The organism is Microcella sp., from assembly GCF_051860105.1.
Taxonomy (GTDB): domain Bacteria; phylum Actinomycetota; class Actinomycetes; order Actinomycetales; family Microbacteriaceae; genus Microcella.
In genome coordinates, this window is record NZ_JBHYEO010000013.1 from 1 (window position 1) to 57,671 (window position 57,671).

Genomic DNA, 57,671 nt, shown 5'->3' on the forward strand with positions numbered 1-57,671 from the left:
ATCACGGGGAGGGCGGGGATCACGTGGCGCAGAGCGGGCTCGGCGAGCGGCGTCACCATGCTCACGCCGCTCGGGGTGAGACCGCGCACGATCGACGTCTGCAGCGTCGCCGCCACCGACCCGCCGGTGCTCGTGACCCGCACGACGGGCGCGGGTTCGTCGACGGCGAGACCGGCGAGCGGCACGACCCGCTGCGTGCCGGCGGCCACGATGAGGCCGGACGTGCCGGGGGCCTCGATCGGGCCCGCGTCGCCCCAGAGCCGCAGGTCGACGGCGGCGTCGACCGCGTCGGCGTTGCTGAGCACGATCCAGGTGGTGCGGCCGACCGTCGTCGCCCCGCCGACGAGCCAGGCCGTGCGGGCCGGGGTGAGGCACTCGGCCGCGGCGAGCCCGCTGACATCGGCGGTGCCGGCCTGCACGCTCTCGCTCGCCGCGAGCGCCTCGCCGGGCGCGTCGCGCGGCAGCGTCACGACCTCGGCCCCGCCGTCGAGCACATCGTTCGCCGTGAGGCCGCGCTCGACGAGTCCGGCCCCGGTGCTGAGGCGGCGCGGAGAGGCGACGACAGCGACCTGCGGCTCGTCTCCGCGGGTGAGGCCGAGAGCCCCGCCGGCGCACACGAGCGTCTGGTCGGAGCGGTCGGGCGTGACGGCGAGCGCCGGAACGGTCGGCACGATGCTCGGCCCGGGCACGAGCAGCACTCCCGCGGCGAGCGCCGCGGCGGACGCGGCCGCGACGAGGGCGAGGGATGCGCGGCCGCCCGCGACGAGCATCGCGCGCCCGCGGCCGACGCGCGCAGGCGACGGCTCCGGGGAATCGGCCGGGGCGGAGGGTGCGGCCGTCGGCCCGGGAGCCACGGGCCCCGGACGGGTCGGCTCAGGAACGGTCGGATCAGTCATCGTCGTCCCCCGCCTCGAAGGTGGTCGCGGGCCCCTCGTCGGGCCGCGCCGCGGTGCGGGTGCGTCGCGGCCGCAGGGTGGTCGGCAGGGCCAGCAGCAGCGTCAGCGCCAGCACGGTCAGCTGCACCCCGAGCACGACGGCGCTGCTGGCCGGGCGCTCGGGGGTGCCGGCGCTCGCGGTGTCCGGCGGAACGACCCGCCACAGTTGACCGGCGTCCGCCGCACCGATGGGGGCCAGCACGGGGTTGCCGTCGAGCGCGGCGATGATCTCCTGCGATGGCGCCCCGGGGTCGCCGCTGACAGGATCCTGCAGCAGCACGAAGCGCACGTCGAGCGCGTCGAGCGCCTCAGTCAGGTCGCGACCGCTCGAGACGGCGAGGTTGCCGACGAGCTCGGCGAGCTCGCGCTGCTGCGGGTTCGGGGCGCCGGATTCGGCCGCGCTCACGAGGGCCGCCGTCGACTGCAGGGTGCGCTGCTCGACGAGCGTGGCTCCCGCGCCGCGCTCGATGCGCGCCGCCACCCCGTCTCCGACGGGGGTGAGCACGATCGTGCCGATCGCGGGGTCGCGCTGGGCCTCGGCGGCGACGATCGCGGGCAGCGTGCGCGGCTCGCCGCCGCTCACCGCGGCGGTGCCGGCGAGCAGCGAGGCGAGGGCAGGAACCGCCACGGCCGCGGCGGCGAGCACCGTCACGAGCCCGAGAGCGCCGGCGAGCACGCCCGCACCCCGGCGCTCCGGGCCGAAGGTCGCCGTGCGGCGCTGCATCGGGGTGGAGCCGCGGATGGCGTCGAGCCCGACACCCGCCGCGAGCACGAGCCCGAGCAGGTACAGGCTCAGCCCCGGTCCCGCGTCGAGCAGCACCGGTTGCCCGCCCGCGACGACCACCCCGACCCCGGCCACGGCCCAGGCCGTGACGAGCCCGAGCACCCCGAGCACGAGGGGCACGATGCCGCGCCGCCCGTCGGGCAGGGCGAGGCCGACGATCGCGAGAACGAGAACGGGTGCCGCCAGGGCGGCGAGCACGACGGCGAGCACCGCCGCGGGAGTGCCGGGCAGCAGCTCGACGAGCGGCTCGAGCACGAGCGAGAGGTCGGGCCAGCCGAGCAGCAGCCCCGTCGGCGAGCTGGCCGCGGGTGCGGCGGCCAGGCCGGGGTCGGCGAGCAGCCCGAGCGGCGTGCCCCGCCGCAGCTGGTCGTAGACGAGCGGGGCGAGCAGGGCCGCGGTCGGCACCGGGAGCGTCAGGAGGCGGCCGAGACGGCGGGGGTTGGCGAGCATCCACACCAGCCAGGCGACCAGCAGCGCGGGCAGGAGGGTCGGCGAGCTCGCGACGACGACCGCCGCGACGAGGCCGGCGACCGCGGTGGCGCTCCACGAGCGCGGGGCGCGAGCGGCGCTCATCACGAGCACGGGCAGCGCGAGATGGGTGATGACGCCCGCAGGGCGACCCTCGACGAGGGCCGTGATGAGTGGGGGCGAGAACGCCCACAGCAGCGCGACCGCAGCGGCCGGGCCGGCGCGGCGCACGAGCGCGACAGACGCCCACCAGGCCCCCAGCGCGGCGAGCGGCAGGGCGGCCACCCAGAGCACGACGAGCGCGAGCGACGGCTGCCACGGCGTGAGCAGGCCCAGCAGGGCCAGCACGAAGGCGAACGGGTCAGCCGCCCCGACCGCGGTGCGCTCAAGGCCTGCCAGCAGCGCGGGCACATCGGGCGCGAGCGGGGCGAGAGCGCCGCCAAGCAGCGCAGGTGCCCCGAACAGCGGTGCCGAGGCGATCGCGCCCACGACACCGGCGAGCACGACGACCGAGGCCCCGCCGGGCAGGAAGTCGGGGCGCGGCGCACGGTCGTCCTCCTGCGCGCTCAGCACCGCATCTCGCGCGATCGCGCGACGACGGCGCACCTCATCGGGCGGCATGCGCAGCGGAGCGATCGTCGCCCAGCCGAGAGTGCGACCGCGGGCGAGGCGGCGGCGCGCGTTCGGCACGGCCGATCCTGAGAACGCGACCGCGAGAGCGGCCGTGAACTCGCCGCCCGCGAACGTGGGGCGCTTGCGCAGCAGCTGCCCGAGCGCACGCGCGACCGCGATCGGCAACAGGCTCAGCCAGTGCAGCGGCACGGCGAAGGCGGGCGCATAGACGAGCCGTCGATGCAGCTGGGCGGTGCGGCGCAAGCGGGCGAGGGCGCGGGCCGAGACGGCGCGACCGCCTCCCGGGCGCGCCGCGGTCGCCGTGCCCTCGTGCACGAACACCCGCGCCTGCGGCACACCGATCACCCGGTGGCCGGCGAGACGGATGCGCACGCACAGGTCGAGCGCGGCATCGACCCCGGGCAGCGCCGGGTCGAAGCCCTCGACCGCGTTGTAGACGCTGCGGCGCACGAGAAGGCCCGCCTCGCCCACCGCGAGCACATCGCTCAGGCGGTCGTGCTGCGCCTGATCGAGCTCGCGCTCGGCGATCGCCATCGTCGCGCCCCAGCGGGTGAGCGTCTCGCCGTAGCCGGCGATGACCGTCGGATGCTCGGCCTCGAGCTGCTTGGGTCCGGCGACGGCGACCGAGGGCGCGATCTCGACGGCGGCGAGCAGGCGTTCGAGCGCGCGCGGATCGGGCACGGTGTCGTGCCGCAGCAGCCAGAGCCACTCGTCGATGCCGCCGTACGGGGAACTCGTCGGCTCGGCGACCGGCAGGGCGCCGAGGCCGCGGTGCACGAGCTCACCGAATCCGAGCCCCGACGAGGCGGTGACGAACTGGGTCGGGTTCGCGGCCGCGAGCTGGGCCGTCACCGCGTCGGCGCCGGCGGCGTCGACGGCCACGAGCAGGTCGGGGCGGCGGCTCTGCTGGGCGAGAGCATCCAGCGTCTGCTGCAGCGCCGCGCCCCCGCGGCGGGCGACGACGATCGCGATGACTCGGGGCTGCACCCTGTCGACCCTAGGCGGCGCGGCGCGCGACCCCGACGAGGCGCGGCGGGGCGACGCGGAACACGGGATCGATCGTGACGGCGGGGCCGGTCACGTCAGGCGCGACGACGCAGCTTGCGGCGCTCGCGCTCGCTCAGGCCGCCCCTCGTCGTTCTGCAGCGCGTATTCGAGGCACTCGGCCTTGACCTCGCACGTCGTGCAGATCTTCTTGGCGTCGCGCGTCGAGCCGCCCTTCTCCGGAAAGAAGGCCTCCGGGTCGGTCTGCGCGCACAGCGCGTCGGCCTGCCAGGCGAGCGCAGAATCGTCATCATCGACCGACCGGGAACGGCGCACTCCGGGAACGCCGAGGCGGACCGGGTCGACGAACCAATCTCCGGGAACTGTGTTCCGGTACTCGCTCATCAGCCTGACTCCTTCCCCCGCACGACCCCCGTTGCGCGGGATGCCCTAATTACACTCGTGTCATTCGCTCGCGTCAAGTCGCGGATAGTAAAAGGTTCGACCGGGTATTCAGAGTTGCGACGCGCCGCAGAACCCGCTATGAGCGCGAGGGATGCTCAGCGCCCGTGGCCCGCACGGTCGAGCCGCGACTCAGCAGGTCGTGCCGGAGAGCACGCGATCGCTCAGCACCCCAGTGCCGCCGAGGGCGTAGACCTCCTTGACGAGCAGCAGGATCATGTCGATGTACTCGTCGTCGCGCAGGCACACCTGGGTCGAGAGGTAGAGGGGCGCGTCGGAGGCGGCCGCGAGCGGGCCGCCGGCGAGGGCGTCGGCGAAGCCCGCGCCGGTGGCGAGGAAGGCGAAGTCGGCACCGCCGGGCCCGAACACGGCGGCGTTGAGGTCGAGCGCGGTGTCGTAGCGCGAGTCGCCCGCGTAGCGCGTGATCGTGGCCGCACCACCGACGTGCGCGGCGAGCGAGGCCTGGACCCCGGCCGAGACGGCTCCGAGGCCGCCGGCGATGTGCAGGTCGGGAGTGCCGAGCGCGGTGATGAGCGTGCGGGTCGCGACGTCGGTCGCGGCGGCCGCGCCGTCGACGAGCAGCACGGCACCGCCGAGTCGCGAGGCCGCGGGGCCCGCGGCGAGGGCGTCGGGGAAGTCGCGGCCGGTCGCGATGAAGAGATCGGGCACGCCCGCACCGAAGGCATCGGCGACGATCGCGCGTGAGGTCGCGTAGCGGTCGGCACCCGCGATGCGCCGCACATCGGTGGGCGACGCCACGTAGGCGCTCAGGGCCGCCTGCACCCCGTCAGACACGACGCTCGCGCCACCCACGACGATGATCTCGGCAGGGTCGAGGCGGGCGAGCTCGGTCTGCACGACGGGCGGAAGCGCCGTCGGTGCGGTCAGGAGCAGCACCCCGTTGCGTTCGGCCGCCGCCGGGCCGGCCGAGAGGGCGTCGGCGAACGATGCTCCCGTCGCGATGTAGACGACCGGGGCCGACTCGCCGGGGCCGATGACGCTCTGCGAGATCGCGACCGCCGTCGCATAGCGGTCATCGCCGGCGATGCGGAAGAAGTCGATCGGGGCGGGTTCGAGGGTGACCGTGCCGAGGCCGACAGATGTGAAGGCCGACAAGATCAGGATGTCCGAAGCGAACCACAGCGGCTCGTTATCCCAGTACTCCCGCACCGGCGCTCCGTCGTACGACACGAACTCGACTCGGTACTGGCCCTGCACGAACCCGCTCGCCGTGAACTCGCCGTTCGCGCCGAACTGATCGACATCGCGCACCCAGTTCCAGGTGTCGGTCGCCGTGTCGAGCAGCCAGAAGCGGATCCAGCTCGACCCGCTCTGAGCCGGGAACGGTCCATCGCCGTTGACGTCGCGCACGACGAGCGTGCCCGTGACCGAGGCGGTCGTCGCGGGGGTGAGCTCCGGGGTGTCGGTCAGCACGACGCGCGCCGTCTCGGCCTGCTCCGCCTGCGCGGCGTCGGCGGCGGAGAGCGGCGCGGTGCTGCCGGGCGCGGTCGGGGCCGCGGGTGACCGGGGCGGAGCATCCGTGGCGGCAGCCGGTGAGGCGACGAGCGCACCGAGTGCCACCGCGATGGCGAGCGCGAGGGTGCCGAATCGGATTCGGGCGGTCGGGCGGGCAGGAGCGATCGAAGCCACAGTGTCCTCCTTGGTGTCGAGCGGACCGCGCTCGAGAAGAACGCGACGATTGCTCGACGCTAGCGGGGTGGGCTCATGATCGAGCATCCCTCATTCGGGGGGTGTCAAGCGGATGCCCGCCGCGCCTCCCACGCCGACGCGACCATCTCGGCGAGCGTGTGCCGCATCGCCCAGCCGAGGTCGCGCGCCGCGAGCCCGCCGCTCGCCACGATGCGCGGGGGGTCGCCAGCGCGACGCGGCCCGATCTCGGGCTCGAAGGCGATGCCGGTGACCGCCGCCACGGCATCCATGATCTGACGCACCGAGACCCCGTCGCCCGAACCGAGGTTGTAGGCGGGCTCGATCGGTGAGCCGGCCTCGAGCCGACGCGCCGCCTCGACGTGCGCGAGGGCGAGGTCGGCGACGTGGATGTAGTCGCGCACGCACGTGCCGTCAGGGGTCGCGTAGTCGGTGCCGTTGATGCGCGGCGCACGCCCCTCGACGAGAGCGTCGAAGACGAGCGGGAAGAGGTTGTGCGGGCTCGTGTCGCGCACGGTCGGGTCGCCCGAGCCCACGACGTTGAAGTAGCGCAGGCTCGTGTGGCGCAGCCCCGCGGCGACCTCTTGATCGCGCAGCAGCCACTCGCCGATGAGCTTCGATTCGCCGTAGGGCGACGCGGGGTTCTTGGGGGTGCCCTCGGTGACGAGGTCGACGTCGACGGCGCCGTACACCGCCGCCGACGATGAGAACACGCACTGCTGCACGCCGTGCTGCTGCATCGACTCGAGCAGGGTGATCATGGCCGTGACGTTCTGCTCGTAGGTGTGCAGCGGCCGCTGCACGCTCACGCCCGCGTACTTGAACCCGGCCACGTGGATGACGCCCGTGACGCCGTTGTCGGCGATCACCGCATCCACCGCCCCGCGATCGAGAAGGGATGCGCGCACGAAGGGCACGCCCTCGGGCACGAAGGCGGCATGCCCGCTCGAGAGGTCATCGATCACGACGGGGCTCAGCCCCGCGGCGGTGAGAGCGCGCACGACGTGCGCTCCGATGTAGCCGGCGCCGCCGGTGACAAGCCAGGTCATGCCTCTCAGCGTATGGCCACTACTCCGTCGCGGCGCTCAGCACGGGTTGCCCGTGAAGAGCGCCTCGTTGCTCAAGACTCCTGTACCGCCGACGCCGACGATCAGATTGGCGAGAACGTCACGCACGTCATCGACCACGATGCTCGGCACACAGTTCTGCCGCGCCAGGTAGATCGGCGAGTCGTACTGGGCCGCAAGAGGCCCTGCGGTGAGGGCGTCGGCGAAGCCCAGACCGTTCGCGAGGAAGGCGTAGTCGGCCGCGGGGAAGAACTCGACCGCGACATTTACCGCGGTCTCGAACCGATCGGTACCGAAGAAGCGCTCGACATCGCCTGCGAGGGCTGTGAGATCGTCGAAGATGCCGGGCGAGACGACTCCCGTGCCGCCGATCACGTGGATGCTGTCGGGGCCCAGCCCCGCGATGAGGCTCTCCGTCGCCGAATCGAGCGATGCCGCCGAACCATTGACCAGCAGCACGACGCCGCCCGTGACCCCCGCCGCCGGCACGGCGCTCAGGGCGTCGGGAAAAGTAGCGCCGGTCGCGATGAAGATCTCGGGGTTGGCCGGGTCGAACGCCCCGGCAGCGATCTGGCGCGACGTGTCGTAGCGGTCAGCGCCTCCCACCCGGTCGACGAGCGAGGCGTTATCGACGTAGCTCTCCAATTGCGTCCGCACCGCGTTCGACACCACGCCGGTGCCGCCGACGATCAGGATGCTCGAGGGATCGAGTCGGGTGAGCTCGGCCTGGACCACGGTAGGAATGCTGGTGGGCGTCACCGGCAGGAGCACGCCTTCGCGGGCCGCGAGGGCACCGGCAGACAGCGCGTCGGGAAAGTCCAGCCCATTGACGATGTACACGGGCGGAGCGGAGCCGTCGGCCCAGCGCTCTTGCGACAGCGCCACGGCCGTGGCGAAACGGTCAGCCCCGGCGATGCGCGTCACGTCGGTCGAACGCTCGCCGAGCACGATGGTGCCGAAGTCGAAGGGGGTGTCGTTCGTGAGTGTGACGACGTCGGCCTCTTGCTGGAACTGGTCCTGGTTGTACCACTCCCGCACGGGCTGTGCAGGCTCTTGACGAGAGAAGAAGGCGACGGTGTAGGTGCCCGCGCCCAGTACCGACGCAGTGAAGTTGCCGTTGATGTCGGTGTCGAAGGTGCGGATGAACTCGAATGGGAAGTTGGAGCTATAGAACGAGACACCGCCATCGTCGACCGAGTACTGAGAACTGCCGGCCAGGGTGGTGACGATCAACCTGCCCGTGACCACGCCCGCAGCGGCCGGCGCCAGATTCGAGGGAGAGTCCTGACCAGAAGACCGCGCGGAGTCACCGTCCGTCTGGGTCCATGCGGGCGGCCCGTCAAGCGACGAGGCCATTGCAGGAGACACCGCGACGCTACTGGATATCGCCAGCGCGGCGATGAGCGCCAGGGCCCGGACTGGGATCGTGAACCGCGGCATGAGAACTCTCTTTCGCGCAAGCGAGGGGCCGACGGCGAGTGATGCCGACGGGCGTTACGGGCGACGGTGGCCAGCAACCTGCACCGCCCGACGAGTCTCCTGATCGCGAGCCTAGGTCAGCAGAGCGATGCTCACAATGAGAGATTCTTCGGCGCAATCACTCAGCGCACTGCGCGGGTAGGTGATCACGGAGCGCCGGCTCGCGAGCGACGGCATCCCGACACGAGAGAACGCCACTCGACGGTGACGCGAGTGGCGTGCGCTCCCGCCCGTCAGCGCGAGCTGCGCGGGTAGTCGATCGCGTTGCGCAGACCCGAGGACTGCACGTAGACGGCGGCGCCGTCGTAGATGACGAGGTACCAGGTGCGGGCGCTCGAGTCGACGGCGACGAGGGTTCCGGCCGGGATGACCCCCAGCGGCGTGCTCGTGCTGCCGTAGCGGTAGTACGTGAGGGCGCCCGTGGTGACGGCGTTCAGGTCGCTGTAGCTCGCCGCCGTGCCCACCGCGCCGTTGAAGTGCTCGTAGACGATGCGCCCGAGATCGCGCACGCCGTTCGCGGTCGCGCCATCGCTGCCGAGCACGGCGATCGTGTACGTGCCTCCGGGGGCCGACACGATTCCGGCGTCGGACTGGTAGCCGCCCGACGCCGACCACGCTGAACCGGTCTTGTTGCCGACCGGAACCCCGACCGGCACGCCGGCCGGGAGCTTCGACCGCCACAGCTGGGTTTCGAGCAGGGTGATCAGATGATCGGTCAGCGCCGGGCTCAGCAGCTCTCCGCGGTGCAGGCGGCCCAGCAGCAGAGCGAGATCATCGGTGGTCGCGAGCTTCGCCGCGAAGGAAGTGCCGTCGCCGCGGTAGCCCGCGTAGACGGTGCCGCGATAGCCCTCGGCCCAGAACTGGTTGTTGAGGTTCTGCTCGCCGACGAGGGCCACGAGATCCCAATGGCAGTAGTTGTCGGAGACGTGGATCATGACGCGCAGGCAGTCGCCGACGCTCACGCCCGAGCGCGTGGGCGTCGAGAAGCCGAGCAGCCCGCGGTCGATGCGATCGAGGATGGCGTAGGCCGCGAACACCTTGATGACGCTCACGGGCTCCTGCATCACCGAGCCCCGAACGCTCACCGTCACCTCCAGCCCGTCGAGCTCGCGCACGCTCACGGAGTACGTGCCCGGCAGGGTGGCGATGCGCTGCTGCAGGGCCCCGGCGAGCTCGGCCGCGCTGGCGGCGCGATCATCGTCGATCGACCCGCAGCTGCCGAGCGCCTGCACGCGGGCGTCGAGCACTCCGGTGCCGCCGAGCAGCGTGACCCGTTCGACGCGCAGGCGTTCGAGCATGTCGAAGCGGGTCGCGGGCGGCAGGCACACGGGCGGTGACGAATACAGCGGAGCGTTCTCGATCGCCGCGTGCACGGCGCCCGCGAGGGCGTCGGCAAAGCCCGCACCGGTCGCCACGAAGGCCCTCTGCGCGGAGGGGAAGGCGTACTGGTTGATGGCGACGGCCGTGCTGTACCGATCAGAGCCGGCGAGCCGTCGAACGGTGTAGCCGAGATCGACCAGCTGCCGCTCGATACCCGACGAGACGACAGCCTCGCCGCCGGCGATGAGCACCGACTCCACGTCGCGTGCGGCGAGCAGGGCGAGGCTCGGCGCATCGATGCTCGCGCGGTTGCCGTCGACGAGCAGCACGGGGGCGTCGATCGAGCCCGCTGCTGCGGCGGCGGCGAGCGCGTCGGGGTAGTTGCGGCCAGTGGCGAGGTAGAGCGTCGGGCTGGGTGCCGCGTAGGTCGCGACGAGCGCTCGGGAGGTGGCGTAGCGGTCGAGCCCCTGCACGCGCGCGACGACATGGCCCAGCTGCCGCAGCCGCGACTCCACGGTGGTCGACACGACGCCGGTGCCGCCGACGAGCACGACCTCGACGGTCGGGGCGAGGCGGGCGAGTTCGGCCACGACCGACGCGGGCAGGGCATCCCGCGCCGTCAGCAACAGCGGTGCCCCGAGCGCGGCGGCGATCGGGGCGGCGGAGAGCGCGTCGGGGTAGTCGATGCCGCTCGCGATGAAGACCCGCTCGACCCCGGGGTCGAACGCCTCGCGCGACACGCTCACAGCGGTCTCGTAGCGGTCGACGCCGGCGATGCGATCAGCGCCCGTGGCCGTCGCCGCGGCGGCGGGCGCCGCCAGAAGCCCCGACACGATGACGACCGCGCCGATCATGCTGAGCGCGCGCAGCGCGCCTCTCGATCCCCGTGCCGACAGCCGTCTCATCAGTCGCTTCCCCCCGGTCGCGTCGACCCCAGGGTATCGGACGGAGATCGAGACGGTGAGGGGGCCGCTCACGGCCCGGGGTGCGAGCCCGTCGCCACGACCGCGGACCCCCCGCCGACCAACCCGAGCGCCGACTCGTCGGCATATGCTGCCTGCCCACGTTGCAGGGCGAGCTCGCCCTGGAGCGTCAGCTCCCCCTCGAGGCAGAGGACGATCGCGGGGCCGTGCGTCTCGATCGTCACGCCGTCGGCGGCGGCGCCGGCCTCGATCACCGTGAGGGCGAAGTCGACGACGTCGGGCGTGAACCGCCGCACGCCCGGCTGCACCTCGACGGGGGCGATGCGCGGCTCGGCAACGGGTCGCGCGTCGAGCACGCGCATGAGCTCGGGAACGTCGACGTGCTTGGGGGTCAGGCCGCCGCGCAGCACGTTGTCGCTCGCCGCCATCACCTCGATCGCGAGACCCTGCTGGTACGAGTGGATGTTGCCCGTCGGCAAGTACAGCGCCTCGCCCGGGCGCAGCACGACCGTGTGCATGAGCGTTGACAGCGCGATGCCGGGGTCGCCGGGGTAGTGATCGGCGAGACGGCGTACGGTCGCCCACGTCTCGCTGTCGCGGGGGCTGTGCTCGAGGGCGCGGGCGCAGTCGGTGAGAGCATCCACGATTCTCGCGATCGCCGGGCCGCCCTCGATGAGCCAGCGCACGACCTCGGGCAGCGACGCATCGACATCGAGCCGCGCGATGAGCGGCTCGAGCCCGGGCTCGCCGACCGCGACGAGGGCAGCGTGCGACGCGGCGACCGGCCGGAACCCCGCGAGCGCGATGAAGGGGTCGCTGAGCGCATAGACGAGCTCGGGCTTGTGCAGCTCGTCTTTGTAGTTGCGGTCGGGGGCGTCGAGGGCGATTCCGGCGGCGTTCTCGCGCGCGAAGCCCTCGCGCGCCTGCGCGATGGTGGGGTGCGCCTGCAGCGAGAGCGGCTCCGCCGCGGCGAGCACCTTGAGCAGGAACGGCAGCTTCTCGCCGCGCGCCCGCAGCAGCGTCGAGAGGTCGGATGCTCCGCCCGCGTCTGCCCCGACGATGCGCGCCGGCGAACCGGGGTGGTCACCGAGCCACAGTTCGGCCTCGGGAGCCCCCGACGGCGTCATGCCCAGCAGCTCGGCGATCGCCGTCGTCGAGCCCCACGCGTAGGGGCGGGGCGTGTTCTCGATGCGCAGCAGCATGATCAGAAGGCTACGGCCAGCGCGGCGATCACATCGCGCGCCACCTGCTCGGGAGACGCACCGCTGTCGACGAACATGTCGACCTGCACGAGGCTTCCATCGATGAACGCCGTCAGCACTGCCGTCTTCGCGGTGGCGGTCTGCAGGCCCGCCGCGAGCGCGCCGTCGAGAGCGACGGGAGTGCCCGGCAGAACGACCCCCGCCTCGTGCATCCAGGCGGCACCGGGCAAGATCCGCAGGTCGAATGACCCCTGGGGGCCGCCCCACGAGCAGTAGACGAGCTCGGTGGCATCGTGCGCCCGGTAGATCGACAGCGCTCCATCACCCGAGCCGCCCGTGACGGCGTCACCGACGTCGAAGGGAACCGCGTCGCGCACGACGTCTTGCTGGGCACGCACCGCCCCCTCGCAGTCGTCCGACCAGGCGAGAGCGTCGGCGGGCCGCTGCCACGCCGCGACCGCATCAGGCCAGCCCGAGGCGAGCTCGGCCAGGTCGACGAGGAAGGACGGCACCGCCACGGCGTACTCGGCAGGGGACGCCTCCCCGTAGACGACGATGAGCTCGAACGAGTACGCGCCCACGAGCATTCGCGAGCGGCAGAAGGGCATCTCGTCGTCGGCGACGCACGTGCTCCACGACTCCTCGCCCGCGAGGGCCGTCGGCAGGCCGAACGCGGCCGCCGATGCGACCTCCTCGTCGAGCGCCGTCGCGGGCTGATCGACCGAGACGAACACGGTGAGGGTGGCGCCGAGTCCGCCCACCGCGCCGTCGTACTCGCACGCGAGGGAGCCGGCCTGATCGAGTGTGCCGCGGAAGAACACGTCGTCACGCGTGACGACGGTCGCGGTGCCGCCGCTGACGGCATCGCTCGCGAAGAGCGCCGCGCAGTCAGCGGGAACCCGCGAGCCCGGTTCGGTCGGCTGAGGAGAGGCGGCGGGTTCGCTCACGGCAGGCGCCGGGGGCGTCGCCTCCACGGCAGGCTCGGGCGCGCAGGCGGCGAGCGCGAGAGCAAGAACCGGCACGAATGCCAGCGCGACACGCAGTGCAGGTCGAGTCATGGGCTCAGTCTGCCGCTCTCGAGGCGATGAGACCATGGCGCAACAGGCTCAGTTGGTGCCGACTCGACAACGCCACCGCCCGTGCCCCGTGCGTGCGTGCCCGGGCACCACAAAGCGGTGGCCGCGGCGCGTGCACGCGGCTAGCCTCGCGCCATGACCTTCCCCACTCTCGCCAGCGACTTCTACGGCTTCGAGGCGCTGCTCGCCGACCACGAGAAAGACGCCCTCGTGCGTCTGCGCACCTTCCTCGAGGCGGAGGTGAAACCTGTCGTCAACGACTACTGGGATCGCGCCGAGTTCCCCCGCCAGATCCTGCCCGGCCTGCACCAGCAGCAGGTCTTCGGCAATCTGTGGGAGGAGACGAAGGCGGGCGACTACAGCGCCGTGTACGGCGGCTGGACAGCCCTCGAGCTCGCGCGTGTCGACGCGAGCGTCGCGACCTACGTGGGTGTGCAGAACGGCCTGGCCATGGGCTCGATCGGCGTGGCCGGCTCGCCCGAGCAACGCGCCGAGTGGCTGCCGAAGCTCAAGACCGGCGAGATCATCGGCGCCTTCGGGCTCACCGAGCCCCTCTCGGGCAGCGACTCGGCGCAGGGCCTGCGCACGACGGCGACGCGCGACGGCGACGAGTGGGTGCTGAACGGCAGCAAGCGCTGGATCGGCAACGCCACCTGGAGCGACATCACCATCATCTGGGCCAAGAGCACGGAAGACGGCCAGGTGAAGGGCTTCATCGTGCCGACGAGCACACCCGGCTACACGGCGACCAAGATCGAGCGCAAGCAGGCCCTGCGCATCGTGCAGAACGCCGACATCACGCTCGAGAACGTGCGTGTGCCCGAGTCGCACCGCTTGCAGAACGCGAACTCGTTCCGCGACACCGCGGCCGTGCTGCGCCTGACCCGCGCCGAAGTGGCGTGGGCGGCCGTCGGCACGGCGATCGGCGCCTACGAGGCCGCGGTCGACTACGCCAAGACCCGCGAGCAGTTCGGCAAGCCGATCGCGAGCCACCAGCTCGTGCAAGACCTGCTCAGCCGCAGCCTCGGCAACATCACGGCGAGCATCGCGCTGTGCTCGCGCGTCTCGCAGATGCTCGATCAGGGCGTGCAGCGCGACGAGCACGCCTCGCTCGCCAAGGCCTTTGCGACGACGGCGATGCGCGAGACCGTCGCCCTGTGCCGCGAGGCGCTCGGCGGCAACGGCATCGTGCTCGACTACGACGTCGCGCGGTTCCACGCCGACGCCGAGGCGCTCTACAGCTACGAGGGCACGCGCGAGATGAACAGCCTCATCGTCGGGCGCGCCATCACCGGGGTGGGCGCGTTCGTCTGATCGGGCCCCCGCGGGTCGCCGGTAGGCTCACTGCATGACGTGGCTCCGCGAACGACGCGTGGCCCTCGCCGCACTCTCGTTCTTCACGCTGCTCGCCGGAGACGCCTGGCGCAACACGATCAGCTGGTACGGCTGGGGTCTCGTCGCTCTGAGCATCATCGTCTTGTGGGCGGTCGTCGCCATCCGGCTCAGGGTCGACCTCCGACGCATCCCCATCGCTCTCGGCACGCTGCTGGGCCTCATGGTCGCGTCGATCGTGTGGTCGTTCTACCCCGGGGCGACCGCCGTGGGCCTGCTGACGACACTCGCGACCGCGTTCGTGGGCATCGTCATGGCGCATACTGTCTCGCTCGCGCAGCTGCTGCGCGCGCTCGGGGTGGCGCTGCGCTGGATCATCGGCCTGTCTCTCGCCTTCGAGCTGTTCGTGGCGGCGGTGCTGCAGCGGCCCGTGCTGCCCTTCTGGGTGTCGTGGGAGGAGCCGTTCCCGAAGGCGTTCTACTGGTCGCGCGCGCTGCTGTTCGAGGGCGGCCGCATCCAGGGCATTCCCGGCAACGCGAATCTGCTCGCCTTCGCGGCCCTTCTCGGCGTCATCGTGTTCGCCATCCAGGTGGCCGAGCGTCGTGTGGGGGCGGCCGCGGGCTGGGGCTGGCTCGGGGCCGCGCTGCTGACGCTCGCCCTCACGCGCTCGTCGACCGTGCTGGTCGCGGGCCTCGCCGCGCTCGTCGCCCTCGGCGTGCTGCTGCTCGCCCGCCGGCTGAGCACGCGCGGCCGGCTCACCCTCTACGGTCTCACCGCGGCAGCGGCGGCGGGCGTCGTCGCTCTCGCCCTGGCGTTCCGTGCGACGCTGCTCGACCTCGTTGGCCGCAGCGACGACCTCACGGGGCGCCTCGACATCTGGGCCGCCGTCATCGACCTCGCCGAGCAGCGGCCGCTGCTCGGCTGGGGCTGGGTCAGCTACTGGGCTCCGTGGGTCGAGCCCTTCGACGACCTCGTCGTCATCAACGGTGTCACCTACCTGCAGGCGCACAACGCGTGGCTCGACGTGCTGATGCAGCTCGGCTGGGTGGGGCTCGTCGTCTTCACGATCCTCATCGTCACGACGGGCGCGCGCGTGCGGTCGTGGTCGGTGGATGCCCCGCTCGGCGACGCCGCCCCCACCGCCGCCCTGCGCCTGCTGCCGGCCCTGCTGCTGACGGTGCTCGTCGTGCACAGCCTCGCCGAGTCGCGCCTGCTGATCGAGGGCGGCCTCGTGCTGCTCGTCTACCTCGCGGTCGCGAGCCGGCTGCGAGGCGTGAGCATCCCTGTCTCTCCGACCGCGGCGGTGACCGTGTGATCGAGACCGCCCGCTCCTTCCTCGGCTCGCCGCGCTTCACGCAGGCGCTCACCGAGGCGATCGTCGGAATCGCTCTCGCCGCCTTCGCGGTGCGGACCCTGCTCGGCTGGCCGGGCGGCATCGCCGTGCTCAGCGGCCTGGTCGTGCTCGCGGCGGTGAGTCTCGCGGCCCAGCCCGAGCGGGTGGAGTGGCGCGGAGTGCTGCCCGTCTCGCTGCTCGCGCTGTTCTCGCTCATCACCGTGAGCGTCATCTGGAGCCAGTACACCTGGGCGACGCTCGGAGGCATCGCCTACGCCGTCGCCTTCGCCTTCCTCGGCGTCTACATCGCGCTCGTGCGCGACCTCATCCAACTGGTGCGGGCGGTCGGCAACGCGCTGCGCGTCATCCTCACGGTGTCGTTCGTGCTCGAGGTGCTGAGCGGCGTCATCCTCGACACCCCGTTCTTGTGGATCGGCATCACGGGCGACCTCGCCGACGGCGGCCCCGTGCAGGGAATCGCCGGAACCCGCAACGCCTTCGCCTTCCTCGGCGCTCTGGCCGTGCTGAGCTTCTGGATCGAGTACCGCACGCGCTCGGTCTCGCGCGGCCTCACCGCCTACGCGCTCGCGCTCGCGGGGGCGACGATCGTGTTCGCCCGGTCGCCCGTGGCTCTGCTCGTGCTCGCCGCGGTGCTCGTCGTGGGGCTCGCCCTCGTCATCATCCGGCGTCAGGAGGCGCTTGCGCGCCGGGCCACCCAGTCGGTGCTGCTCATCTCGGCTCTCGTGTTCGCCGTGCTCGCGTGGGTCTTCCGCGGCCCACTCATCGGGTTCGTGGATGCCGCTGCCGATGTCGCCGAGCGCACGAGCGTCTGGAGCCGGGTGGGCGACCTCGTGGCGCAGCAGCCCGTGCTCGGCTGGGGCTGGGTCGGCATGTGGCCTACCTCGGTCTACCCGTTCTCGAGCATCGTGGCCAGCAGTGGCCAGCAGCCCGAGTCGGCGCTCAACGCCTATGCCGACGTGTGGCTGCAGCTGGGGCTCGCAGGAATCCTCGTGCTCATCGCTGCGCTGGGTCTCGCCTTCGTGCGCGCCTGGCTCGTCGCGACCGACCGCCGCAGCACGGTCTACGTGTGGCCCGCGCTGACGCTCGTGCTGCTCGCGACGGTGAGCATGACCGAGAGCTACCTGCTCTACGAGGGCGGGCTGCTGCTCTTCGTCACCTCGGCGTTCGCAGCGGCCCGCAACCGCTCGTGGCGCGGCCGCTTCGACTAGCGGATCTCTGCGCGGCGCGCGTCGATCACCGAGTCGAGGATGTCGTCGAGGTCGTGCCGCGCGCGCCAGCCGAGCTCGTCGGCGATGCGGCTGACGTCGGCCACCACAGCGGCGGGGTCGCCGAGCCGACGGGGGCGGGTCACGGCGGGCGGAGCATCCGGCAGCCGTCGACGGATGCCCTCGACGACCTGGCGCACGCTCGCCCCCTGCCCGGTTCCCACGTTGTAGACGCGGTGCGGCTCGGGCTGACGCGGCAACGCGTCGAGCACGGCGAGGTGCGCCTCCGCGAGGTCGCGCACGTGCACGTAGTCGCGCACGCACGTTCCGTCGTCGGTCGCGTAGTCGTCGCCGAAGATCTGCGGGCCCTCGCCCGCGTCGATGCGCTCGAGCACCATCGGCACGAGGTTGAGCACTGCGGTGTCGGCGAGGTCGGGCCAGCCGGCTCCGGCGACGTTGAAGTAGCGCAGGCTCGTCACGCGCAGGCCTTCGGCGCGCGCGACGCCGGCGGCGAGCCACTCGCCGGCGAGCTTCGTCTCGCCGTAGGGGTTCACGGGCACCGTCGGCGAGTCTTCAGTGACGATGCCGTGCGCGTCGCCGTAGACGGCGGCCGAGCTCGAGAACACGAGCTCGCGCACGCCCGTGGCGAGCATCGCCTCGAGCACCGCCGTGAGGGCCCCGAGGTTCTGCCGGTGGTACCAGAGCGGGCGGGCGACCGATTCGCCGACCTGCTTGCGCGCGGCGAGGTGGATGACCGCGTCGACCGCTTCGGTCTGCATCAGCTCGGCGAGCACGGTGGCGGCGCCGGGTGCGGCGAGCTCGAGCTCGTGGCTGGGCATCCCGTCGATGCGGCGTCGGTCGCCCTGCTCGAAGTCGTCGACGATCACGGGCTCGTCACCCCGCTCGACGAGCAGGCGGCAGAGGTGCGAGCCGATGTAGCCGGAGCCTCCCGTGACCAGTACGCGCACCCGAGCAGTCTACGTGCCGGTCAGCAGCGGCGGAGGTCGCGAGCGGCGTCGCTGACGAGGCCGGGGCCGCCGAACACCGTCACCCGGCTGGGGCCGATGTTCAGCACGTGGTCGACCATGCCCGACCGCACGCACGGGGTCTCGGTGATGTACAGCGGTCCGCCGCGCAGCCCGGCGACGACGCTGCCGGCGAGCGCGTCGGGGAAGTTGAAGCCGTAGGCGAGGAAGACCTCGGGCGCCGAGAGCGGATAGGCCGCCTGGTTGATGAGCAGCGAGGTCGCGAATCGGTCGTCACCGCCGCGACGGGTCACGGTCGTCGTGCTGGGCAGGGCGTCGATCGCCGCCTGGATTCCCGGGCTCACGACCCCCGTGCCGCCCGCGATGTCGACCTGGCTGCTGCGCAGGGTGTTGGTGATGAAGCTCGCCGTCGCCGTGTCGAGCGTGCCCGCCGCGCCGTTGACGAGCAGGATCGGAACGCCCTTGCCCGCGGCGGCCGCTCCGGCCGACAGGGCGTCGGGGAAGTTCGCTCCGGTCGCGACCCAGAGGGCCTGACCGGTGGAAAGGCCCTGCGTCAGCATGCGCTGGGCGATGAGCTGCGAGGTCTGGTAGCGATTCTCGCCGCCCAACCGGATGGTGCGGTTCGAGACGGCGGTGGCGTAGACGGCGGCCTGCGCCTCCACGGTGCTCGACACCACACCTGTGCCGCCCACGATGACGATGCGCTCCGGGTTGAGGCGGTCGAGCTCGGCCGCGACGCCAGGGGGCAGGCTCGTCGCGGGAGTCAGCAGCATCGGCCCGCCTTCGAGCGCCGCGGCCGGGCCCGCGCTGAGCGCGTCAGGGAAGGAGGCGCCGTTGGCGAGGTAGACGACGGGTACGCCGGGCGTGACCGGGCTGGTCGGGGTGGGCGTGCCCGGAAACTCTGCGCGGGCGATCTGCACCGGGGTCGCGTAGCGGTCGTCGCCGAAGAGGCGCGACTGCGCCGCTTTCAAGAAGCGGCCGGAGACGGTCGAACTCTGCTGCACGCCCGAACCCCAAGTCGACCGCAGCGTGTACGACCGGGTGCCGTTGGGCACGGCGCCGATGTCGATGCTCCACGCCCCGGCGGCGTCGACCTCGTCGGTCAGGGTGCCGCCCAGGTCGAGCGCGAGCGAGACGTCGTGGCGAACGCCACCGCCCGGCAACGCGCCGCTCAGCGACGACTCGACGCGGTTGACGCCCCCCGTGCTGATCGAGGGGGTCTGTAGCCCGATGAGCGGCTCCCAGTTCGGGTAGACCTTCGTCACCTGCTCGAAGGCGGGGTTCGCCGAGTACAGCGTCGAGAAGACGCCAATGTTGCCGGTCGTGCTGCACGTGCTCACGGTGCCGTTCGTCGCTGCGGAGGTCACGCCGACGGCGCGCGTGCCGACCAACGCCGAGCCGCCGCTGTCGCCCTGGCGCACGCAGATGTTGGCGACGACGCTGCCGACGCAGTAGTCGGAGCCGCTCGACGGGCACGAGCTCGCGCCGACGCGCTCGACGCTGTCGACCCGTGTGATCGGTCCGCACGTCCAGCCGGTGGTCGCCCCTGACTTGCACAGGGTCGCCCCGACGAGGGCCGGGCCGGCATCGCGCACCACGAGCGGCGCCGATGCGAGGGGCGCCCCGCTCGAGGCCCCGCCCCAGGTGACGACCTCGGGCAGCAGCGTCCACGGCGACCCTGTCACCGGGGTGAGGCCGTAGTCGTAGTAGGTCGGGTCGGTGTAGCCCGGGTTGGGGTAGTCGTCGGTGACATGCAGCCCTGGCGCCCCGATCGACTGCGTCGGGGTCGTGAGCACGCCGCCCGAGATCGTCGGCCGCGTGATGCTCGCCGCCGTGCGGGTGCCGCCTGCAGCGAGGCAGTGGCCGGCCGACAGCATCTGCCCCTGCAGAGTCGACACGTCGAGACCCGCGAAGCCGACCGAGCAGCGGAAGCCGTCATAGGTGTACGGCATGCCACCGCGGAGGTCGGCCGCGGGCTCGAGCCCCTCGATGGGATCGCCGACGCGCTCGCCCTCCGGGCCGATCTCGGCGGTCGCTCCGACGCTCTCGACCACGGCGGCGTCGGCGGTCGAACCCACGGTCACGACGAGCTCGAGGCCCTCGAGCCGAGCACCGTTGACGTCGATCTGCTCGGCGAGAGCATCCACCACCTCGATACCGACGGCACTCGCCTCCGCCTGCGCCAGCCATTCGGCACCGCTGATGCCAGCATCGCGCTCGAGCGCCGCGTCCAGCTCGGGCGGCAGCTCGGCGGCCTCGGCCGCGAAGTCGACGGGATCGACCTCGACCATGGGCACGAGGGCGGCCTCATCGATGCGGGGCTCAGGGCGATCGGCGGCGGTCGCCGTGGTGAGCGGAGCCGCGAGCAGCACCCCCACGAGCAAGGTGCTGCTGACGACCGAACCGCTGAATGCGCGTCTCACTGCACCCTCTCCCCCGTGGCGCGGCTCAGCCGCAGGTTTCGTACTGGCCGACGCTCGGGCCGAGCACTCCCGTGCCGCCCGCGAGCGTCACCGACGTCACCTCGAACTCGATGAACTGGTCGAGCGTGGTGACGAACGTGCACACCCCGTTCGAGAGGGCGAGCGGCGCCCCCTGGGCCCCGGCGATGGCCGCGGCGCTCAGGGCGTCGGGGAAGTCGAAGCCCGAGGCGATGAAGCCCGCGCTGGCATCGGTGAAGGCGTACTCGTTCAGCAGCGCGGCCGTCTCGAAGCGGGTGATGCCGCCGCGTCGCTCGACCGTCGTCACGCCCGGGATCGTGCGGGCATCGAGCTCGAGCGCTGAGGTCACGACGCCCGTGCCCCCGGCGATCACGATCGTCGCGGCTCCGAGGCTCTCGATGAGCGCACGGGTCTGGGGGTCGACCGCGGTGGCGCCGCCCGGAACGAGCAGCACCGGCCCACCGAGGTGGCCGGCTGCCGCGCTCGCGGCGAGCGCGTCGGGGAAGTCGGCGCCACTGGCGAGGAACACGATGGGGGCTCCGGTCGGGAAGCCCTTGGCGGCGATGTCGCGCGCGGTGGCGTAGCGGTCGATGCCCTCGAAGCGCGAGACCGTCGCGGTCGGCACGGCGGCGGCGAGCGCTGACGCGACGGACCCGCTCACGGCGCCCGTGCCGCCGACCACGATGATCGACGTCGGGTTGAGCCGGCTCAGCTCGGCGAGCACGTTCGGCGGAACCGAGGCGGTGCGCACGAGCAGTAGCGGAGCATCGACCTGGGCGGCGGCCGGAGCGGCGGCCAGCCCGTCGGCGAAGCTCGTGCCGACGGCGACGTAGACGGTGCTCGCCCCGCTCGGGTAGGCGCGCTGCGAGAGCTGCACCGAGGTGTCGAAGCGGTCGATGCCGCTGATGCGCGTCTGCGTCGCGGTGGGGATGCTCACCACGGTCGGGCTGCCGAACCAGTCGGTGAACAGGCGCCAGAAGTTGCGGTTGCCGTAGGAGGCGCAGCTGTCGCCGGTGCCGTAGAGGTTGGCGAGCGCGGAAGCGTTGGGCGTATAGGGCGTGTAGTTGTAGAGCCCGGCCGTCGCGGCGTTGCGGATCGTCGCCGTGATGAACGGGCACTGGGCGGGCACGAAGGCGCCGTTCGGGTAGAAGCTGCGCGGATGCGTCGCGAGCGGGATGGTCTGGCCGGCGAGGTGCCGGTAGCCGCTCGGGTTCTGGCGGTAGCGCTGGAACTGCGACGCGGCCGAGTACACCTGGTTCTGGAACCCGAAGTAGAGCGAATCACACGCCGCGGTGTCAGGGCAGCCGTAGCCCATCGCGATGCGCAGCTTCGTCGACGACGGCGCCGTGTCGGTGATGAGGCTCTGCTCTTTCTGCAGGGTGACGAGCAGCGCCTTGGCGTTGATGCCGCACGCCACCTGCACCTTGTAGATGATCGCGGCGGCCGACTCGTTCGCGGCACCGTCGTAGCGCAGGCAGCGCGGCGTTGCCTCACGCGTCGTCGTGGTCTGCGTGAACCACTTGAGGCAGTCGAGGTTGCCGCAATTGGGCTGCATACGCTCGAGGAAGGCCTGGATCTGGGCCTGCGTCATGCCACTGCCGTTGTAGAAGATGTGGTCGTTGATGAGGTAGCCAGGGGTGAACAACGCGGCATCGGCGGCTGGCTCGACGGCGATGCCCGACGAGACGCGGGCCGGGTCGATCGTGACGTCGGGCGTGGCGGGAGGGCGCTCGTCGGCGACCTGCGCGGCCGCAGGGCCCGCGATGGCCCCGCCGATGATGATGGCGCCAAGGCCCAGTGCGGCGACTGCGCCGCGCAGTGCGCGGCGGATACCGGTGGTGCTGATCATGATGACGAAACCCCCTGCTCGTGCGTGCAGGTGCACGCACCCCCGCTTTCCAGCCTAACCCTCAATCACCACTTGAGGGTGGAATGGAGAAGAAACGCGTTCGTCGTGCGCACATGTGACCCGACCGACCCTCGATCAGGAGCCGCTCGCGAGGAAGGGGGCGAGTCGTTCGGCCGACAGCCGACCGTCGTGCACTGCTGCGACGAACGCTGGCCCGGCGGCGGCGATCGCGACCCAGGGCGTGCGATCGGCGGCGATCGATCGCAGCAGCCGCTCGACATCGACCGCCTGGGCCTGAACGACAGGCAACTCGAACCCCGTTCCCGCGCGCACCCGCTCGCGCACGGTATCCGTGACGTGGCTGAGCACCAGCCGGCCAGCGGCCATGGCCTCGCAGGAGGCCACGCCGTAGATGCCGAGGCGGAACTGGTCGAGCACGACATCCGCGGTGCGAAAGATCGCCGGCATCTGCTCGAACGGCACGTCACGCACGCGCATGTAGTCGATGACACCCTCGTCGTGCAGGCGCTGCAGAGTCCGCTCGACGAGGTCGGTGCCCTTGAGCATCTGCGAGCTCGGCGCGTGAGCGACCCGCAGCGGCCCGTCGTGGTCGAAGGGGGGTGGCGACTGCCACAGCTCGGGGTCAACGACGACCGGCAGCCAGGTGGCGTCGGGCAGATCGTCGAACAGGTCGGGGGTCGAGATGAACACGGGCACGTTCGCCTCGGCGACGAAGGCGCGGTTGTCGCGCACGACCTCGCGCAGGGGCTCGGTGCCGCTCCACAGCCCCGGCGCGAAGGGCGAATCGGTGTGCGCGGCCGCGTGCCGGTCGGGGTCTCGGATGTCGCTGCCATGGAACAGCAACGCGACGGCGATGCCCCGCCGCTGCAGCCAGCGCACCTCGTCGATCGCCCGACCGGAGAGCCCGTTGCCGAACAGCCGCCAGCCCGACTCGACGATCACGTGCGTCACATTCTGCGCGACGAAGCGCTCGGCCGCGCGCTGCCAGGTGCGCGACCACAGGTACACGGGCTCGGTCACGACCGAGTCGCCGGGCGTCTCGTACGGGTCGTCACGATCGACGTGCAGGCTCTGCGCCGCGGTGCCCGGCAGCGTTTGTGCGGCCCGCGCCCAGTACCAGCCCTGCGCGGCCGCGTTGTGCGGCGCGATGAGCAGCCGTGTCGGCTCGGCCGAGAACGCGGGCAGTGGCGGGATGCCCGTGGCCGGCCCGCTGTCGCCCCAGTGGAGCCACCGCCGTAGTGCGCTCTCGGGCAGTCGCCGCAGCAGCTTCCACGCCACGACGCGCCCACGGCGGATCACCGCCGCCTGTCGATCGCCCACCTCTCGAGTGTAGGCGGCCCCCGTCGCGCGATCGGCGCCAGGGCCCGCGCATCCAGTGCGGCTAAGATGAGCACGCCCGTCGTGGCCCTACTGTCCGCCTTCCTTGGAGCACTCCATGCCCGCCCAGCCCGGTTACGTGCACGCCACGGCTGACGTCGCCGAGTCGGCGACCATCGCCGCTGGGTCGAAGATCTGGCACTACGCCCAGGTGCGCGAGAACGCCTCCATCGGCCAGAACTGCATCGTCGGGCGCGGGGCCTACGTCGGCACGGGCGTCCAGGTCGGCGACAACTGCAAGATCCAGAACTACGCGCTCGTCTACGAGCCCGCGAAACTGGCGAACGGGGTGTTCATCGGCCCGGCGGTCGTGCTCACCAACGACCACTTCCCTCGCGCGATCAACGCCGACGGCAGCCCGAAGTCGGCCGACGACTGGCACCCGGTCGGCGTCGACATTCGCGAGGGCGCGTCGATCGGCGCGAGTGCGACGTGCGTGGCCCCCATCGTCATCGGACGCTGGGCGCTCGTCGGCTCGGGCTCGGTCGTGGTGAAAGACGTGCCCGACTTCGCGCTCGTCGTCGGCAGCCCGGCCCGCCGCATCGGCTGGGTCGGCAAGGCCGGTCAGCCCCTGGCGGTCGACCCCGACGACGCCACCCTGTACATCTGCCCGGCCACGGGCGACCGCTACCGCCAGACCGGCGAGCACCGATTGAGTGAGGTTGACTGAATGATCCCCGCCGCCAAGCCCGAGATCGGCTTCCGCGAGAGAAGGGCCGTGAACCGCGTCATGCGCTCAGGCATGCTCGCGCAGGGCCCCGAGGTCGCCGCCTTCGAGAAGGAGTTCTCGGCGCACGTCGCTGGCCGCGAGTCGATCGCACTCAACTCGGGCACCTCGGCGCTGCACATGTCGCTGCTCGCCGCGGGCATCGGCCCCGGCGACGAGGTCATCGTGCCCTCGTTCAGCTTCGCCGCCACGGGCAACTCGGTTTCGCTCACGGGTGCGACGCCCGTCTTCGTCGACATCGAGATCGACCACTTCAACGCCGACCCGGCCGCGATCGAGGCGGCCATCACACCGCGCACGAAGGGCATCATGCCCGTGCACCTCTACGGGCACCCGGCCGACCTGCGCGCCATCTCGGCGATCGCCGAGAAGCACGGCCTGTTGCTGTTCGAAGACGCCGCCCAGGCCCACCTCGCTTCGGTCGACGGCGTTCCGGTCGGCGCGTGGGGCCTCGCCGCCTCGTTCTCGTTCTACCCCACGAAGAACATGACCTCGGGCGAGGGCGGGATGGTCACGACGCCCTCCGCCGAGCTCGCGCGTGCGGTGCGCGTGCTGCGCAACCAGGGCATGGAGCGTCGCTACGAGAACGAGGTCATCGGCTTCAACACGCGCATGACCGACATCCACGCCGCGATCGGCCGCGTGCAGCTCACCAAGCTGCCGGCCTGGACGGCGAAGCGCCAGCAGAACGCCGCCTTCCTCTCGAGCAACCTGCGCGGGGTCGTCGTGCCGCCGATCGCCGAGGGCGCTCAGCACGTCTTCCACCAGTACACCGTGCGCGTCGTCGACCACGACCGCGACGCCTTCGCCGCCGAGCTCGCGAAGCGCGGCATCGGCAGCGGCGTGTACTACCCGACGCCCATCCATCGTCTGCCGTCGTTCCAGCAGACCCTCGACCTGCCCGCGACCGAGCTCGCGGCCGCCCAAGTGCTCTCGCTGCCCGTGTACCCCTCGCTGCGGCAGCGCGACCTCGAGGCGATCGTGACCGCGGTCAACGCCGTGGCGAAGGCGGGCAGCTGATGACCCTGCGCGCCGGTGTGCTCGGCCTGGGCGTCATGGGCCGGTACCACAGCCGCGTGCTCGCCTCGCTGCCGGGAGTCGAGTTCGTCGGCGTGTACGACCCGGCCGACTCGGTCGGGCCCACCATCGAGGGCCGGCCGATCGTGAAAGACCTCGACGAGTTTCTCGACCTCGGCTTCGACTACTGCATCGTCGCGGCACCCACGATCTACCACCTCGACATCGGCACGCGTCTCGCTGAGCGCGGCATCCACGCCCTCATCGAGAAGCCGGTCGCCTCGACGACCGAGGCAGCCATCGAGCTGCGTGACTTGTTCACGGCCGCGGGTCTCATCGGGGGCGTCGGGCACATCGAGCGCTTCAACCCGGCTCTGCAGGCCGCCCGCGTGCGCATTGCCGACGGACTTCTCGGTGAGATCTACCAGATCGCCACCCGCCGACAGGGACCATTCCCCGGTCGCATCGCCGACGTCGGCGTGATCAAAGACCTCGCCTCGCACGACATCGACCTCACCGCCTGGGTGAGCCAGCAAGAGTATGTGAGCGTCAACGCGCGTACGGCGCACCGCTCCGGCCGCGAGTACGAAGACATGCTGCTCGCCGTGGGCACGCTCAACCTCGGCACGATCGCCTCGCACACCGTCAACTGGCTGACGCCGTTCAAGGAGCGCACGACGATCATCACGGGCGAGAAGGGTGCGCTCGTCGCCGACACCCTGACGGCCGACCTCACGCACTACCAGAATGGCGTGATCGAGAACACGTGGGAGCAGGTCTCGTCGTTCCGAGGAGTCACGGAGGGCGACATGACGCGCTTCGCGCTCGTGCGGAAGGAGCCGCTGCTCGCCGAGCACGAGGCCTTCCGCGACGCCGTGCTCACGGGCGACACCTCGCACATCGTGACCCTCGACGAGGGCGCGAATGTCGTGCGCATCGCCGAGCAGCTCGCCCTCGATGGCGTGAGCCACAAGCTTTCCTGAGCCACTGTAGGGTTAGCCGACTTTCCCTCTTCGAAGAAGGTTCCCACCCATGCCTGCAGCACCTCGTGCATACCAGTTGTGCACGCGCACCGTGATGGACACCACCGACCCCGACATCTGGTTCGACGAGGCCGGAGTGAGCTCGCACGCACTGTTCTACGATGAGCACCAGGCTCCCGCCGTCGAGGCCGCCCAGAGCGGCGCGCTGCAACCCGAGCTCGACGCGCTCGTCGCCACCATCAAGGCGGCGGGCGCGGGCAAGCCCTACGACTGCATCATTGGCATCAGCGGCGGCGTCGACTCGACCTTCCTCGCGATGCGGGCCGTCGAGCTCGGCCTGCGGCCGCTCACCGTGCACTTCGACAGTGGCTGGAACAGCGAACTCGCCGTCGGCAACATCGCCAATCTCGTCGAGAAGCTCGGGCTCGACCTCTACACCGACGTCGTCGACTGGCGCGAGATGCGCGACCTGCAGCTGTCGTTCTTCAAGGCCTCGGTCGCGAACTGCGACATTCCGACCGACCATGCCTTCGCCTCCGTGGCCTTCGACCAGGCAAAGAAGTACGGCGTGAAGTACATCCTCTCCGGGCACAACCTGGTCAGCGAGTCGGTACTCCCCACGGCGTGGGGCTACGACGCGGGCGACGCGCGGCATGTGAAGGGCATCCAGCGCCGATTCGGCTCGGTTCCGCTGAAGACCTACCCGACGCTCAGCAAGGTCAAGCGCCACGTCTACTACGAGATCATGAACGGCATCAGCTCGATCGCGCTCCTCAACCTCATGCCCTATGACTACCGCGAGGCCAAGACTGCCATCACCGAGAAGCTCGGCTGGCGCGACTACGGCGGCAAGCACTATGAGTCGGTCTTCACCCGGTACTTCCAGGGCTACTACCTGCCGACCAAGTTCGGATTCGACAAGCGGCGCGCCCACCTCTCGTCACTCATCCTCTCGGGCCAGATCACCCGCGACGAGGCGCTCGAGCGGCTCGAAACGAGCGACTACCCGGCCTCGTTGCGCGAGCAGGACCACGCCTTCATCGCCAAGAAGCTCGGTGTCACGACGACCGAACTCGAGGCGCTCTACGCCCAGCCGCCCGTCGACCACCTCGAGTACCCCTACGATCGATTCGTGTGGCCGATCACGTCGACGCTTCTGCGGTTCGCCGCCCGGGCGACCAAGCCGTTCCGGCGATGAGCGTCTCGGTCATCGACTACGGGCTGGGCAACCTCGGCTCGGTGGCCAACATGTTCAAGCGCATCGGCACCGAGGTGCGGCTCATCTCGACCCCTGATGAGGTCGCCGCGAGCGATCGCGTGCTGCTGCCCGGGGTCGGCGCCTTCGATCACGGCATGGCCCGCCTCACCGAGACCGGGCTCGCTGACGCTCTGCGCGACTTCGCCGCGACCGAGCGGCCCTTCATGGGCATCTGCCTCGGCATGCAGCTGCTGCTCGACGGCAGCGACGAGGGCGAGCTGCCCGGCCTCGGGCTCATCCCTGGCCGCACGAACCGGTTCGACGCCGCGCCCGGGCTGCGTGTTCCGCATATGGGCTGGAACTCCATCAGCGCTCGCCGCAGCGACCCGCTCATCGCAGGCGTCGAGACGGGCAGCCGGTTCTACTTCGTGCACAGCTACCGCGTCGTGCCCGCCCGGCCCGACGACACCCTCGCCGTCACCGACTACGGCGGCGAGTTCACCTCGGTCATGCGGGCCGGCTCGATCATGGGGGCGCAGTTCCACCCCGAGAAGAGCCACGCCTTCGGCATGACCCTGCTCACGAACTTCGCGACCCTATGACGACCTTCCCCCGCGTGATCCCCGTGCTGCTCGTGAGCGACGGCTACCTCGTGAAGCCCGTCGGCTTCTCGGGAGAGAAGTACATCGGCGACCCCATCAACGCCGTGCGCATCTTCAACGAGAAGCAGGTCGACGAGCTCGTCATCTGCGACATCGACGCGACCGTCAAAGGCACGGGCGTCAACTACACGCTGATCGAGGAGATCGCGAGCGAGGCATTCATGCCGGTCGGCTACGGCGGGGGTGTGACCTCTGCGGCGGATGCCCGGCGCATCGTCTCGATCGGCATCGAGAAGGTCGTACTCAACTCGATCGTCGACACCCGGCCCGAGGTCGTCACCGAGATTGCGCAGGCCCTCGGCAGCTCGAGCACGGTCGTGAGCGTCGACGCTAAGCGCCGCCTGCTCGGGGGGCACGACACCTACGTTCGGCGCGGTCGCGCCAAGACCAAGCTCAGCCCCGTCCAGGCCGCTCAGCGGGCCGAGGCGCTCGGCGCGGGCGAGATCATCGTGTCGTCGATCGACCGCGAGAGTTCGTTCAGCGGCTACGACCTCGCTCTCGTGCGCAGCGTGGCCGACGCGGTCTCGGTGCCCGTCATCGCGCTCGGCGGCGCGGCGACCACGAGCGATTTCCGATCAGCCCTCGACGAAGGGGCCTCAGCCGTCGCCGCGGGCAGCATGTTCGTGCTCAACGGCAAGCACCGGGCCGTGCTCATCACCTACCCGAGCCCGGCCGACATCGCCGCCCTGCCGCACTGACCGGGGCCCGGAGGGACGGTCGGGCTGGCTCTAGGCTTGACGCATGCGCATTCTGAGCGTCGTCGGCGCCCGCCCCCAGTTCGTCAAGCTCGCCCCCATCTCCCAGGCGCTCGCGGGCCGCGCCGAGCACCTCATCGTGCACACTGGTCAGCACTACGACGAGCTCATGTCTGACGTGTTCTTCCGCGATCTCGGCATCCCCGCCCCCGACCTCAACCTCGAGGTCGGCTCGGGGCGCCACGGCGCGCAGACCGGCGCGATGCTCGCGGGTCTCGAATCGGCCTTCCTCGACCTTCGGCCCGACTGGGTGCTCGTCTACGGCGACACGAACTCGACCATCGCCGCGGCGCTCGCCGCGGTCAAGATCCACCTGCCGGTCGCGCACCTCGAGGCCGGGCTGCGGTCGTTCAACCGGCGCATGCCCGAAGAGCACAACCGCGTGCTCACCGACCACGCCTCCGACCTGCTGCTCGCCCCGACGGAGGTCGCCATGGGGCACTTGGCACACGAGGGCCTCGCCGAGCGCAGCGTGCTCGTCGGCGACGTCATGACCGATGTGCTCTACCGCGTGCGCGATCGCGTGGCGGCTGAGGGCACTGCCGCGCCCGAGGGGCTCGAGCCCGGGGGCTACTACGTGGCGACCATCCACCGCCCTGACAACACCGACGACCCCGCTCGTCTCGCCGCGATCATCGCCGCGCTCGCAGCCCTCGACGCCCCGGTGCTACTGCTCGCGCATCCGCGGCTGCGCTCGCTCGCCGAGTCGAACGGTATCGCCCTGTCAGCCGGGGCGGTGCGCGCGGTCGAGCCGCTCGCCTACCCGCAGCTCGTGGCCGCCGTGCAGCACAGTCGCGGCGTCGTCACCGACTCGGGCGGGCTGCAGAAAGAGGCGTTCCTTCTGCGGGTGCCGACCACGACCATCCGCCCCGAGACCGAATGGGTCGAGACGGTCGAGCTGGGCTGGAACGCCCTCGTCTGGAACCCCGCCGAGCTCGCTGCCACCGTGCACCGGCCGACGCCGGCCGCGACCGACGCGACACCCTACGGCGACGGGCACGCCGCCGAACGGGTCGCCGACACCCTGCTCGCGGCTCCCGTGCACGGCGCATGAGCGCGAGCGCGACGCGGCCCCGGCTGCTCATCCTCTCGTTCTCACCCATCGAGCGCGACGCGCGCGTGCTCAAGCAGGTGACGCACTTCGCCGAGCGGTACGACGTTGTCACGTGCGGCTACGGCGGAGCGCCGGCCGGGTCGAGCCGCCACCTGCAGATCGCCGACGACGCGCCGTGGTCTGAGCGACGTCGAGAGTGGCTCGTGCTGCGGCAGTACTCGCGCATCTACTGGCACAGCGCCGCCATCCGCGCCGCGCAGACGCTGCTGCGAGACGAACCGCGGTTCGACGTCGTGCTCGCCAACGACATCGACACCGTCGGCCTGGCGCTCTCTCTCGACCCGCGCGGCGGCGTGCATGCCGACCTGCACGAGTACGCGCCGCGCCTCAACGAAGAGTTCACCACCTGGCGCCTGTTCGTCGCCCCCTACGTGCGCTGGCAGTGCCGCCGCTTCGCGCGCCGCGCGAGCTCGGTAACGACGGTCGGGCAGGGCATCGCCGACGAGTACCGTCGCGTGTTCGGCATCGAAGCGAGCGTCGCGACCAACGCGGCTCCGCACCAGCCGAACCTGTCGCCCACCCCCGTCGGCTCGCCGATACGCATCGTGCACAGCGGGGCCGCGCTACGCAACCGGGGTATCGACGAGATCATCGCCGCCGTCGAGGCGAGCACGGCATCCGTCAGCCTCGATCTCTACCTCATGCCGAACGACGTCGGCTACCTCGACGGCATTCGCGCCGCGGTCGCCGGCAGCAGCCGCGTGACGCTGCACGAACCTGTGCCCTACGCCGAGCTCGCCGCGACGCTGAGCAGCTACGACCTTGGCATCCACGTGATCCCGCCCGTGAGCTTCAACAACCGGTGGGCGTTGCCCAACAAGTTCTTCGACTACGTGCAAGCCCGCCTCGGCATCATCATCGGCCCGTCCCCCGAGATGGCGCGCACGCTCACCGAGCACGACCTCGGCGTCGTCACGAACGGGTTCGGGGCCGATGACATCCGGCAGGCCCTCGACGCGCTCACCCCCGAGCGCGTCGCCGCGTGGAAGCAGCACGCGCACGCGGCCTCGGCGTCGCTGAGCGCCGAGCAGCAGATCATGGTGTGGGACGCGGCCGTGGCCGCCATCGCCGAAAGAGGAGCCCGATGACCCCCGAACCCGAGGTCGATCTCATCATCGCCGTGCACACCCCGCAGCGGGCGATCGAGCGCGCGGTGTCCTCCGTACTCACGGGAACCGTCGCACCGGTGCGCGTCACGGTCGTGTGCCACGGCGTCGACCCGGCGCTCATTGCGGCGCGCCTGGGCGACCTCACGGATGACCCTCGGCTGCGGTTGCTGCCCTTCACCGACGGCATCCCGAGCCCGACGGGGCCCTTCAACCACGGGCTCGAGGCGGCGACCGCTCCGTTCACTGCCATCCTCGGATCGGACGACGAGCTGCTGCCGGGGGCGATCGACTCCTGGCTCGCTGTGCAGCGGCGGTACTCGGCTGATGTCGTGATTCCGCGCGTCGGGCTCGCCGAGGGCCCTTCGTCGTTGCGCACTCCCCCGACGCGTCCCTTCCGTTCACACGACCTCGACGGTGCCAAGGATCGCCTCGCGTACCGCACCCAGCAACTCGGCCTCGTGTCGCGCGCGAAGTTTCCCACCCTGCGTCTGACACCCGGCCTGACGACGGGCGAGGACATCGAGTACGGCCTGCGCCTGTGGTTCTCGGGCGCACGCATCGCGTTCGACCGCACCGGCCCCGCCTACTGGGGGCATCAGGATGCGACCGATCGCATCTCGGTCTCGCGCAAGAGCGTCACCGAGGACTTCCAGTTCCTCGACGCAGCGATCGACCCGGGGTGGATCGCCACGCTCTCGCCCGCCGCTCGGCAGGGCATCGCGATCAAGCTCTTCCGCACCCACCTCATGGAAGCGCTTCGATCACGATTCCTCGACAGTGCGCCTCCCGTCCGGGGCGAGAGGGAGGCATTCGCCGCCGCTACCCGCAGGATCGTCGATGTCGCCCCCGAGATGCTCGGAATCGTCAGCATCATCGACCGTCGATTGCTGAGGTCGGTCATGGACCCGGAGTCGAGCCCTGAGTCGATCGTCGCCCTGCTGCACAAGCGCACGGTGCTGCTGCGGCCAGCGAACCTCATCAGCGCCTCGTTCGGCCGTCTGCTGCACCGAGAGGCACCACTGCGCTTCATCGCTGCGGTCAAGCTCACGCCATAGCAGCAGGCGCGGTTACAGACGCAAGAACCCGCGCAGAGCGTCAGCCGACCGACGGCCGTCGTGCACCTCGCCGACGAACCGTACTGCCTCGCGACGCCGTTCACTCGTGACCGCGGCGGGCTCGGCGATGACCGACCGCAGGACGGAGTCGAGCGTGTCGACCGTCGCGTCGACGATCGGCACCTCGATCCCGGTCTGCTCATGCACCGTGCGACGGGTGTTCGGGTCGACGTGCCCCACCACCACGCACCCGGCCGCCAGTGCCTCGCACGCGGCGACGCCGTAGCTGCCGATGAGGAACTGGTCGAGCACGATGTCGCACTCGGCATACTGCTGCCTCATCTGCGCGTAGGTCAGCCCCTGCACTCGGCGGTACTCGATGAGGCCCTCGCCCTCGAGTGCGCGCAGCACGGGGTCGATGAGGTGGCTGCCCTTGATGAGCGGATTCGAGGGTGCGTGCAGCACGACGGGCCGGCCCGAGCGGGGCGGCGCGTCGTCGCGCGGCACGCTCCACCGCTCGACGTCGATGACGACGGGGCACCAGACCGCGTCGGGCTGGTAGCGCAGCAGGTCGGGCGTGCTCACGAAGACCGGCCCCCCGAGTTCGGCGACGACTGCAGCCGCGAAGGCCGCCTTGTCTTCGAGGATGGTCGACGGCAGCTCGGGGTTCGTGAACGGCGACCGCGCGAGCTCGCGGCGGTGCTGTGAGGGCGGTCGCAGATCGCTACCGTGGAAGAGGAGGGCAACCTGCACGCCCGCCGCGCGCAGCGCGCGCACCTCGGCGACGACGTCGGTGCGATACCGACGGCCCAGCAGCGGAAGGGCCGACTCGATGACGACGTGCGTGCGGGTGCGCAGGAAGGCCTCGAACGCGTCGTGCCACGGTGCCGACCGCAGGTAGACCGCGCGCGGCACGACGAGGTCTGCCTGCACGCCGTACCCGCCCGGATCGAAACCCATCATCGCGACCGCGCTCACCCCGGGCAGCGAGCGTTCGACCGCGCGGGCCCACTGGAAGCCCTGCTCGGCCTCGTTGGCGGGCCCGATGACGAGCCGAACGGGCGATGCGTCGACGGGCGGAAGGGCCGGAGGTACGGCGTCGCCCAGACGGAGCGCCACGCGGTCGTACAGGGCCCCGAGCGGCCCGCGGCCCTGCGTCACGGTCGTCACCGCCCGTCGCACCCAGCGTGGTGCGGCGTTGAGCGCACGCACGGAGAACATCGCGCCAGTCTAGAGCGACACCGCGAGCCCTCCCGGGGGCGCGTAAACTTCTGCGGGGCATCCGCCCCCACCCCGCGCCGACGGAGCAGACACCGCCATGACCGACACCCGCCCGTTTCAGATGTGCACGCGAACGGTCATGGACACGACCGACCCCGAGATCACATTCGACGAGAGCGGCGTGAGCTCGCACGCTCTGCTCTACGACCGCACGATGAAGGCGACCGTCGACGCGGCGAACGCCGGCGAGCGAGCCGACGAACTCGCCGCGGTCGTCGAGCGCATCAAGAAGGCCGGCCGCGGCAAGCCCTACGACTGCGTCATCGGCATCAGCGGCGGCGTCGACTCGACCTATCTTGTGCTGCAGGCGGTCAAACTGGGGCTGCGCCCGCTCGCCGTGCACTTCGACAGCGGCTGGAACAGCGAGCTCGCCGTCGGCAACATCGAGAACATCGTGTCGCGGCTCGGCCTCGACCTCTTCACCGACGTCGTCGACTGGCGCGAGATGAAAGACCTGCAGCTGTCGTTCTTCAAGGCGTCGGTGGCCAACTGCGACATCCCGACCGATCACGCCTTCCCCGCGGTGGCCTACCGGCAAGCGGCGAAGTACGGCATCCGCTACATCCTCTCGGGCCACAACCTCGCGACCGAGTCGATCCTGCCGCAGTCGTGGGGCTACAACGCGGCCGACGCGAAGCACGTGAAGGCGATCCAGAAGCGCTTCGGCTCGGTGAAGCTCGCCACCTACCCGGTGCTCGGCATCTTCAAGCGCTACTTCTGGTACGGCTACATCCGGCCCATCACGACGGTGCAGCTCCTCAACTACATGCCCTACATCAAGGCCGACGCGAAGCAGGCGATCGCGGACGAACTCGGCTGGCGCGACTACGGCGGCAAGCACTACGAGTCGGTCTTCACCCGGTACTTCCAGGGCAGCTACCTGCCGAAGAAGTTCGGCTTCGACAAGCGCAAGGCTCACCTCTCGTCGCTCATCCTCTCGGGTCAGCTGACGCGCGAGCAGGCACTCGCCGAGCTCGCCGAGCCTGACTACCCCGCTGACCTCGAACGGCAAGACCACGAGTTCATCGCCAAGAAGCTCGGACTCAGCGTGGCGCAGTTCGACGAGATCATCGCGCGCCCGCCCGTGGACCACCTTGAGTACCCCAACAGCAAGTGGCTCTTCGAGTTGCTGCTGTCGCTCAGCACGCGGCTCGGCATCCGGCGCCGGTCATCGTCGTGACCCGCATCCTCTGCATCTCATTCTCGCCCATCAGCACCGATGCGCGCGTGCTGCGGCAGATTGCCGTTCTCGCCGAGTTCGGCGAGGTGACGACGCTGGGGTACGGGCCGACCCCGCCCGGTGCGACTGCCCACCTCGAGGTCGACCGCGCCGCCGCATCGCTGCCGCAGACCACCGGCGGCGTGCTCCGGCTCGCGCTGCGCGCCCACCGCTCAGTCGAACTCACGGCCCCCGGCGAGCGCGCGGGGCGCGCCTTGCTCGCCGATCAAGCGCCGTTCGACCTCGTCGTGGCGAACGACGCGCGAGCCCTGCCGCTTGCTGTCGACGTCGCCAACGGCGCGCCCGTCTGGGCCGACCTGCACGAATGGGCCCGCGAAGAGAACACGGCGAGCGCGGCCTGGCGCCTGCTGGTCGCGCCGTACATGGATGCCCTGTGCCGACGGTATCTGCCCCGCGTCGCCGCCGTCACCACGGTCAACCAGTCGATCGCCGAGCTCTACCGTGAGCGCTACGGTGTCATGCCGGGCGTCGTGCGCAACGCGATCGCCGAGCAACCGCTGACCCCGAGCCCCGTCGAGGGTGACCAGGTGCGGCTCGTGCACAGCGGCATCGCCGTGCCCGAGCGAAACATCGAAGCGCTCATCGACGCAACCGCCGCACTCGACGAGCGGTTCACCCTCGACCTCTACCTCATGGGCGACGAGAGCGGGCACCTCGGCCAGCTGCGGCGCCGGGCCGAGGGGGTGCCGAGGGTGAGCATCCACCCCCCGGTGCCACCCGCCGAGCTGCCAGCGACCCTGAACGCCTACGATCTCGGGGTCTACCTGCTGCCGATCGCCTCGCTCAACCACCAGCTGATGCTGCCCAACAAGTTCTTCGACTTCGTGCAGGCCCGACTCGGCGTGCTCATCAGCCCTGCAACCGAGACCTCGGCCCTCATCGCGCAGCACGATCTCGGCCCGCGCCTGACAGACCACTCGGTCGCTGGCCTGGTGTCGGCCCTCAGCGCACTCTCCCCCGACGACGTGCGACGCTACAAGCGAAACGCGCACGCCGCCGCGGGGGCCCTCAGCTCGGCCGCCGACCAGAAGGTCATGCGCGAGACGCTCGCCGGGCTGCTCTAGACGGCGGCCCTGAGCCGCTCACCGCCCGCGGACCGTCAGCAAGCCCGCTGGTAGCCTGACTCACGATGAAGAAGATCTGGTTCACCCTGCGCGATCTGCTGCCCCTGCTTCCCAGCGGCGCCCAGCGGTTCTTTTTCTGGTACATGGCCTCGACCTCGGCGCTCACCGCGCTTGACGTCGTCGCCATGGCGCTACTCGCGCTCGTCATCACACCCGCCGTGAGCAACGCCCCCATCAACCTGCCGATCGTCGGCGAACTACCCACGAGCACCACGCCGGTGCTCGTGCTCATCGCGTGCGGGCTCATCATCCTCAAGAGTGCCCTGTCGGTGCTTCTGCACTGGATCGCCACTCGCCGGTTCGGGCGCTACGAGTTCGCCATCGGCCAGCGGCTGTTCCGCGCCTACATCCACTCGACGTGGGAAGAGCGCTCGAAGCGCTCGGTCGCCGAGATCACTCGCATCGCCGACACCGGCATCGCCAACACGATGATGGGCTTCGTGCTGCCGCTGTCGATGCTGCCCGGCTACCTGCTGACCTTCCTGCTCATCATCGGCGTGCTCGTGGTCTCGCAGCCGCTCACGGCCGTCATCGCCCTCGGCTATCTCGGGCTCGTCGCGCTCGTCGTGAGCAAGGTCGTGACTCGGCGGGCGCTCGAGGCGAGCGAGGTGAACCTCGGCTACGGCTATAAGGTCGCGGTGCTCATGACCGAGATGGTTGAGGCGCTGAAAGAACTGACGCTGCGCAACAGCCTCGATCGCGTGGCGGGGGTGGTCGACCGCAACCGCGTGCACGCCGTGCGCGCCCGCGCGAACACCTCGTTCTTGAGCATCATCCCGCGCTACAGCTTCGAAGCCGCCCTCATCGGAGGCTTCTTGCTCGTCGGCATCGCCGCATACCTCACGCAGGGCCTGACGGCCGCCGTCGCGGCCGTCGCGCTGTTCGCCGCCACCGGCTTCCGGCTCGTGCCGGCCATCGCCGGAATCCAGAGCAGCCTGCTCGACGCCACCACAACCATCCCGTGGGCGCGCAACGTCATCGATGACATGCGCAACGCGGAGGCGCACGCGCGCGAAGAGCAGGGTGGCACCGACGCAGGCGTGCTCGCCGAGCACCCACACAGCCTGACCCTCTCGAGCATCGAGTTTCGCTATCCCGGTGCTGACGACCTCGTGCTCAACGGGCTCAACCTCGAGATTCCTCTCGGAACCTCGCTCGGCATCGTCGGACCCTCGGGCGCAGGCAAGTCGACGCTCATCGACCTGCTCCTGGGACTCAGCGAACCGACCGCTGGCGCGATCACGATCGACGGTCAGCCGCTCGGAGACGTGATCCGGGCCTGGCGCAACCGCGTCGGCTATGTGCCTCAGCGCGTCGCCTTGTTCGACGCCAGCATCGCCCAGAACGTGGCGCTGACCTGGGACGATGACTTCGATCGCGACCGTGTTGTCGACGCCCTGGAGCGGGCGCAGCTCGGCTCTCTCGTCGCGTCGCGCGCCCACGGCATCGATGAGCGCATCGGTGAGCGAGGCGTCTCGCTCTCCGGCGGGCAGCAGCGACTCGGCATCGCTCGAGCGCTGTACGCCGACCCGCTGGTGCTCGTGCTCGATGAGGCGACGAGTTCGCTCGACACCAAGACCGAAGATGACGTGGTGCAGGCGATCCGCGCTCTCCGCGGCCAGATCACTCTCATCTCGGTCGCCCACCGCATCTCAACCATCAAGGACTACGACCAGATCGCCTACGTCGACGGCGGGCGCATCATTGGCAAAGACACCTTCCGCGGCCTCGCCGACTCACTGCCCCAGTTCGGCCTGCAGGTGAAGCTCGCGGGGCTGGGGGCTGAGCCGTTTGTCACCGACGACGACTTTGGCCGGCCGCGGGCCTGAGCAGTCGCGAAGGCGAGCCGGACATCCCGGATATCATCGAGCAGGGCCCCGCCAGGGTGTCCTCGCGCCTCAGCCGCCGGGTCGACCCCCTGGCCTGGGCACGCGCCCTGACCAGCTCGCCCCCTCGTGAACGGCATCCATGACTGAGAACTCCACCCCTGCCCCGGGCTACTCCTTCCGCGACTACACGGCGGCGCTCCGCGCGTTCCGCGGTGCTGGGTACGCCGTCACAGGATTCGCGGAGTTCCTCGCCGACCCGCAACCCAAGCATCTGATCCTGCGCCACGATCTCGACAACAGCCTCGAGCAGGCCCTCCGCGTTGCTCGCCTCGACGCCGAGTCCGATTGCCGATCGACCTTCTTCGTGCGCGTGCACGCTCGCGGGTACAACCTGCTGAGCCTGCCATCGCTCAAGGCGATCCGCGAGATCGAGAGCATGGGTCATGCGGTCGAACTGCACCTCGAGGGCGGCTTCAGCGACGTCTTCGGCGGCGATAACGACTCGTGGGCCGATCGGCAACGCACCGTGTTCGAAGCGGCGGTGGATCGCGAGCTCCACGGCTTCAGCCTGCATGAGCCCGCCCGCATGGGCAATCTCGACTTCGCCGACCGCCTTCTCGAGCGGTGGGGCGATCCCGTGACCTACCACGCCTACGAGAGCCGCTTCATGATGCCCACCATGAAATACCTCTCCGACAGCAGCGGTCACTGGCGCGAGGGGCACTTCGCGCTGTGGGTCGACACGGTTCCGCAGCTGCAGGTGCTGACGCACCCGTTTTGGTGGTTCGAGACCACCCCCGCCGAGAACTACTGATCCTCAGCCTTGCTGCGCACCTTCCGCGCGGGGCTGCCAAAGTGCACCTCGTCGGCGGGCACGGACTTCACGACGACCGAGCCCATGCCGATGAGCGACCGTGCCCCGAGCGTGAGGCCCTGGATCACGGAGGCGTTCGGGCCGATCCACACCTCATCCTCAATCACCACGCTGCCCGAAACCTCAGCACACGCGGTGATGATGACGTTGCGGCCGATCTGAACGTTGTGCGCGATGTGCACGTGATCATCGATCTTCGTGTAGTCGCCGACACGGCTGGGTGCGATGGTGCCCGAGCATACGGTCGTGAAGTTGCCCACCTCGACCTGCTCGCCGATCACGACCGACCCGAGGTGCGGCAACCGGATGTTGTTGTCGTGCTCGTCCTTGTCAATGCCGAAGCCCTCCTCGCCGATGACCGCATGGCTCTTGATGAGCGAACCCGCGCCGATGCGCACGCCGGCGGCGATGACAGCGTGGTGTCGCACCTCCACCCCCTCAGCGATCACCGCACCCCGGCCGATCACGGTGAACTCGCCGATCGAGGCGGAGGCAGCGATCGAGGCGGTCGGATGCACGACCGCAGTGCCCGCGATTCCGGGCTCCACGACCGGGGCGAAGAACTGCCGCACGGCGTCGGCGAAGGCGGCGCGCGGGTTCGCGACAGTGATGATGGCACCCTCCCCCGCAACGAGGCTGTCCTGCCCCTCGGGCACGAGCACGATGGCGCCGGCGGCGAGCGCGGCGTCGACCTCGAGGGCGTACCGCTCCAGGTCGCCGGCGAAGCACAGCTGACCCGTACCGGCGTCGGCCACGGTGGCGACACCCGTCGCGACGACCTCCCTGCCACGATGAGAGCCGTGCAGCGCCGCGGCGATCTGAGTCGAGGGAACCACGTGCTGCGTCATGTCTCCAGGCTAGTGGCCTGATCCCGAGCGGCGTCGACTGCGCGTCAGCCCCACGTCGCGACGAGCCCGCCCCACGAGAGTCCGACGCCAAACCCCATGAGCAGCACGCGCATCCCCGGGCGCAACACCCCCTTCTCCACCGCATCCGCGAGCGCGATGGGAATGGTCGAGGAGACGGTGTTGCCAGATTCCGCGAGCGAGACGAAGAACTTCTCCGCTGGCACCTCGAGCTTCTTGCGCAGGTGCTCGAGCATGAAGGCGTTCGCCTGGTGGAAGACGTAGAGATCGATGTCGTCCTTCTGCAATCCCGCCTTGCGCAGCACCTCATCTACAGTGCTGGGCACGACGTCAAGCGTGAAGGTGAAGATCTCGGGCCCGTCCATGTACAGGTCGTGACCCGTCGCGACCAGATCGCGCTGATCGACCGCCGCCTTGGGCGCGATGTCGGTGCCAGCGCGGAGCCCGCCGTTCGGCACGATGAGGTTCTTGCCGCCCGCCCCGTTCGTTCCGTACGTGATGCCCACGAGTGCGTCGGCGCCCTCGACCCCGCGCACGAGGGTGGCCGCGGCCCCGTCGCCGAAGATCGTGCGCACCGACTTGTCGAGCGGATTGATGAACTTGCTGTACGTGTCAGCCGTCACCAGGAGGACGGTTGATGCCTGCCCCGACTCGATGAGCCCCTTAGCGAGCCCGAGCCCGTAGATGTACCCCGAGCACCCCAGCGTGATGTCCGTCGCCCCAGCATCCGTACGCAGCCCCAGACCCTCCTGCACCAAGCAGGCCGTCGTCGGCATGTAGTAGTCCGGGCTCTGCGTGCACACGATCAGGTAGTCGATGCTGCGCGGATCGATGCCCTCGCGGTCGAAGAGGAGCCGAGCGGCAGCGATCGCGAGGTGCGACGAGAACTCGTCCGCCGCGGCGATGTGGCGGCGGCTGATGCCCGTCTTCGCAGAGATCTTCTCCACGCTCCACTCCGGAAACTCAGAGGCAAGATCCTCGTTCGTGAGAACGGCCGCCGGCAAGTGGTAGGCGATGGATGCGATGTGAGCCTTCATGCCGTCGAGCCTACGACCTCCACCCAGGGTCATTGGGCGGTGTAGCCGCCGTCGACGACGAGGGTGGTGCCGGTGATCCAGCGCGACGCCGGCGAGAGCAGGAAGAGCACCGCCCGGGCGACGTCGGGAGCCTCGCCGACTCCTAGGGGGTGAGCCGCTTCCACCCGCGACCAGGCCTCGGCGCCGATCGCAGTGCGGATGCCCTCGGTGAGTTCCGTCTGGACGATCCCTGCTGCGACGGCATTGGACCGGATTCCCTCGCGCACGAGTTCAAGCGCGAGGGATCGTGAGAGAGCCGCGACGGCGCCCTTGGTGGCCGAGTAGACGACGACACCCGGCTCGCCGACGAGCGCAGTCGCAGAAGAAAGGAAGACGATGCTCGGCGCCGCCCCCCTCACCTGCTTGTGCCGGAAGCCCTTCGTGAGCATGAGCCCCGTCGTCACGTTCATCGCGAACATCTCATCTGCCTGTGCGGCCGTCACGCTCCGCAGCGGCACCGCGCGGTGCACGCCTGCGGCATGGACGAGCCCGTCGAGCGGGCCCACCGCATCCACGACCCCGCGCAGCATGTCCGGAATGTCGTCGGAGGCCCGCAGGTCGAAGGGCACAGCCAGGTGGCCGCCACCCGGCAGCTCACCGCAGAGTTCCCGAAGCTCCGCCTCGCGGCGGGCGAGCAGGACGACCGTCGCGCCCGCTCGTGCCGCATGCTCAGCCACGCTGCGGCCGATGCCGGACGACGCCCCGGTAACGAGGACGACGGAGCCGGCGAGCTCGAGGAAATCGCCCGAATCAGGCGCGGTCGACGGCATGGTCGACGAGGCCGATGATGTCGGAGACCGTCGTCGCCGCCGACAGTTCGGAGGCATCGATCGAAACCCCGAGCCGCGCGTCGACCTCGGCGATGAACGAGAGGTTCGAAAGGGAGTCCCAGTCGAGCTCGGCGAGCGAGTCAGCGGCAGAGACCGTTCCGGCCTCGACCTCCAAGATCTCTTCGACGAGGGCGATGACAGCGCTGTGGTCCATAGAGCGATCTTAGCCGGGCGTCACGACCCGACTGGCGGATGCCGCGGCGTCAGGCCGCTGCGGGGATCGCGGGCTTCTCCGCGCGCGCGGAGCGGTCGTCCTTCCACTGGCGCATCCGCCGCTCGACCGGCTTCTCGACCCAGTGGTGCAACGCGGCCGATGCCGCGAGGCCGAGGGCGAGCAGCAGGGGGTAGAACACGAGGTTGCCCCAGGCCGGCAGCTGGTAGCCGAACGTCGCGAGGAAGATGTAGATGACGGTGGCGTGCACCAGGTAGAAGGCGTACGACCACTCGCCGAGCCGAACGAGCGGCGGGCTCGCGAGCCATGACGGCCGGCCGTCGAGAGCGCGCAAGGCGATGGCGAGGATGGTGAGCGCGCAGGCGACGGTGATGAGCTCGTTCGAGAAGCCGCCGACCACCCGCGCCGAGAAGGTTCCGTCGAACCGGGTCGGCACGATCGTCACGACCAGCACGACCACGCCCGTCAGCCCCAGCGCCGCCCACACCGGAACCCGTGGCCGCCACCCGCAGCGCACCGCCCATGCCAGCGCCATGCCGATGACGAACTCCGAGAGTCGTACGAGCGGCAGGGGCAGCTGAGCGACGAGCGACTCGGGGGCGACGATGGCGATGGCGCGGAACGCGAAAGCCGCGCTCACGACGGCGAGCGCCAGCACGAGAGCACCGCGCACGCGCCACCGGTGCATGACGCGCCCGATCCACGGGTGGACGGTGTAGAAGAGAGCCTCGACCGAGAGGGTCCACGCGGCCGGGTTACCTGCGAAGATCACGACCGGGTCACGCGACCAGGCCTGCAGCAGCAGGATCGACACGAGCAGTACCACGACATCGACCGGCTTCACCCAGCTCTGGTCGGGGTCGGGCGAGAAGCTGTAGAACACGGGGATCGCCACGAGAGTGGCGGCGAGGTGCACGGGCCAGATTCGTGCGAAGCGCCGCCAGTAGAAGGTCGAGAGCGACACGAGGCGGGAGGCCGACCAGGTCAGCACGAAGCCCGAAAGCACGAAGAAGAACGTGACGCCGAAGAAGCCCCGGCCGATGACCTCTGCGGTGATGCCCGGCACCGGCGCGAACACGTTCATGTGGTAGAGGAAGACCACGAAGGCCGCCCACCAGCGGGCCCCGGTCAAGGCGTCGAGCCGCTGCATCCGCTGATCGAGCGGGTGTGACGAGACCCCCTCGGTCATCGATGCCGTCATGCCCTGCCTCCGTCGCGTGCCCGCGGATAAGTCTCGCACAGCGCACGGGTCACGCCGCATCGGCCGAACGGCCTGCTGACGGCGGCCGCGCCCCGCGGGCCCTAGCCTGGAGACCATGGAATCGCGGCGGCCCCTGCGCATCGTCATCGCAAGCCGCATCTTCTCGCCCGAGCCCTCCGCGGCCTCGTTCATGCTCGAGGCGATCGCCCGACGGTTTCGCGACGAGGGCCACGAGGTCACGGTGCTGACGACGAACCCCCCGCGCGGCATCGCCGCGACCGAGATCGACGGCGTGCGCATTCGGCGCGCGCCCGTGCGGCGCGATCGTCAGGGATACGTGCGCGGCTACCTCTCGTACCTCAGCTTCGATGTTCCGCTGGCCGTGCGGCTGCTCCTCTCGCGCCGCGCCGATCTCTACGTCGTCGAGCCGCCGCCGACCACGGGCGCCGTGACGCGCGTGATCACCGCGCTGCTGCGGCGGCCCTACGTCTACGACGCGGCCGACCTGTGGTCGGACGCCGCGCAGCTGGTCACCGGCTCGCGCGTCGTGATCGGGCTGTTGCGCGCCACCGAGCTGTTCGCGCTGCGCGGGGCCGCGCACCTGTTCGCGATCTCTCGTGGGGTGGTCGAGCGGCTTGGTGAGCTCGGCGTGCGCGCCCCCAGCACCGTCATCGGCTTCGGAGTCGACATCGGGGCCTTCCACTACCGCCACCCCGAAACGGTGGCGGCCCCGCACGAACGGGCCGACGTGCCCGACGCGCCGTACATCATCTACCCCGGCTCGTACTCGGAGTGGCACGGTGCCGGAATCTTCATCGAGGCGTTCGCGCGGCTGCGGGCCGATCATCCCGAGCTCCGGTTGCTCTTCGTCGGCAACGGCTCCGACCGGCCCGTCCTTGAGCGCCGCTGCGCCGAACTGGGGCTCGACGGCGTTGAGTTTCGCGACCCGATCGAGGCTCCGCGCCTCACAACCCTGCTCGCGAACGCGGTCGTCTCGCTCGCGAGCCTCAAGCCGGGCCAGGGCTACGACTACGCCTTCACCACCAAGATCTACTCGTCGCTCGCCGCAGGCTGCCCCGTCGTGTTCACCGGGACGGGGCCGACTCTCGGCTTCATCACCGAGTCGGCGCGCGAACAGCCCGTCGGTACCGCCGTCGAATACGCGGTGCCCGCCGTTGCCGATGCCATCGCCGCGGTTCTCGCGGCCCCGCTCGAGGCGCGCGAGCGCGAGGCCCTCAGCGGCTGGGCGCACGAGCGCTTCTCGATCGAACGCGCGGCCGCAATCGTCGTCGAAACGAGCACTCGGGTCGTCGCCGAGCGCCGCGCGCGCCGCGGGCGTCTGACAGAATCGTGAGCATGGCCGTACCCACCCCGCCACCGGCTGCGACCGGCCTGCACCCCGACACCTGGATCGTCATTCCTCTCTACAACGAGCAGACGGTGATCGGGGGAGTCATCGCCGAGTTGCGCGAGCGCTTCCGCCGCATCGTGTGCGTCGACGACGGTTCGACCGACGATTCCGCCGCTGTCGCCGAAGCAGCCGGTGCCCGCGTCATCCGCCACCCCCACAACCTCGGGCAGGGGGCCGCGCTGCAGACCGGCATCAGCTATGCGCGCGCGCAGCCGGGGTGCGGCTACATCGTCACCTTCGACGCCGATGGCCAGCACCGCGTGGTCGACGCCGAGGCCATGGTCGAGCTCGCCCGCGCTGAGCAGCTCGGAATCGTGTTCGGCTCGCGGTTTCTCGACGACCGCACGAAACCCGGGCTCGCGAAGAAGGTCGTGTTGAAGACGGCCGTGGCCGTCACCAACCTGTCGACGGGCCTGAAGCTGACGGATGCGCACAACGGCCTGCGCGTGCTGCGGGTCGACGCCGCCCGCGCCGTCAACCTCAAGCAAGACCGCATGGCCCACGCCTCTGAGATCGTCGTGCAGCTGGGGCGCTCAGGGCTGCCCTGGCGCGAGTTCCCCGTCGAGGTGCTCTACACCGACTACTCGAAGGCGAAGGGGCAGTCGCTGCTCAACTCGATCAATATCCTCGTCGACCTCATCATCAACTAGCCCGACCGTCAGCAGAAGGAGGGGCCGCCATGTGGTTCCAGGTGATCCTCGTCATCGCGCTCATCGGCATCGGAGCGTACCTCGTGCGCTCGACCCCCAGCCCGCGGCACCTCGCCATCCGTCGCCTGCTCGTGCTGCTCGCCCTGCTCGCCGGTGTCGTCATGGTCGTGTGGCCGGGCCTGCTCAGCCGCCTCGCCGAGTTCGTCGGCATCGGGCGCGGTGCTGATCTGCTGTTCTACCTGGCGATCGTCGCGGGGCTCATCTACGTCGTCAACGAGTACAAGCGCTCGGTGCAGCTGACCCGCGCGAACACGCAGCTCGCGCGCGAGATCGCCCTCACCGAAGCGCGCCTGCTCGACCGCATCGCCGAGCTCGAGGCGCGGTCGGCGCCCGACGCCGAGCGTTAGGCTTACCGGGTGAAGATCGCCGTCATCGCCCTGGGAAAGATCGGCCTGCCGCTGGCCGTGCAATTCGCCTCAAAGGGGCACGAGGTCGTCGGTGTCGACGTCAACCCAGCCACGGTCGAGCTCATCAACGCTGGCACAGCCCCCTTCCCCGGTGAGGCGCACCTGCCCGAGCGCCTTGCCGAGGTGGTGGCCGGCGGCCGTCTGCGGGCGACGACGAGCTACGCGGATGCGGTGCCGAATGCCGACGCGGTCGTCGTCGTCGTGCCGCTCTTCGTCGACGACGAGGCCCGCCCCGAGTTCGGCTGGATGGACGACGCGACCAGCGCGCTCGCGGCGCACCTCACCCCCGACACCCTCGTCGCCTACGAGACGACCCTGCCCGTCGGCACGACCCGCACGCGCTTCAAGCCCATGCTCGAGGAGGGCTCGGGGCTCGTCGAGGGCAGCGACTTCCATCTCGTGTTCTCGCCCGAGCGCGTGTACTCCGGCCGGATCTTCGCCGACCTGCGCCGCTACCCGAAGCTCGTCGGGGGGCTCAGCGAGGCGGGTGCGGCCCGGGCGGTCGCGTTCTACGAGGCCGTGCTCGACTTCGACGAGCGCCCCGACCTGCCGCGCCCCAACGGCGTGTGGGATCTCGGTAGCGCCGAGGGCGCCGAGATGGCCAAGCTCGCCGAGACCACCTACCGCGACGTCAACATCGGCCTCGCCAACCAGTTCGCGCAATACGCCGCCACCGCCGGCATCGACATCTACCGCGTGATCGAGGCCTGCAACACCCAACCGTTCAGCCACATCCACCAGCCCGGCATCGCCGTCGGGGGCCACTGCATCCCGGTGTATCCGCGGCTCTACCTCTGGAACGACCCGGCGGCGACCGTCGTGCGCGCAGCGCGCGAAGCCAACGCGGGCATGCCCGACTACACGATCGGCCTGCTCGAGGGCGTGCACGGCAGTCTGCAGGGGCAGCGCATCGTCGTGCTCGGCGCCGCCTACCGCGGCGGGGTGAAAGAGACGGCGTTCAGCGGCGTGTTCGGCGCAGTCGCCGCCCTACAGGAGCGTGGCGCCGAGGTGCTTGTGCACGACCCGCTGTACACCGACGACGAGCTCTCGCGCTTCGGCTGGACCCCGTTCCACCTGGGCGAGAGCGTTGACGCCGCCGTCGTGCAAACCGACCACGCCGAGTACCGCCTGCTGACACCGGCCGAACTGCCGGGCATCCGCACCTTCGTCGACGGCCGCCGCGTCTCGACGGCCGACGCATGGCCCGGAGTCACGTATCGCGTGATCGGCATCGCCTGAGGGCTGGGTGCCGCGCAGCCGTCGTTCCACCCGCCTCTGACCGGCGGCCCCGGGGTCAACCTGGCCGAAAAGAGCTGAGCTTCGCTTAGACTCACGACGTGCTCGCGCCCCATCGTCGTCGTGTCGTCCTCGTTGCGCTCGGAGTGGCGCTCACCGTGTGGTTCAGCCATCTCGTACCGCCGGTTTCCCCTGCCCACGCCACCACACCCTTCACCGTGACGGTTGTGTACAACGATGGCTCGGGCGTGGTGAGCCCCGTGCCGGGTGCCATCGTGACCGTGAGTACTCGCAACTACGTCATGCCCGAAGACGGCAGCGGCTTCACCGTGTTTCCGTACACGGCGAACTCGTCAGGAGTGGCGACCGTGGAGCCGGCTGTCGGGACAGGAGCGCTCGAAGTGCGTGTCTCAGCTCGAGCACCGGGTGGAGCGATCGGAGGTGTGCCGACCACCACCGCCTTCTGGGGTCAATCGCTCTCGATCGAGACCGCCGACTACATGCCTATCGACGCGGTACAACCGGTGACCATCGTGTTGCACCCGATCACGACAGTCACCGGTGCCGTCGCGTCGACCGACGCGGCTGCGGTCGGCGTGGGCGCGTCGGTGGTGCTCTGGCATCGTGCGACGCCGAGCGATGTATGGCGGCCGGTGACCGAGGTGCGCACCGACTCCGCAGGTCGGTTCGCTGCGAGCAGCGTGCCAGCGGGCGACTACCGCTTCGAGGTGCGCAGCGCATCCACCGGGCGCCTCGTTCAGCGGCTCTTCCACCCGCTCACCCCTGTGCTCGACGAGGCAGAGATCGTCACTGCAGCGCCGCAGGCCACACGGGATGTCGGCACCCTTACGGTGACCCCGTGGTCACTCGAGACCGGTCGCATCGAGGGCATCGACCGCTACGAGACCGCCGTGAAGATCTCTGAGCAGATCTTCGACGGCGCGGTGCCTGCACCCGTCATCTATCTCGTCAACGGCCTCGCTTTCCCTGACGCTCTCAGCGCGACGCCGCTCGCGTCAATGGCTGGCGGCGGTCTCCTGCTCACCGCCCCGACACTCGTGCCTGCCACCGTGGTCGACGAACTTCGCCGCCTGAAACCAGAACGCGTCGTCATCGTCGGTGGCACGGCTGTGGTGTCCACCGCGGTCGAGAACCAGGTGCGCACGCTCGCGCAGCAGTGGAGCGGTGACGTCGACCGTGTGGCGGGCGTCGACCGCTACGACACCTCCCGAGAGCTGATTATCGACGCTCGCGATGAGCTCTCGGTCGATCTGGCACAGAGAGCGGTGTTCATCGCGACCGGCCTCGACTTTCCTGATGCGTTGAGCGCCGCGAGCGCCGCGGGCGCCGCAGGCCTGCCGCTCGTGCTGGTGGGCGGCGCGAACGAGCGGGCTCTGCCTGCGGCGACCGCCGCACTGATCGATTCACTCGCCCCGTCGCGCCTGTTCATCGCAGGCGGTTGGGCGACCGTGAGCCCTCTCGCCATCAACGAGTTCGCCGGCCTGCGGGGGCTCCGTGTCGTTCGCTTCGGGGGCGTTGACCGCTATGAGACAAGCCGTCTGATCAACGATTTCTTCTTCGGCGAGAGCGCCGTCACGCTAGTGGCGAACGGCACCCAGTTTCCTGACGCTCTCTCCGCTGGCCCACTCAGTGCGGCGCTCGGCGTACCCCTCGCGCTGACTCCGCCAACATGCGTGCACGCTCAACTCGCCCGGTCGCTCGCGCGGCAAGGCACCGAACTCGCGGTACTTATCGGCGGACCTGGTGCACTGAGCTCCACCGTCGCCGCGATGTCGAGCTGCTGAGGTCACGCGATGAGGGGCTCTGCGCGATCGTTGCCCACACGACGCGGCCCGCCGAGCGTACGCACGAGAATCCACACCAGCAGCACGTAGGCGAGCGAGCCGAGCAGCCAGACGGCGTTCGGGCCGACCGGCCCCTCCCACCACCATTCTGCTCCGGCGTCGAGGTTGATGCTCGAGCCGTCGATGCCGGTGATATAGCGCCGCATGTTGAGGTGCAGAGCGACGAAGTGCGCGCCGCCGAGCGCCGCGATGATGGCGAAGCGCTGCGGCAGGCTGAACGCGAGACTCGCACCCGGTCGCTGCAGCACGAGCAGCCCACCCAGCAGCACGATGAGGGGAAGAAGGTAGCGCGGCTGCAGGTTCGCGCCAACCGAGTCGCCACCCTGCTGCAGCACGTACACAGGAAGCGCCCACAGCACCACGATGAGGAAGCCGAGCACGATCGCCTTGCGGCCCCACATGCGGCGGATCGCCGTGAAGCCGACCGCGACGAACACCGCGACGACGGCGAGCGGCACGATGCGCGGCATCGAGGTGTCGAGCCAGCCGAGCGCCCAATCGCCGAGCACCCCCGACCAGAGGAACGGCGCATTCAGGATGTTGTACGCAAGCAGCCCGAACCCGCCGAGCTCCTCGCTCGCCTCCGAGCTGCCGCCCGTGAAGCCGTCGGTACCGGCCGCGACCTGTCGCGAGATGATGAAGAAGAACAGCGCTACGAACCCCATGATGACGGGCAGGATCGATCGCAGCATCCACTGCTTCGACAGCTCGACGGTGAGGATCATGACGAGCAGCATCGCGAGACCCGTGTAGATCGCAGCATCACCCCGCGCGCCCGCGGCGATGAGCACCGAGACGGCGAACACGCCGCCGAGGCCCCAGCGGCGGCGGCCTTGCGACTCGTACCAGCCGAGCAGGGCGATCCAGCACGAGCCGACACCGATGACGGCCCACGCGCTGGGGTTGTTGGAAGCGATGATGAACAGCCCGAGCGGCAGGGTCGTGATGAGCCAGCCCCAGACGAGCGTCGCGCGGCGGTGCATCGGCAACAGCAGCCAGAGAGCCACCGTCAGCCCGAGGAACAGCAGCACGGTGAGAACGCGCATCGCGAGGGCCGACAGTTGCACGTCGTCGCCGGTCAGCGCCCCCGTGACGGCGTAGAACACCGGCGGGTAGGCGCTCGAGAAGTTGGCGCGCTTCGTCTGCTGCTGCACCGAGGTGTCCCACGGGAACTGCTCGCCCTGACAGGCGGCGCTTGTCTCGGAGTTGTAGGCGAAACACGCGATCTCGACGAGCGCGACGGGCACGACGCCCGACTCGGGCTCGTCGCCCGGGGCGCAGTTCTCGTCGGCCGTCGGGCCCGCACACCACGAGCTCACGAGGTGGAAGTCGTCGTCGGGCGCCGAGCCGATCGGTGAGGCCCACACCCAGGCGAACAGCGTCAGCAGGGCCAGCACAGGGGTGAGCGCCATGAGAGGGATGCGGCGCAGGCGGTCGATCACGACTCCTCCTTCGACTCGGGGGCGCGCTGCTCCGGCGCGTCAGGATCAGCCTCGTCGTCGAACGACATGAGCTTCACGTACTCGGCGACCATCGGCACGGTGCGGCGCACGGTCGCGAAGTCACCCTCGGCCACGACCCGGCCGCCCTCGATGACCACGACCGTGTCCGCTCGCTGCACGGTGCTGAGGCGGTGGGCGATGACGATGATCGTGAGCTCTCCGCTCAGGGCGCGGAGGGTCTGGCTGACGACGGCCTCGGTCGCGGCATCCAGCCCGCTCGTGGCCTCATCGAGCACGAGCAGGCGCGGAGCGACGTAGAGCGCGCGCGCCAGGCCGATGCGCTGCACCTGGCCGCCACTGAAGGCGTCAGACTGCTTGCCGACCGGGGTGTCGATGCCCTCGGGCAGCGAGTCGACGAAGTCGAGCAACTGGGCCTGCGCGAGCACGGCGCGCACCCGGTCGCGGTCGATCGCCGCGGGGCGGATACCGAGAGCGACATTGTCGGCGATCGTTCCGCTCACGAGGCCCGGCTTCTGGGGCACGTACGACACGAGGCCGGGGGCGGCGAGCCGCAGCGCCCGCGGGTCGAAGCCGTCGATCTCGATCGACCCCGAGTCGGGGGCGCTGAGGCCGATGAGCAGCTCGACGAGCGTCGTCTTGCCGGCGCCGGAGGGGCCGATGATGGCGGCGAAGCTGCCGGCGGGAATCGTCAGACTCACGTCGTCGAGCACCGACGTCTCGGCGTCGGGGTAGCGGTAGCCGACCCCCCGCACCTCGACGGCGAGCGGCGTGCCCCCGCTCGGCACGGCGACTCCGGCGGGAGCGGCAGGCACCTCGGGCAACGGGGCGCCGCGCAGCTCGGCGAGCAGCGCGCGGGCGGTCGCCGACTGCTCGGTGTTGACCTTGAGCGCCGCGACGGCGGTCTGCAGCGGCAGGATTGCGCCCATGATGCGCACGGCTCCGGCGAGGAACACGCCGAGCGTGGCGAGCCCGCTCGCGAGCTGGCCGGTGAGCAGCTGCTGACCGACGAACACGACGACGCCGAGAATGAGCGCGGTCTCGACGACGTAGCGCGGCATACCGCCGAGGAAGGCCAGGGTGGCACCGGAGCGTGCGGCACGGGTGCGCGAGGCGCGGATGCGCTCGAGGAAGAGTTCGCTGCGCCCCAGCACGGTGAGCTCGCGGTAGGTGTCGAGGGTGTCGCCGAGCGCGCCGAGGGTGAGCTTGGTGCCCTCGGCGGCGTCTTCACCGGCGCGCTTCAGCACGCGAGCAATGCCGGCCTGCATGCCGACGACGATGAGCGCGAAGTAGCCGAGCGCGAAGACGGCGACGACGGGGTCGACGACAACGAAGGCGACCGCGACGATCACCAGCAGGAAGCCTTCGACGACGATGGCCGCGACATTGTTGAGCAGGCCCGTGAAGGTCCACTTGATCGACTCAGTGAGGGCGAACTGCAGCTCGGTGCGCGAGAAGCGGCGCACGTGCGCGAGCGAGCCGGTCAGCAGATGCGTCGCGAGCTCGGCGGCGTTGCGCGCCTCGATGCGCGCGATGAACGCCGTCAGCGCGCGGGAGAGCCCGATGGCGATGCCGGCCTTCACGACGAAGACGCCGAGCACGAAGAGCACGAGCAGCAGCAGCCCCTGTCCGTCGAACTGCGGCAGGGTGACGCCGAACACGATGGTCGTGCCGTCAGATTGAGCGAACTGTGTCGCGCCGAGCGCCGCCACGACGCCGACGAGAAGGATGCCGAACACGTCGAGGAACCCGACGATCGCCCGGGCCGCCACGAGCCCCCAATAGCTGATGCGCTCGCTCGGCGTCAGCAGGGCGAGCGCGGAGCGAGCGGCAGATAGCACTGGTTCAGCGTACCGGGGGTGCGCCGGTCATCCAGCGCGGCCCGTCGCGACCTGGCGCCACCCCTCCCCCTCCTGCCCGTTCGACCTGCACGCGCGTCACGCCCGCACCTTCCGAACCCTCGCGCCGCGCCCCCACCTTCCGAACCTTCGTGCCGCCCCGCATTCCAGCGTCGCATCGCGGCATCGCCTCCTCATGAGGGCGAGCACTCCCCCCGGCGACACTCCCGAATCCAAGGATGTAGACGATCAAGAGTCGTTCAGAAGTCCTTGGATTCGGGAGTCTGTCGACGTGGTCATCGCCCTGTGTGAGACCGCGGGTCGTGTGAGGCGAGGCGAAGTGAACAGCGAGTGGGGTTGAGCAGGGGTGCCGGAGAAGGTGCAGGCGGGTAGGCAGGGGCGCAGGCGGGCGAGCGGGCGGGCGCTAGTCGCGGGCGAAGCGCTTGCGCACGCGCGACGTCACGCCCGTGATGCCCTCGGCCCGGAGGTGGTGCAGCGTCATACGCACCGTGTGGCCGAATCCGGCGGTGCGGACGGCGCGCGCGCCGACACCCATGCCGTCGCGTCCGGCGGTGGCGTCGGCCGCGCGACGAGGCGCGGCGACCGCGTCGAGCACGGGCTGCAACACGACCTGCCACACGAAGCGCTCGCGCACGCGGGCAACGTTCGCGCGCCAGGTCTCGACCTCGGGCGAGTCGGCCAGAACGCGCACCAGGGCGTCGGCGAGGGCATCCGCGTCGTTCGCCGGCACCACGATGCCGAGCCCCTCGACCTCGACGAGGTCGGCAAAGCCGTCGCCCTCGGTGACCACCATGGGCAGGCCCGCCCACAGGTAGTCGAGAATGCGCGTGCGGAACGAGAAGGTCGTCTCGACGTGCACGTGGTGCGTGCTGACCCCCGCGTCGGCCTCGACGAGGTAGGCCCCGCGCCGGTCATAGGGCACCCACGTGTCATTGAAGATCACCTCGCGACCCTCGAGCCCGAGCGACGTCGCCACGTCGAAAGCCTCGCGCACGATGCCCATCTCATCGACCCCCGGGTGGCGGGTGCCGAGGAAGAACAGACGGATGCGCGGCTCGAGCTCGCGCGCGATCCCGACGGCGCGAATAAGGGTGAGCGGGTCGAACCAGCTGTAGACCCCGCCGCCCCAGATCAGCACCCGCGAGTCGGCGTCGATGCCGGGCACGGCGCCGCGCATCCCCTGCCCCGCGTCGGCGACGGGAGGGCTCGGCTCGAGCCCGAAGGGCACCACGGCGAGCAGCCCGCGCAGGTCGCCGTCGGTAGCGTAGGTCGCGGGGTTCAGGCGCCCGAGACCGGCGATCTGGCCGAGGTAGAACAGCCGCTGCCGCTCGCTCGCGCACAGCACCAGGTCGGCCCGCCGCAACTGGTCGTTGAGGGCATCACGGGCCGTGGCGACGCGCAGCGCCCACGTCGCGGGCGGCAGCTCGCGGCCCTGCTCGAGCATCTCCAGATGCATGGGGTCGTAGGCGTCGGCGATGAGCATGCGATCGGTGCGGGCAATCGTGCGGAACTGCGTCGTCGCGTAGCCCTGAAACAGCACGACCTCGGCCCACCGCTCGTGCACCGCGATTCCGCGCTCATCGCCCGCCGTGACGGCGAACATAGGCACCGGCGGCGCCGGATGCTCGGCGCGCGTCGTCGAGACGAGCCGCACCTCGTGCCCGGCGCCCTGCAGCGTGAGCGCCATGTTGAGGGCGCGGATCGCCGGGCCCGCCATGGCCGCGGCGAGCGGGTCTCCCGTGATGATGAGCACGCGGGTCATGCGGCACCCCGATCCGTCGGGGCCGCGGCGTCGGCGAGCGTCATGACGGGCAGCTCGCCGGCCGGGGTCACGAGATCACGCAGCACATCCATGGCGCCCCGACTGTATCGGGAGTACCGGCCCGTCAGCGCCCCGCCGAGCACCGCGGGCACGCGCGCCAGCCGCACGCGCGGCAGCCGTGCCCGCCGCGCCTCGTGATCGGCCTTGGCGTCGAGCAGCCGCTGCGCCTCGGCGGAGACGCCGATCGCCCGCCCGCGCGCCGCCAGCAGCGCCGTGCGGTGCGCCAGTCGGGCGGCGCGCTCGGCTCGGGGCTCGCGCAGGCGGGCGAGCCGGTCGCTCATGGTCGGTCGCCGGGCGCCGATCTCGTTGGCCCCGTGCTGGCGGTAGTCGATGAGGGGCTCGGGCAGCAGCCGCATACGCCCCACGGCCGCCGCGATCGCCGCGAGCCACTCGTCGTGCACCCACTCGGCCGGGATCGGGGCGGCATGCTCGAGCAGCGAGCGGCGCAGCACGACGGTCGCGCCCGTCACGAGGTTGCGGCGCAGCAGCACCGGCAGGCCCTCGCCCGCGGCGAGGCCGGCGCGCTCGGCCGGCGTCGCCTCGAGGGCCTCGAGCAGCGTCGAGCCCAGGGGTGCGCCCTCGCCGTCGACGAGCCGCGCGTCGCTGTGCACGAGCAGCAGCCCGGGGTCGGCCGCGAAGGCGGCGGCGTGCGCGACGAGCTTGCCGGGCATCCACTCGTCGTCCTGATCGCTCAGCGCGATGAGGTCGCCCGAGCAGGCGGCGAGGGTCGCCGCGAAGTTCGCCGTCACGCCGAGCGGCGGCCGTCGCCGGATGATCGTGAGCCGAGTCGTGCCGCCCTCCTCGGCGTGCACGCGCTCGATGATGGCGAGCGTGTCGTCGCTCGAGTCGTCGTCGCCGACCACGAGCTCGATCGGCGCGGGGCGCTGGCGCAGGATGCTCTGCACCTGCCGCGCGACGTGCTGCGCGCCGTTGCGCGTGCACATCGCCACCGAGATGCTCGCGTCTGCCACCCCGCCAGCCTACGGGGGCCCGCGAGGGCGCTACTAGGATTCGAAGCATCATGACCGGGGGCGAGCAGCACGACGCGACGGTGGCGGTCGTCACCGTCGCCTACCGCTCGAACGACGTGCTGCCGGGGTTCCTCGCCTCGATCGCCGCGGCGAGCACACGGCCCGTGCTGACCGTCGTGGTCGACAACCGGCCCGACGAGGGCTCGCGAGCGGCCGAGCTCGCCGAGCAGATCGGCGCGCGCTACGTGCCGCTGCCGAGCAACCCCGGCTACGGCGGCGCCGTCAACGCGGGCGTCGCCGTGCTGCCCGCCGCCGTGCGCTGGGTGCTCATCAGCAACCCCGACGTCGTGCTCGACGAGGGGCTCATCGACGCGCTCGTCGCCGTGGCGGAGCGCGATGCGCGCATCGCCGCCGTCGGCCCCGCCGTGCTCAACCCCGACGGCACGGTGTACCCCTCGGCGCGGCGCGTGCCCTCCTTGCGCACCGGCGTGGGCCACGCGCTCTTCGTCAACCTCTGGCACGACAACCCGTGGACCCGCCGCTACCGCCAGGACTCGGAGGAGGCGGTGACCCCCCGCGACGCCGGGTGGCTCTCGGGCGCCTGCCTGCTCGTGCGGCGCGACGTCTTCGACGCGCTCGGCGGCTTCGACGAGGGCTACTTCATGTACTTCGAAGACGTCGACCTCGGCTACCGCATCGGCAAGGCCGGCTACCGCAACCGCTACGAGCCCGGCGTGGCGGTGACCCACATCGGCGGGCACACCGCGGCGCGCGACTCGGCGCAGATGATCGACGCCCACCACACCTCGGCGCGCCGCTTCATCGCCCGCAAGTACACGGGCTGGCACCTGTGGCCCGTGCGCGTCGCGCTGTCGATCGGCCTCGCGGTGCGCTCGGCGCTGCTGCAGCGGCGCGCGCGGTAGAACCCTCAGTCTTCTTCGAGCTCCGGCGTCGGCAGGTTTCCGTCGTCATCAGCGAGCGACTGCTCGTACGCGTTCGCCACATCGGTCGCGTCACCGATCTGCCGCAGTCGGCCGTTCTGCAGCCACGCCGCCTGATCGCACATCTTGCGAATCTGGGGCAGCGAGTGCGTCACGAGAATCACCGTGCGCCCTTCACCCGTGAACTCGAGGAACTTCTTGCGCGACTTCTCGCGGAACGCTCCATCGCCGACCGCGAGCACCTCATCCACGATGAGGATGTCGGGCTCGGTGTGCACGGCAACGGCGAAGCCGAGGCGCACGTACATTCCCGACGAGTAGTTCTTGACGGGCTGATCGATGAACGATTCGACACCCGAGAAGTCGACAATCTCGTCGAACCTTGCCTCGATCTGCTTGCGCTTCAAGCCGAGAATCGAACCGTTGAGGTAGACGTTTTCTCGGCCGCTGAGCTCGGGGTGGAAGCCAGAGCCCACCTCGAGCATCGACGACGCCCGCCCGCGCATCGTCACCGAGCCCTCGTCGGGTACGTAGATGCGAGCGAGCGTCTTGAGCAGCGTCGACTTGCCCGAGCCGTTGCGCCCGATGAGCCCGAACGTCGCACCGCGAGGCACCTCGAACGAGACGTCGCGAAGGGCCCAGAAGTCTTCGTGATCGCTCACTCGACCCCGCAGCAATGCTGCCTTGAGCGTCTGGTTGCGCTCTCGGTACATGCGGAACCGCTTCGAAACCCGGTCGACAACGACCGCCGAGTCGCTCACAGCAGTTCCGCCAATCGACGTTCCTTGCGAGAGAAGACGAGGTAGCCGATGCCGAAGGAGACGAGGGCGACGACCGCGCAGTACAGAAGGTCGGCCCCATCGGGCATCCGGTTGTCGTAGAGCAGATTCCTGAACACTTCGACGAAGCGTTCCATGGGATTGAGCCGGTACACGAAGAGCACCCAGTCTCCTTGCCTCGCCGCGGCGGCCTCGACCAGTGAGATCGGGTAGATGATCGGGGTCAGGTACATCCACATCTGCAGCACGATGCTCATGAAGTGCTGGGTGTCGCGAAAATGCACGTTGAGGATGGCGAGCAGCATCGCAAGGCCGCTGGCGAATGCTGCGAGGAGCACCATCACAACAACGACGAGGGGCAGCCACGGAAGCGGCATGCCCCCGAACAGCAGCACGGCGAGCGAGAGCACCGCGAGTTCGATCGACCAGGTGAAGCCGGTCGAGAGCGTGACCGAGAACGGCAGGTGCATCCGCGGAAAGTACACCTTCTTGACGAGGCCGGAGTTGCTCACGATCGACGACAGCCCACCATTGACGACCCGGGCGAAGTATGTCCACGGCAACAAACCGCACATGAGCCACAGCGGGTAGATGTTGAGCCCGCTCGGGTCGCCTTCCGCCGGCCTCGCCTGGAAGATCACGGAAAACACGATCGTGTAGACGATCATCGTCGCCACGGGGTTCAAGATCGACCAGAGCTGGCCCAGTACCGTTCGCCGGTACTGCCCCTTGACGTCGCGCATCGTCAGATTCGCGAGGAGCTCGCGAGTGGCGATGAGCTCGCGCAGGTAGGTCATGGTGCCCTTCGGGGTGAGATAGCCTCGTCGAGTCTATGCCGACTGCATCATCACTCTCTCCAGAAAGCGAGAAGGGATCGCGTGTGCGCGTCTTAGTGGTGAATCACAGCGCCGCGCAGCATCTCGGTGGATCAGAACTCTCGGTCTTGGGCCTCGTCGCTGCCTGGCAGAGCAAGCGCCTCGACCTCGAGCCGCATCTCGTCTCACCTGCCGCGGGCAGCGCGATGGAGCGTGCTGCACTCGCGGCCGGTTGGAGTGTCTCCGATGCCCCGTACGGCGGCTGGGTGAGCTTCAGTCACCGCGAGTCGCAGGCGCGTCGCCGCCTTGAACGTGCGCGGTCGCGCGACGACGTGAATGCGGTCGCCCGGGTGATCGAGCGCATTCGGCCCGCATTGGTGATCGTCAACACGGTGGTGACACCGTGGGCGGCGATCGCGGCACATGACCACGGGGTGCCGGTCGCCTGGTTCTTGCGCGAGTTCGTGGACGACCGCCCGGGCTTCCGCCTGCGGGAGGGGCGAGAGCAGACTTTACGGTACGTCGACGCCCTCGCCGATGTCGTGATCGCCAATTCCGATGCCGTGCGATCAAGCATCGCGGACGTTATTCCGGCGGCGAGGGTGAAGGTCGCGCACCCCGTCATCGACCGGTTCGCCGTGCAGGCGGCGATCGAGCATCGGCGTACCGACGCCGAGAGCCATGCGCCTCTCCGGATCGGGGTTGTCGGCCGCGTC

At 70.4% G+C, this 57,671-nt stretch carries 47 protein-coding genes and 1 pseudogene (1 of these 48 running past the window's edge); 23 read left to right on the forward strand and 25 right to left on the reverse strand.

Going from position 1 to position 57,671, the window contains the following annotated elements; genetic code table 11:
- From ACTIE9_RS08525 to ACTIE9_RS08565, 9 genes and pseudogenes are all read right to left on the reverse strand, one after another.
- A partial coding sequence (locus ACTIE9_RS08525) for a DUF5719 family protein (RefSeq protein WP_439565154.1) occupies positions 1 to 896 on the reverse strand: 896 nt, incomplete at its 3' end.
- A complete protein-coding gene (locus ACTIE9_RS08530; RefSeq protein ID WP_439565155.1) occupies positions 889 to 3,807 on the reverse strand; it encodes a glycosyltransferase in 2,919 nt (972 codons plus the stop codon). The genes ACTIE9_RS08530 and ACTIE9_RS08525, both read right to left, overlap by 8 nt.
- 95 nt (positions 3,808 to 3,902) lie before the next feature.
- Positions 3,903 to 4,209: pseudogene (locus tag ACTIE9_RS08535) on the reverse strand (WhiB family transcriptional regulator).
- A 189-nt stretch (positions 4,210 to 4,398) separates the two neighbouring features.
- Complete coding sequence (locus ACTIE9_RS08540) at positions 4,399 to 5,916, reverse strand: cell wall-binding repeat-containing protein (protein ID WP_439565156.1); 1,518 nt, start codon at positions 5,914 to 5,916, stop codon at positions 4,399 to 4,401.
- A 104-nt stretch (positions 5,917 to 6,020) separates the two neighbouring features.
- On the reverse strand, positions 6,021 to 6,983 hold the full coding sequence (gene galE / locus ACTIE9_RS08545) for a UDP-glucose 4-epimerase GalE (RefSeq protein WP_439565157.1): 963 nt from the start codon (positions 6,981 to 6,983) through the stop codon (positions 6,021 to 6,023).
- 36 nt (positions 6,984 to 7,019) lie between these two features.
- Positions 7,020 to 8,249 (reverse strand): cell wall-binding repeat-containing protein, encoded by a 1,230-nt coding sequence (locus ACTIE9_RS08550; protein ID WP_439565158.1) that lies wholly within the window; start codon positions 8,247 to 8,249, stop codon positions 7,020 to 7,022.
- Between the two features lie 464 nt (positions 8,250 to 8,713).
- On the reverse strand, positions 8,714 to 10,705 hold the full coding sequence (locus ACTIE9_RS08555) for a cell wall-binding repeat-containing protein (RefSeq protein ID WP_439565159.1): 1,992 nt from the start codon (positions 10,703 to 10,705) through the stop codon (positions 8,714 to 8,716).
- A 68-nt stretch (positions 10,706 to 10,773) separates the two neighbouring features.
- A complete protein-coding gene (manA, locus tag ACTIE9_RS08560; protein WP_439565160.1) occupies positions 10,774 to 11,925 on the reverse strand; it encodes a mannose-6-phosphate isomerase, class I in 1,152 nt (383 codons plus the stop codon).
- Between the two features lie 2 nt (positions 11,926 to 11,927).
- Positions 11,928 to 12,983, reverse strand: coding sequence for a hypothetical protein (locus ACTIE9_RS08565; RefSeq protein WP_439565161.1), 1,056 nt, complete (start codon positions 12,981 to 12,983; stop codon positions 11,928 to 11,930).
- A gap of 153 nt (positions 12,984 to 13,136) precedes the next feature.
- Here ACTIE9_RS08565 and ACTIE9_RS08570 point away from each other — a divergent pair, with 153 nt between their 5' ends.
- Genes ACTIE9_RS08570 through ACTIE9_RS08580 form a run of 3 tightly spaced genes read left to right on the forward strand, consistent with a single transcriptional unit; the run spans position 13,137 to position 16,895 of the window.
- The gene (locus tag ACTIE9_RS08570; protein ID WP_439565162.1) at positions 13,137 to 14,315 is read left to right on the forward strand and encodes an acyl-CoA dehydrogenase family protein; all 1,179 of its coding nucleotides are present in this window, start codon (positions 13,137 to 13,139) and stop codon (positions 14,313 to 14,315) included.
- Between the two features lie 34 nt (positions 14,316 to 14,349).
- The gene (locus ACTIE9_RS08575) at positions 14,350 to 15,648 is read left to right on the forward strand and encodes an O-antigen ligase family protein (RefSeq protein WP_439565163.1); all 1,299 of its coding nucleotides are present in this window, start codon (positions 14,350 to 14,352) and stop codon (positions 15,646 to 15,648) included.
- Positions 15,645 to 16,895, forward strand: a complete 1,251-nt coding sequence (locus ACTIE9_RS08580; protein ID WP_439565164.1) for an O-antigen ligase family protein — start codon at positions 15,645 to 15,647, stop codon at positions 16,893 to 16,895. Before ACTIE9_RS08575 ends, ACTIE9_RS08580 begins: the two co-directional genes overlap by 4 nt.
- Here ACTIE9_RS08580 and galE (ACTIE9_RS08585) read toward each other — a convergent pair.
- The 4 genes from galE (ACTIE9_RS08585) to ACTIE9_RS08600 all read right to left on the reverse strand — a co-directional run bounded on the left by galE (ACTIE9_RS08585) (position 16,892) and on the right by ACTIE9_RS08600 (position 23,509).
- Positions 16,892 to 17,860 carry a UDP-glucose 4-epimerase GalE gene (gene galE / locus ACTIE9_RS08585; RefSeq protein ID WP_439565165.1) on the reverse strand — a complete coding sequence of 323 codons (969 nt, stop codon included), beginning with the start codon at positions 17,858 to 17,860 and terminating at the stop codon, positions 16,892 to 16,894. The genes ACTIE9_RS08580 and galE (ACTIE9_RS08585) overlap by 4 nt on opposite strands.
- A 20-nt stretch (positions 17,861 to 17,880) precedes the next feature.
- Positions 17,881 to 20,301 carry a cell wall-binding repeat-containing protein gene (locus ACTIE9_RS08590; protein ID WP_439565166.1) on the reverse strand — a complete coding sequence of 807 codons (2,421 nt, stop codon included), beginning with the start codon at positions 20,299 to 20,301 and terminating at the stop codon, positions 17,881 to 17,883.
- Positions 20,302 to 20,326: 25 nt separating this feature from the next.
- Positions 20,327 to 22,168 (reverse strand): cell wall-binding repeat-containing protein, encoded by a 1,842-nt coding sequence (locus ACTIE9_RS08595; protein ID WP_439565167.1) that lies wholly within the window; start codon positions 22,166 to 22,168, stop codon positions 20,327 to 20,329.
- A gap of 135 nt (positions 22,169 to 22,303) precedes the next feature.
- Complete coding sequence (locus ACTIE9_RS08600) at positions 22,304 to 23,509, reverse strand: hypothetical protein (protein ID WP_439565168.1); 1,206 nt, start codon at positions 23,507 to 23,509, stop codon at positions 22,304 to 22,306.
- 115 nt (positions 23,510 to 23,624) lie between these two features.
- Here ACTIE9_RS08600 and ACTIE9_RS08605 point away from each other — a divergent pair, with 115 nt between their 5' ends.
- From ACTIE9_RS08605 to ACTIE9_RS08645, 9 genes are read left to right on the forward strand one after another with little or no spacing between them, the layout of a single operon-like run.
- A complete protein-coding gene (locus tag ACTIE9_RS08605; RefSeq protein ID WP_439565169.1) occupies positions 23,625 to 24,236 on the forward strand; it encodes an acyltransferase in 612 nt (203 codons plus the stop codon).
- Entirely contained in the window at positions 24,237 to 25,313 is a 1,077-nt protein-coding gene (locus ACTIE9_RS08610) for a DegT/DnrJ/EryC1/StrS family aminotransferase (protein WP_439565170.1), read from the forward strand.
- Positions 25,313 to 26,293 carry a Gfo/Idh/MocA family protein gene (locus ACTIE9_RS08615; protein ID WP_439565171.1) on the forward strand — a complete coding sequence of 327 codons (981 nt, stop codon included), beginning with the start codon at positions 25,313 to 25,315 and terminating at the stop codon, positions 26,291 to 26,293. The genes ACTIE9_RS08610 and ACTIE9_RS08615 overlap by 1 nt, the downstream gene beginning before the upstream one ends.
- Before the next feature lie 49 nt (positions 26,294 to 26,342).
- A complete protein-coding gene (locus ACTIE9_RS08620) occupies positions 26,343 to 27,491 on the forward strand; it encodes an N-acetyl sugar amidotransferase (RefSeq protein ID WP_439565172.1) in 1,149 nt (382 codons plus the stop codon).
- Positions 27,488 to 28,093: an imidazole glycerol phosphate synthase subunit HisH gene (hisH, locus tag ACTIE9_RS08625; protein WP_439565173.1), complete on the forward strand. Its 606-nt coding sequence runs from the start codon at positions 27,488 to 27,490 to the stop codon at positions 28,091 to 28,093. Before ACTIE9_RS08620 ends, hisH begins: the two co-directional genes overlap by 4 nt.
- Positions 28,090 to 28,851 carry an AglZ/HisF2 family acetamidino modification protein gene (locus tag ACTIE9_RS08630; RefSeq protein ID WP_439565174.1) on the forward strand — a complete coding sequence of 254 codons (762 nt, stop codon included), beginning with the start codon at positions 28,090 to 28,092 and terminating at the stop codon, positions 28,849 to 28,851. The genes hisH and ACTIE9_RS08630 overlap by 4 nt, the downstream gene beginning before the upstream one ends.
- A gap of 43 nt (positions 28,852 to 28,894) precedes the next feature.
- Positions 28,895 to 29,962 carry a non-hydrolyzing UDP-N-acetylglucosamine 2-epimerase gene (wecB, locus tag ACTIE9_RS08635; protein ID WP_439565175.1) on the forward strand — a complete coding sequence of 356 codons (1,068 nt, stop codon included), beginning with the start codon at positions 28,895 to 28,897 and terminating at the stop codon, positions 29,960 to 29,962.
- Positions 29,959 to 31,110 (forward strand): glycosyltransferase family 1 protein, encoded by a 1,152-nt coding sequence (locus tag ACTIE9_RS08640; protein WP_439565176.1) that lies wholly within the window; start codon positions 29,959 to 29,961, stop codon positions 31,108 to 31,110. The genes wecB and ACTIE9_RS08640 overlap by 4 nt, the downstream gene beginning before the upstream one ends.
- A complete protein-coding gene (locus tag ACTIE9_RS08645) occupies positions 31,107 to 32,186 on the forward strand; it encodes a glycosyltransferase family 2 protein (RefSeq protein ID WP_439565177.1) in 1,080 nt (359 codons plus the stop codon). The genes ACTIE9_RS08640 and ACTIE9_RS08645 overlap by 4 nt, the downstream gene beginning before the upstream one ends.
- A gap of 12 nt (positions 32,187 to 32,198) precedes the next feature.
- On the opposite strand, the gene ACTIE9_RS08650 is transcribed toward ACTIE9_RS08645, so the two are convergent.
- On the reverse strand, positions 32,199 to 33,407 hold the full coding sequence (locus tag ACTIE9_RS08650) for a glycosyltransferase (protein WP_439565178.1): 1,209 nt from the start codon (positions 33,405 to 33,407) through the stop codon (positions 32,199 to 32,201).
- A gap of 97 nt (positions 33,408 to 33,504) precedes the next feature.
- Between ACTIE9_RS08650 and ACTIE9_RS08655 the strand changes: the two genes are divergently transcribed.
- The 4 genes from ACTIE9_RS08655 to ACTIE9_RS08670 all read left to right on the forward strand — a co-directional run bounded on the left by ACTIE9_RS08655 (position 33,505) and on the right by ACTIE9_RS08670 (position 38,474).
- Positions 33,505 to 34,647, forward strand: a complete 1,143-nt coding sequence (locus tag ACTIE9_RS08655; protein ID WP_439565179.1) for an N-acetyl sugar amidotransferase — start codon at positions 33,505 to 33,507, stop codon at positions 34,645 to 34,647.
- Complete coding sequence (locus ACTIE9_RS08660) at positions 34,581 to 35,771, forward strand: hypothetical protein (protein WP_439565180.1); 1,191 nt, start codon at positions 34,581 to 34,583, stop codon at positions 35,769 to 35,771. Before ACTIE9_RS08655 ends, ACTIE9_RS08660 begins: the two co-directional genes overlap by 67 nt.
- Positions 35,772 to 35,836: 65 nt before the next feature.
- Positions 35,837 to 37,660, forward strand: a complete 1,824-nt coding sequence (locus ACTIE9_RS08665; RefSeq protein ID WP_439565181.1) for an ABC transporter ATP-binding protein — start codon at positions 35,837 to 35,839, stop codon at positions 37,658 to 37,660.
- 139 nt (positions 37,661 to 37,799) lie between these two features.
- Complete coding sequence (locus ACTIE9_RS08670; protein WP_439565182.1) at positions 37,800 to 38,474, forward strand: GCN5 family acetyltransferase; 675 nt, start codon at positions 37,800 to 37,802, stop codon at positions 38,472 to 38,474.
- On the opposite strand, the gene ACTIE9_RS08675 is transcribed toward ACTIE9_RS08670, so the two are convergent.
- From ACTIE9_RS08675 to ACTIE9_RS08695, 5 genes are read right to left on the reverse strand one after another with little or no spacing between them, the layout of a single operon-like run.
- Positions 38,468 to 39,382: an LpxD N-terminal domain-containing protein gene (locus ACTIE9_RS08675; RefSeq protein WP_439565183.1), complete on the reverse strand. Its 915-nt coding sequence runs from the start codon at positions 39,380 to 39,382 to the stop codon at positions 38,468 to 38,470. The two genes, ACTIE9_RS08670 and ACTIE9_RS08675, sit on opposite strands and share 7 nt — an antisense overlap.
- 44 nt (positions 39,383 to 39,426) lie before the next feature.
- Positions 39,427 to 40,437 (reverse strand): 3-oxoacyl-ACP synthase III family protein, encoded by a 1,011-nt coding sequence (locus ACTIE9_RS08680; RefSeq protein ID WP_439565184.1) that lies wholly within the window; start codon positions 40,435 to 40,437, stop codon positions 39,427 to 39,429.
- A 29-nt stretch (positions 40,438 to 40,466) separates the two neighbouring features.
- Positions 40,467 to 41,246 carry an SDR family NAD(P)-dependent oxidoreductase gene (locus tag ACTIE9_RS08685; RefSeq protein ID WP_439565185.1) on the reverse strand — a complete coding sequence of 260 codons (780 nt, stop codon included), beginning with the start codon at positions 41,244 to 41,246 and terminating at the stop codon, positions 40,467 to 40,469.
- Positions 41,227 to 41,460, reverse strand: coding sequence for an acyl carrier protein (locus ACTIE9_RS08690; RefSeq protein WP_439565186.1), 234 nt, complete (start codon positions 41,458 to 41,460; stop codon positions 41,227 to 41,229). The genes ACTIE9_RS08685 and ACTIE9_RS08690 overlap by 20 nt, the downstream gene beginning before the upstream one ends.
- Positions 41,461 to 41,509: 49 nt before the next feature.
- The gene (locus tag ACTIE9_RS08695) at positions 41,510 to 42,679 is read right to left on the reverse strand and encodes an acyltransferase family protein (protein WP_439565187.1); all 1,170 of its coding nucleotides are present in this window, start codon (positions 42,677 to 42,679) and stop codon (positions 41,510 to 41,512) included.
- A 115-nt stretch (positions 42,680 to 42,794) separates the two neighbouring features.
- On the opposite strand from ACTIE9_RS08695, the gene ACTIE9_RS08700 reads away from it, so the two are divergent.
- From ACTIE9_RS08700 to ACTIE9_RS08720, 5 genes are all read left to right on the forward strand, one after another.
- On the forward strand, positions 42,795 to 44,033 hold the full coding sequence (locus ACTIE9_RS08700; RefSeq protein ID WP_439565188.1) for a glycosyltransferase family 4 protein: 1,239 nt from the start codon (positions 42,795 to 42,797) through the stop codon (positions 44,031 to 44,033).
- Between the two features lie 2 nt (positions 44,034 to 44,035).
- Complete coding sequence (locus ACTIE9_RS08705) at positions 44,036 to 44,740, forward strand: glycosyltransferase family 2 protein (protein WP_439565189.1); 705 nt, start codon at positions 44,036 to 44,038, stop codon at positions 44,738 to 44,740.
- Positions 44,741 to 44,769: 29 nt separating this feature from the next.
- Positions 44,770 to 45,147: a DUF2304 domain-containing protein gene (locus ACTIE9_RS08710; RefSeq protein WP_439565190.1), complete on the forward strand. Its 378-nt coding sequence runs from the start codon at positions 44,770 to 44,772 to the stop codon at positions 45,145 to 45,147.
- A 9-nt stretch (positions 45,148 to 45,156) separates the two neighbouring features.
- Complete coding sequence (locus tag ACTIE9_RS08715; RefSeq protein ID WP_439565191.1) at positions 45,157 to 46,446, forward strand: nucleotide sugar dehydrogenase; 1,290 nt, start codon at positions 45,157 to 45,159, stop codon at positions 46,444 to 46,446.
- Positions 46,447 to 46,544: 98 nt separating this feature from the next.
- Positions 46,545 to 48,248: a cell wall-binding repeat-containing protein gene (locus ACTIE9_RS08720; protein ID WP_439565192.1), complete on the forward strand. Its 1,704-nt coding sequence runs from the start codon at positions 46,545 to 46,547 to the stop codon at positions 48,246 to 48,248.
- A gap of 2 nt (positions 48,249 to 48,250) precedes the next feature.
- Here ACTIE9_RS08720 and ACTIE9_RS08725 read toward each other — a convergent pair whose 3' ends face one another.
- The 4 genes from ACTIE9_RS08725 to ACTIE9_RS08740 all read right to left on the reverse strand — a co-directional run bounded on the left by ACTIE9_RS08725 (position 48,251) and on the right by ACTIE9_RS08740 (position 54,420).
- On the reverse strand, positions 48,251 to 49,750 hold the full coding sequence (locus tag ACTIE9_RS08725) for a DUF2142 domain-containing protein (RefSeq protein ID WP_439565193.1): 1,500 nt from the start codon (positions 49,748 to 49,750) through the stop codon (positions 48,251 to 48,253).
- Entirely contained in the window at positions 49,747 to 51,609 is a 1,863-nt protein-coding gene (locus ACTIE9_RS08730; RefSeq protein ID WP_439565194.1) for an ABC transporter ATP-binding protein, read from the reverse strand. Before ACTIE9_RS08730 ends, ACTIE9_RS08725 begins: the two co-directional genes overlap by 4 nt.
- A 421-nt stretch (positions 51,610 to 52,030) precedes the next feature.
- Positions 52,031 to 53,389 carry a glycosyltransferase gene (locus ACTIE9_RS08735; protein ID WP_439565195.1) on the reverse strand — a complete coding sequence of 453 codons (1,359 nt, stop codon included), beginning with the start codon at positions 53,387 to 53,389 and terminating at the stop codon, positions 52,031 to 52,033.
- Positions 53,386 to 54,420, reverse strand: coding sequence for a glycosyltransferase (locus ACTIE9_RS08740; RefSeq protein WP_439565196.1), 1,035 nt, complete (start codon positions 54,418 to 54,420; stop codon positions 53,386 to 53,388). The genes ACTIE9_RS08735 and ACTIE9_RS08740 overlap by 4 nt, the downstream gene beginning before the upstream one ends.
- A gap of 50 nt (positions 54,421 to 54,470) precedes the next feature.
- Between ACTIE9_RS08740 and ACTIE9_RS08745 the strand changes: the two genes are divergently transcribed.
- Positions 54,471 to 55,343: a glycosyltransferase family 2 protein gene (locus tag ACTIE9_RS08745; RefSeq protein WP_439565197.1), complete on the forward strand. Its 873-nt coding sequence runs from the start codon at positions 54,471 to 54,473 to the stop codon at positions 55,341 to 55,343.
- A gap of 5 nt (positions 55,344 to 55,348) precedes the next feature.
- Here ACTIE9_RS08745 and ACTIE9_RS08750 read toward each other — a convergent pair whose 3' ends face one another.
- Both ACTIE9_RS08750 and ACTIE9_RS08755 read right to left on the reverse strand, forming a co-directional pair.
- Positions 55,349 to 56,074 (reverse strand): ABC transporter ATP-binding protein, encoded by a 726-nt coding sequence (locus ACTIE9_RS08750; protein ID WP_439565198.1) that lies wholly within the window; start codon positions 56,072 to 56,074, stop codon positions 55,349 to 55,351.
- Between the two features lie 44 nt (positions 56,075 to 56,118).
- Positions 56,119 to 56,937 (reverse strand): ABC transporter permease, encoded by an 819-nt coding sequence (locus ACTIE9_RS08755; protein WP_439565199.1) that lies wholly within the window; start codon positions 56,935 to 56,937, stop codon positions 56,119 to 56,121.
- 146 nt (positions 56,938 to 57,083) lie between these two features.
- On the opposite strand from ACTIE9_RS08755, the gene ACTIE9_RS08760 reads away from it, so the two are divergent.
- On the forward strand, positions 57,084 to 57,671 hold the 5' portion of the coding sequence (locus ACTIE9_RS08760; protein ID WP_439565200.1) for a glycosyltransferase family 4 protein. It continues 735 nt past the right edge of the window; 588 of the gene's 1,323 nt are visible here — the first part of the coding sequence; its start codon is at positions 57,084 to 57,086; the stop codon falls past the right edge of the window.

Bases quoted from the DNA above. Each gene is read 5' to 3' on its own strand.
- galE (WP_439565157.1), bottom strand. From the start codon at position 6,983: ATGACCTGGCTTGTCACCGGCGGCGCCGGCTACATCGGAGCGCACGTC.
- ACTIE9_RS08555 (WP_439565159.1), bottom strand. From the start codon at position 10,705: ATGAGACGGCTGTCGGCACGGGGATCGAGAGGCGCGCTGCGCGCGCTC.
- manA (WP_439565160.1), bottom strand. From the start codon at position 11,925: ATGCTGCTGCGCATCGAGAACACGCCCCGCCCCTACGCGTGGGGCTCG.
- ACTIE9_RS08565 (WP_439565161.1), bottom strand. From the start codon at position 12,983: ATGACTCGACCTGCACTGCGTGTCGCGCTGGCATTCGTGCCGGTTCTT.
- ACTIE9_RS08570 (WP_439565162.1), top strand. From the start codon at position 13,137: ATGACCTTCCCCACTCTCGCCAGCGACTTCTACGGCTTCGAGGCGCTG.
- ACTIE9_RS08575 (WP_439565163.1), top strand. From the start codon at position 14,350: ATGACGTGGCTCCGCGAACGACGCGTGGCCCTCGCCGCACTCTCGTTC.
- ACTIE9_RS08595 (WP_439565167.1), bottom strand. From the start codon at position 22,168: ATGATCAGCACCACCGGTATCCGCCGCGCACTGCGCGGCGCAGTCGCC.
- ACTIE9_RS08605 (WP_439565169.1), top strand. From the start codon at position 23,625: ATGCCCGCCCAGCCCGGTTACGTGCACGCCACGGCTGACGTCGCCGAG.
- ACTIE9_RS08610 (WP_439565170.1), top strand. From the start codon at position 24,237: ATGATCCCCGCCGCCAAGCCCGAGATCGGCTTCCGCGAGAGAAGGGCC.
- ACTIE9_RS08615 (WP_439565171.1), top strand. From the start codon at position 25,313: ATGACCCTGCGCGCCGGTGTGCTCGGCCTGGGCGTCATGGGCCGGTAC.
- ACTIE9_RS08620 (WP_439565172.1), top strand. From the start codon at position 26,343: ATGCCTGCAGCACCTCGTGCATACCAGTTGTGCACGCGCACCGTGATG.
- hisH (WP_439565173.1), top strand. From the start codon at position 27,488: ATGAGCGTCTCGGTCATCGACTACGGGCTGGGCAACCTCGGCTCGGTG.
- ACTIE9_RS08630 (WP_439565174.1), top strand. From the start codon at position 28,090: ATGACGACCTTCCCCCGCGTGATCCCCGTGCTGCTCGTGAGCGACGGC.
- wecB (WP_439565175.1), top strand. From the start codon at position 28,895: ATGCGCATTCTGAGCGTCGTCGGCGCCCGCCCCCAGTTCGTCAAGCTC.
- ACTIE9_RS08640 (WP_439565176.1), top strand. From the start codon at position 29,959: ATGAGCGCGAGCGCGACGCGGCCCCGGCTGCTCATCCTCTCGTTCTCA.
- ACTIE9_RS08645 (WP_439565177.1), top strand. From the start codon at position 31,107: ATGACCCCCGAACCCGAGGTCGATCTCATCATCGCCGTGCACACCCCG.
- ACTIE9_RS08650 (WP_439565178.1), bottom strand. From the start codon at position 33,407: ATGTTCTCCGTGCGTGCGCTCAACGCCGCACCACGCTGGGTGCGACGG.
- ACTIE9_RS08655 (WP_439565179.1), top strand. From the start codon at position 33,505: ATGACCGACACCCGCCCGTTTCAGATGTGCACGCGAACGGTCATGGAC.
- ACTIE9_RS08665 (WP_439565181.1), top strand. From the start codon at position 35,837: ATGAAGAAGATCTGGTTCACCCTGCGCGATCTGCTGCCCCTGCTTCCC.
- ACTIE9_RS08670 (WP_439565182.1), top strand. From the start codon at position 37,800: ATGACTGAGAACTCCACCCCTGCCCCGGGCTACTCCTTCCGCGACTAC.
- ACTIE9_RS08675 (WP_439565183.1), bottom strand. From the start codon at position 39,382: ATGACGCAGCACGTGGTTCCCTCGACTCAGATCGCCGCGGCGCTGCAC.
- ACTIE9_RS08680 (WP_439565184.1), bottom strand. From the start codon at position 40,437: ATGAAGGCTCACATCGCATCCATCGCCTACCACTTGCCGGCGGCCGTT.
- ACTIE9_RS08685 (WP_439565185.1), bottom strand. From the start codon at position 41,246: ATGCCGTCGACCGCGCCTGATTCGGGCGATTTCCTCGAGCTCGCCGGC.
- ACTIE9_RS08690 (WP_439565186.1), bottom strand. From the start codon at position 41,460: ATGGACCACAGCGCTGTCATCGCCCTCGTCGAAGAGATCTTGGAGGTC.
- ACTIE9_RS08695 (WP_439565187.1), bottom strand. From the start codon at position 42,679: ATGACGGCATCGATGACCGAGGGGGTCTCGTCACACCCGCTCGATCAG.
- ACTIE9_RS08700 (WP_439565188.1), top strand. From the start codon at position 42,795: ATGGAATCGCGGCGGCCCCTGCGCATCGTCATCGCAAGCCGCATCTTC.
- ACTIE9_RS08705 (WP_439565189.1), top strand. From the start codon at position 44,036: ATGGCCGTACCCACCCCGCCACCGGCTGCGACCGGCCTGCACCCCGAC.
- ACTIE9_RS08710 (WP_439565190.1), top strand. From the start codon at position 44,770: ATGTGGTTCCAGGTGATCCTCGTCATCGCGCTCATCGGCATCGGAGCG.
- ACTIE9_RS08735 (WP_439565195.1), bottom strand. From the start codon at position 53,389: ATGACCCGCGTGCTCATCATCACGGGAGACCCGCTCGCCGCGGCCATG.
- ACTIE9_RS08745 (WP_439565197.1), top strand. From the start codon at position 54,471: ATGACCGGGGGCGAGCAGCACGACGCGACGGTGGCGGTCGTCACCGTC.
- ACTIE9_RS08750 (WP_439565198.1), bottom strand. From the start codon at position 56,074: ATGTACCGAGAGCGCAACCAGACGCTCAAGGCAGCATTGCTGCGGGGT.
- ACTIE9_RS08755 (WP_439565199.1), bottom strand. From the start codon at position 56,937: ATGACCTACCTGCGCGAGCTCATCGCCACTCGCGAGCTCCTCGCGAAT.